At 71.0% G+C, this 57,671-nt stretch carries 49 protein-coding genes and 1 pseudogene (1 of these 50 running past the window's edge); 29 read left to right on the top strand and 21 right to left on the bottom strand.

Annotation, left to right across the window (positions count from 1 at the left end; all coding sequences use genetic code 11):
• Positions 1–213 precede the first annotated feature (213 nt).
• From BIV25_RS04535 to BIV25_RS04550, 4 genes are all read right to left on the bottom strand, one after another.
• Positions 214–1,701, bottom strand: a complete 1,488-nt coding sequence (locus BIV25_RS04535; protein ID WP_071370982.1) for a glutamate synthase subunit beta — start codon at positions 1,699–1,701, stop codon at positions 214–216.
• Between the two features lie 196 nt (positions 1,702–1,897).
• Entirely contained in the window at positions 1,898–2,377 is a 480-nt protein-coding gene (locus tag BIV25_RS04540) for a DUF1772 domain-containing protein (RefSeq protein WP_071370983.1), read from the bottom strand.
• Positions 2,378–2,538: 161 nt separating this feature from the next.
• Positions 2,539–3,240 (bottom strand): DUF2293 domain-containing protein, encoded by a 702-nt coding sequence (locus BIV25_RS04545; RefSeq protein WP_071370820.1) that lies wholly within the window; start codon positions 3,238–3,240, stop codon positions 2,539–2,541.
• Between the two features lie 62 nt (positions 3,241–3,302).
• Positions 3,303–4,019 (bottom strand): NAD(P)-dependent oxidoreductase, encoded by a 717-nt coding sequence (locus tag BIV25_RS04550; RefSeq protein ID WP_256255576.1) that lies wholly within the window; start codon positions 4,017–4,019, stop codon positions 3,303–3,305.
• Positions 4,020–4,351: 332 nt separating this feature from the next.
• Between BIV25_RS04550 and BIV25_RS04555 the strand changes: the two genes are divergently transcribed.
• Complete coding sequence (locus BIV25_RS04555; RefSeq protein ID WP_256255577.1) at positions 4,352–4,675, top strand: helix-turn-helix domain-containing protein; 324 nt, start codon at positions 4,352–4,354, stop codon at positions 4,673–4,675.
• 150 nt (positions 4,676–4,825) lie between these two features.
• Complete coding sequence (locus BIV25_RS04560; RefSeq protein WP_177235154.1) at positions 4,826–5,467, top strand: uridine kinase; 642 nt, start codon at positions 4,826–4,828, stop codon at positions 5,465–5,467.
• A gap of 49 nt (positions 5,468–5,516) precedes the next feature.
• On the opposite strand, the gene BIV25_RS04565 is transcribed toward BIV25_RS04560, so the two are convergent.
• A complete protein-coding gene (locus BIV25_RS04565) occupies positions 5,517–6,644 on the bottom strand; it encodes a magnesium and cobalt transport protein CorA (RefSeq protein ID WP_071370822.1) in 1,128 nt (375 codons plus the stop codon).
• A 204-nt stretch (positions 6,645–6,848) separates the two neighbouring features.
• Between BIV25_RS04565 and BIV25_RS04570 the strand changes: the two genes are divergently transcribed.
• Entirely contained in the window at positions 6,849–7,643 is a 795-nt protein-coding gene (locus BIV25_RS04570) for a class I SAM-dependent methyltransferase (protein WP_071370823.1), read from the top strand.
• Positions 7,644–8,237: 594 nt separating this feature from the next.
• On the opposite strand, the gene BIV25_RS04575 is transcribed toward BIV25_RS04570, so the two are convergent.
• Both BIV25_RS04575 and BIV25_RS04580 read right to left on the bottom strand, forming a co-directional pair.
• Positions 8,238–9,161, bottom strand: a complete 924-nt coding sequence (locus BIV25_RS04575) for a carbohydrate kinase family protein (RefSeq protein ID WP_256255578.1) — start codon at positions 9,159–9,161, stop codon at positions 8,238–8,240.
• Entirely contained in the window at positions 9,158–10,063 is a 906-nt protein-coding gene (locus BIV25_RS04580) for a pseudouridine-5'-phosphate glycosidase (protein ID WP_071370985.1), read from the bottom strand. The genes BIV25_RS04575 and BIV25_RS04580 overlap by 4 nt, the downstream gene beginning before the upstream one ends.
• Positions 10,064–10,171: 108 nt before the next feature.
• On the opposite strand from BIV25_RS04580, the gene BIV25_RS04585 reads away from it, so the two are divergent.
• Positions 10,172–10,603 (top strand): VOC family protein, encoded by a 432-nt coding sequence (locus tag BIV25_RS04585; RefSeq protein ID WP_071370824.1) that lies wholly within the window; start codon positions 10,172–10,174, stop codon positions 10,601–10,603.
• Positions 10,604–10,633: 30 nt separating this feature from the next.
• Here BIV25_RS04585 and BIV25_RS04590 read toward each other — a convergent pair whose 3' ends face one another.
• Together BIV25_RS04590 and BIV25_RS04595 are read right to left on the bottom strand one after the other, a co-directional pair.
• Positions 10,634–11,188, bottom strand: coding sequence for a methylated-DNA--[protein]-cysteine S-methyltransferase (locus BIV25_RS04590; protein ID WP_071370825.1), 555 nt, complete (start codon positions 11,186–11,188; stop codon positions 10,634–10,636).
• A gap of 42 nt (positions 11,189–11,230) precedes the next feature.
• On the bottom strand, positions 11,231–12,106 hold the full coding sequence (locus BIV25_RS04595) for a glycerophosphodiester phosphodiesterase family protein (protein WP_071370826.1): 876 nt from the start codon (positions 12,104–12,106) through the stop codon (positions 11,231–11,233).
• 280 nt (positions 12,107–12,386) lie between these two features.
• Here BIV25_RS04595 and BIV25_RS04600 point away from each other — a divergent pair, with 280 nt between their 5' ends.
• From BIV25_RS04600 to BIV25_RS04625, 6 genes are all read left to right on the top strand, one after another.
• On the top strand, positions 12,387–13,244 hold the full coding sequence (locus BIV25_RS04600; protein ID WP_071370827.1) for an MHYT domain-containing protein: 858 nt from the start codon (positions 12,387–12,389) through the stop codon (positions 13,242–13,244).
• Between the two features lie 49 nt (positions 13,245–13,293).
• Positions 13,294–15,432 (top strand): excinuclease ABC subunit UvrB, encoded by a 2,139-nt coding sequence (gene uvrB, locus BIV25_RS04605; protein WP_071370828.1) that lies wholly within the window; start codon positions 13,294–13,296, stop codon positions 15,430–15,432.
• 158 nt (positions 15,433–15,590) lie between these two features.
• Positions 15,591–16,169 carry a TerD family protein gene (locus tag BIV25_RS04610; RefSeq protein ID WP_071370829.1) on the top strand — a complete coding sequence of 193 codons (579 nt, stop codon included), beginning with the start codon at positions 15,591–15,593 and terminating at the stop codon, positions 16,167–16,169.
• A 47-nt stretch (positions 16,170–16,216) separates the two neighbouring features.
• A complete protein-coding gene (locus BIV25_RS04615; protein ID WP_071370830.1) occupies positions 16,217–18,139 on the top strand; it encodes a TerD family protein in 1,923 nt (640 codons plus the stop codon).
• Between the two features lie 223 nt (positions 18,140–18,362).
• A complete protein-coding gene (locus BIV25_RS04620) occupies positions 18,363–19,364 on the top strand; it encodes a TerC/Alx family metal homeostasis membrane protein (RefSeq protein WP_071370831.1) in 1,002 nt (333 codons plus the stop codon).
• A 165-nt stretch (positions 19,365–19,529) separates the two neighbouring features.
• Positions 19,530–20,630, top strand: a complete 1,101-nt coding sequence (locus tag BIV25_RS04625; protein ID WP_071370832.1) for a calcium:proton antiporter — start codon at positions 19,530–19,532, stop codon at positions 20,628–20,630.
• Here BIV25_RS04625 and BIV25_RS04630 read toward each other — a convergent pair.
• The gene (locus BIV25_RS04630) at positions 20,620–21,891 is read right to left on the bottom strand and encodes an MFS transporter (protein WP_071370833.1); all 1,272 of its coding nucleotides are present in this window, start codon (positions 21,889–21,891) and stop codon (positions 20,620–20,622) included. The genes BIV25_RS04625 and BIV25_RS04630 overlap by 11 nt on opposite strands.
• 209 nt (positions 21,892–22,100) lie before the next feature.
• On the opposite strand from BIV25_RS04630, the gene aroQ reads away from it, so the two are divergent.
• Positions 22,101–22,574: a type II 3-dehydroquinate dehydratase gene (gene aroQ, locus BIV25_RS04635; protein ID WP_071370834.1), complete on the top strand. Its 474-nt coding sequence runs from the start codon at positions 22,101–22,103 to the stop codon at positions 22,572–22,574.
• 47 nt (positions 22,575–22,621) lie between these two features.
• Here the strand turns inward: aroQ and BIV25_RS04640 are convergent, their stop codons facing one another.
• The 5 genes from BIV25_RS04640 to BIV25_RS04660 all read right to left on the bottom strand — a co-directional run bounded on the left by BIV25_RS04640 (position 22,622) and on the right by BIV25_RS04660 (position 26,953).
• Positions 22,622–23,374 carry an amino acid ABC transporter ATP-binding protein gene (locus BIV25_RS04640; protein ID WP_071370835.1) on the bottom strand — a complete coding sequence of 251 codons (753 nt, stop codon included), beginning with the start codon at positions 23,372–23,374 and terminating at the stop codon, positions 22,622–22,624.
• Complete coding sequence (locus tag BIV25_RS04645) at positions 23,371–24,291, bottom strand: amino acid ABC transporter permease (RefSeq protein ID WP_071370836.1); 921 nt, start codon at positions 24,289–24,291, stop codon at positions 23,371–23,373. The genes BIV25_RS04640 and BIV25_RS04645 overlap by 4 nt, the downstream gene beginning before the upstream one ends.
• Complete coding sequence (locus BIV25_RS04650; protein WP_071370837.1) at positions 24,288–25,172, bottom strand: ABC transporter substrate-binding protein; 885 nt, start codon at positions 25,170–25,172, stop codon at positions 24,288–24,290. The genes BIV25_RS04645 and BIV25_RS04650 overlap by 4 nt, the downstream gene beginning before the upstream one ends.
• Positions 25,173–25,563: 391 nt before the next feature.
• The gene (locus BIV25_RS04655) at positions 25,564–26,220 is read right to left on the bottom strand and encodes an MBL fold metallo-hydrolase (protein WP_071370838.1); all 657 of its coding nucleotides are present in this window, start codon (positions 26,218–26,220) and stop codon (positions 25,564–25,566) included.
• 46 nt (positions 26,221–26,266) lie between these two features.
• Complete coding sequence (locus tag BIV25_RS04660) at positions 26,267–26,953, bottom strand: maleylpyruvate isomerase family mycothiol-dependent enzyme (protein WP_071370839.1); 687 nt, start codon at positions 26,951–26,953, stop codon at positions 26,267–26,269.
• A 224-nt stretch (positions 26,954–27,177) separates the two neighbouring features.
• Here BIV25_RS04660 and uvrA point away from each other — a divergent pair, with 224 nt between their 5' ends.
• Entirely contained in the window at positions 27,178–30,213 is a 3,036-nt protein-coding gene (gene uvrA / locus BIV25_RS04665; protein ID WP_071370840.1) for an excinuclease ABC subunit UvrA, read from the top strand.
• 171 nt (positions 30,214–30,384) lie between these two features.
• On the opposite strand, the gene BIV25_RS04670 is transcribed toward uvrA, so the two are convergent.
• A complete protein-coding gene (locus tag BIV25_RS04670; protein ID WP_071370841.1) occupies positions 30,385–31,296 on the bottom strand; it encodes a carbohydrate kinase in 912 nt (303 codons plus the stop codon).
• Positions 31,293–32,423: a LacI family DNA-binding transcriptional regulator gene (locus BIV25_RS04675; RefSeq protein ID WP_071370842.1), complete on the bottom strand. Its 1,131-nt coding sequence runs from the start codon at positions 32,421–32,423 to the stop codon at positions 31,293–31,295. The genes BIV25_RS04670 and BIV25_RS04675 overlap by 4 nt, the downstream gene beginning before the upstream one ends.
• Positions 32,424–32,858: 435 nt before the next feature.
• Between BIV25_RS04675 and BIV25_RS04680 the strand changes: the two genes are divergently transcribed.
• Positions 32,859–33,284 carry a Rieske (2Fe-2S) protein gene (locus BIV25_RS04680; protein WP_071370843.1) on the top strand — a complete coding sequence of 142 codons (426 nt, stop codon included), beginning with the start codon at positions 32,859–32,861 and terminating at the stop codon, positions 33,282–33,284.
• 111 nt (positions 33,285–33,395) lie between these two features.
• On the opposite strand, the gene BIV25_RS04685 is transcribed toward BIV25_RS04680, so the two are convergent.
• Positions 33,396–34,343: a hypothetical protein gene (locus tag BIV25_RS04685; RefSeq protein ID WP_071370844.1), complete on the bottom strand. Its 948-nt coding sequence runs from the start codon at positions 34,341–34,343 to the stop codon at positions 33,396–33,398.
• Between the two features lie 284 nt (positions 34,344–34,627).
• Between BIV25_RS04685 and BIV25_RS50775 the strand changes: the two genes are divergently transcribed.
• The 12 genes and pseudogenes from BIV25_RS50775 to pgi all read left to right on the top strand — a co-directional run bounded on the left by BIV25_RS50775 (position 34,628) and on the right by pgi (position 48,968).
• The gene (locus BIV25_RS50775; RefSeq protein ID WP_071370845.1) at positions 34,628–35,002 is read left to right on the top strand and encodes a hypothetical protein; all 375 of its coding nucleotides are present in this window, start codon (positions 34,628–34,630) and stop codon (positions 35,000–35,002) included.
• Positions 35,003–35,070: 68 nt separating this feature from the next.
• Positions 35,071–37,155, top strand: a complete 2,085-nt coding sequence (gene uvrC / locus BIV25_RS04695; protein WP_071370846.1) for an excinuclease ABC subunit UvrC — start codon at positions 35,071–35,073, stop codon at positions 37,153–37,155.
• On the top strand, positions 37,152–38,171 hold the full coding sequence (gene rapZ / locus BIV25_RS04700) for an RNase adapter RapZ (protein ID WP_071370847.1): 1,020 nt from the start codon (positions 37,152–37,154) through the stop codon (positions 38,169–38,171). The genes uvrC and rapZ overlap by 4 nt, the downstream gene beginning before the upstream one ends.
• Positions 38,168–39,235 (top strand): uridine diphosphate-N-acetylglucosamine-binding protein YvcK, encoded by a 1,068-nt coding sequence (yvcK, locus tag BIV25_RS04705; RefSeq protein WP_071370848.1) that lies wholly within the window; start codon positions 38,168–38,170, stop codon positions 39,233–39,235. Before rapZ ends, yvcK begins: the two co-directional genes overlap by 4 nt.
• Positions 39,226–40,215 (top strand): DNA-binding protein WhiA, encoded by a 990-nt coding sequence (whiA, locus tag BIV25_RS04710; protein WP_071370849.1) that lies wholly within the window; start codon positions 39,226–39,228, stop codon positions 40,213–40,215. Before yvcK ends, whiA begins: the two co-directional genes overlap by 10 nt.
• Before the next feature lie 251 nt (positions 40,216–40,466).
• Positions 40,467–42,687 (top strand): annotated as a pseudogene (locus BIV25_RS04715) (M14 family zinc carboxypeptidase).
• 354 nt (positions 42,688–43,041) lie between these two features.
• A complete protein-coding gene (gene gap / locus BIV25_RS04720; RefSeq protein ID WP_071370850.1) occupies positions 43,042–44,049 on the top strand; it encodes a type I glyceraldehyde-3-phosphate dehydrogenase in 1,008 nt (335 codons plus the stop codon).
• Positions 44,050–44,183: 134 nt separating this feature from the next.
• Entirely contained in the window at positions 44,184–45,395 is a 1,212-nt protein-coding gene (pgk, locus tag BIV25_RS04725; protein WP_071370851.1) for a phosphoglycerate kinase, read from the top strand.
• Between the two features lie 6 nt (positions 45,396–45,401).
• A complete protein-coding gene (gene tpiA, locus BIV25_RS04730) occupies positions 45,402–46,178 on the top strand; it encodes a triose-phosphate isomerase (protein ID WP_071370852.1) in 777 nt (258 codons plus the stop codon).
• Between the two features lie 122 nt (positions 46,179–46,300).
• Positions 46,301–46,537 (top strand): preprotein translocase subunit SecG, encoded by a 237-nt coding sequence (secG, locus tag BIV25_RS04735; protein ID WP_079173197.1) that lies wholly within the window; start codon positions 46,301–46,303, stop codon positions 46,535–46,537.
• 227 nt (positions 46,538–46,764) lie between these two features.
• Positions 46,765–47,100 carry an RNA polymerase-binding protein RbpA gene (locus BIV25_RS04740; protein ID WP_003957010.1) on the top strand — a complete coding sequence of 112 codons (336 nt, stop codon included), beginning with the start codon at positions 46,765–46,767 and terminating at the stop codon, positions 47,098–47,100.
• Between the two features lie 215 nt (positions 47,101–47,315).
• Positions 47,316–48,968, top strand: a complete 1,653-nt coding sequence (gene pgi, locus BIV25_RS04745; protein WP_071370854.1) for a glucose-6-phosphate isomerase — start codon at positions 47,316–47,318, stop codon at positions 48,966–48,968.
• Positions 48,969–49,089: 121 nt separating this feature from the next.
• Here pgi and BIV25_RS04750 read toward each other — a convergent pair whose 3' ends face one another.
• Genes BIV25_RS04750 through BIV25_RS04760 form a run of 3 tightly spaced genes read right to left on the bottom strand, consistent with a single transcriptional unit; the run spans position 49,090 to position 52,644 of the window.
• Positions 49,090–51,372 carry an ABC transporter permease gene (locus tag BIV25_RS04750; protein ID WP_071370987.1) on the bottom strand — a complete coding sequence of 761 codons (2,283 nt, stop codon included), beginning with the start codon at positions 51,370–51,372 and terminating at the stop codon, positions 49,090–49,092.
• 19 nt (positions 51,373–51,391) lie between these two features.
• Complete coding sequence (locus BIV25_RS04755) at positions 51,392–52,141, bottom strand: ABC transporter ATP-binding protein (protein ID WP_071370855.1); 750 nt, start codon at positions 52,139–52,141, stop codon at positions 51,392–51,394.
• Positions 52,138–52,644: a PadR family transcriptional regulator gene (locus tag BIV25_RS04760; RefSeq protein WP_071370856.1), complete on the bottom strand. Its 507-nt coding sequence runs from the start codon at positions 52,642–52,644 to the stop codon at positions 52,138–52,140. Before BIV25_RS04760 ends, BIV25_RS04755 begins: the two co-directional genes overlap by 4 nt.
• 132 nt (positions 52,645–52,776) lie before the next feature.
• Here BIV25_RS04760 and BIV25_RS04765 point away from each other — a divergent pair, with 132 nt between their 5' ends.
• The 4 genes from BIV25_RS04765 to BIV25_RS04780 all read left to right on the top strand — a co-directional run.
• Positions 52,777–54,048, top strand: coding sequence for an ABC transporter substrate-binding protein (locus BIV25_RS04765; RefSeq protein ID WP_071370857.1), 1,272 nt, complete (start codon positions 52,777–52,779; stop codon positions 54,046–54,048).
• A 135-nt stretch (positions 54,049–54,183) separates the two neighbouring features.
• Positions 54,184–55,806: a glycoside hydrolase family 13 protein gene (locus BIV25_RS04770; RefSeq protein ID WP_177235155.1), complete on the top strand. Its 1,623-nt coding sequence runs from the start codon at positions 54,184–54,186 to the stop codon at positions 55,804–55,806.
• Positions 55,807–55,845: 39 nt separating this feature from the next.
• A complete protein-coding gene (locus tag BIV25_RS04775; RefSeq protein WP_071370858.1) occupies positions 55,846–57,171 on the top strand; it encodes an ABC transporter substrate-binding protein in 1,326 nt (441 codons plus the stop codon).
• Positions 57,172–57,185: 14 nt separating this feature from the next.
• Positions 57,186–57,671 carry the start of an ABC transporter permease subunit gene (locus tag BIV25_RS04780; RefSeq protein ID WP_071370859.1) on the top strand. It continues 867 nt past the right edge of the window, so the window shows 486 of its 1,353 coding nt (coding positions 1–486); the start codon lies at positions 57,186–57,188; the stop codon falls past the right edge of the window.

Genomic DNA, 57,671 nt, shown 5'->3' on the forward strand with positions numbered 1-57,671 from the left:
TCGCTTGACGAAAGACATAGAGGCACCCCCCGCACCTCGCACCGGCCCGCACTGCCGTCCCTCACCCCGGCGGCAGCACCGCACGAGCGCAAGGGCTGACCACACGCCCGCCGTCGCGTCGGTCCACCACGACGGCGCATCCCGACGCGCATCCCGACGCCCATCCCGGCGGGCAGTCCGACACCGCCTGCCCGCGCCGATGTCTCCGGGGGATCACACCTTCATCGGCCGATCCCCCGGAGAGACCGGCGCCGGCAGGCGCGAAGAACCCGTCAGATAGCGGTCGACGGCTGCCGCCACCGCCCGGCCCTCCGCGATCGCCCAGACGATGAGCGACTGGCCGCGTGCCGCGTCCCCGGCGGCGAAGACCCCGCGGACGTTGGTCGCGAAGCCGTCGTCCCGGGCGATCGTGCCGCGCGCAGTGAGCGCCAGCCCCAACTGCGCGATCATCCCGTCCTCCTGGTCCGGCCCGGTGAACCCGAGGGCGAGCAGCACGAGGTCGGCGGGGAGCGTCCGCCCGGTGCCCGCCACCGGCTCCCGCCGCTCGTCGACCTCCACCAGATGCAGCGACCGCACCCGCCCGCTCTCGTCCCCGGCGAAGTGGAGCGTGGACGCCGCGAACAGTCGCGCGTCCGCGTCCGCCGCGGGAGCCGTACGCAGATCCCGCGCCTCCTCGTGCGCGGCCGACAGCCGGTAGACCTTCGGGTACGTCGGCCACGGCTCGGTGTCCTCGTCCCGCTCGGCATCCGGCTGCGCGTAGATGTCCAGCTGGGTCACGGACGCGGCCCCCTCGCGCACCGCGGTACCCAGACAGTCCGCACCCGTGTCCCCGCCGCCGACGATCACCACGTGCCGCCCCGCCGCCGACAGCGGTGATACCTCCAGATCCCCCTCGCACACCCGGTTGGCCAGCGGCAGATACTCCATCGCCTGGTGTATCCCGTCCAACGCCCGGCCCGGCACCGGAAGTTCCCGCCACGCCGTGGCTCCCGTGGCGACGACGACCGCGTCGTACCGCCCGCACAGTTCCACCGCCCCGACGTCCCGCCCGACCACCGTCGACGTGCGGAACTTGGTCCCCTCGGCCCGCATCTGCCCGATACGCCGCTCCAGATGGTGCTTCTCCATCTTGAACGCGGGGATGCCGTAGCGCATCAGCCCGCCGAGCCGGTCGTCCCTCTCGTACACCGCGACCGTGTGCCCGGCCCGGGTCAGCTGCTGCGCCGCCGCGAGCCCGGTGGGCCCGGAACCGATGACGGCGACCGTCATCCCCGACAGCCGTTCCGGCGGCCGTGCCGGGACGAACCCCTCCTCCCAGGCCCGGTCGCCGATCGCGCACTCGACGTTCTTGATGGTCACCGCCGGCTGGTTGATCGCCAGCACACACCCCGCCTCGCACGGTGCCGGGCACAACCGCCCGGTGAACTCGGGGAAGTTGTTCGTCGCGTGCAGCCGGTCGCTCGCCGCCCGCCAGTCCTCCCGCGAGACCAGGTCGTTCCACTCGGGGATCAGATTCCCCAGCGGGCAGGCGTCGTGACAGAAGGGGACGCCGCAGTCCATGCAGCGGTCGGCCTGCTTGCTGATGATGGGCAGCAGTGCGCCCGGCACATAGACCTCGTCCCAGTCCCGCACTCGTTCCTCGACGGGCCGCCGCGGCCACTCCTGGCGCGGCGTGGTCATGAAACCCTTGGGATCGGCCATGATCGTCGCCACTCTTCCGGCACTCTTCCGGCCACGATACGTCCGTACCGTGCACCGCGCAGAGCGACGGAGAGCGGCGGAGAGCGCTTTCTCACGCGCCCCCGGAGGCGGGCCGGGGGAGGGACAGGCGGGTCGGCCGGAGGCGGGGCGGGCCGGAGGCGGGGCGGGCCGGAGGGCGGCCGGGGGTGGGGGCGGGTCAGGTGAGGGCCAGGACGTAGACGAGGGCGGACGCGGCGGAGGTCACGGTGCGCACGTGGTTCCAGAACGTCCACTCGCGCACGTACACCGGCCAGTACACCGCGGCCTCCGGCGCACCCGGGGTCAACCGGGCCAGCCTGTCGTTGCGGGGCACGTTCGCGACCACCGTCAGCCCGAACGAGCCGAACAGGTACAGCGCGCTGCCCAGCAGCAGCTCGACGGTCCCGTCCCCCGGCCACACCACGAACGTCACCACCGCGATCATCGCGCTCAGCACCGCCGCGCCACCGAACACCGTCATGAAAGGAGGCCGCACCGCGGCCATGTTGATCGCCTTCATCGCGGCGACCCCCTGCGCGGGCGGCAACGCCGCGAGCCCCCGCATCACGAAGACCGAGAAGGCACAGAAGACCCCGGCCATCAGCCCGGTGCCGAGAACACCCGCCACGACCAGCACGAAGAACGGCCCGACGATCATCTTCACGCCCTCATCCCGTCTCGTCCCGCCCACCGGGTCGGACCCGGCAGCACCATCACCTCCAGTCGACGCCCAGGACGGCGCACCGACCATGGCCGAACCGCCCCGCGTCCATAAGCAGGCGTCTCCCCTCGAACGCGCTCCCTCCTCTCTTCTCCCGCTCATCCGACGTCAGCCCCCGCGCCCTGCCACGCCCGCAGCACCGCCTCCACGGCCGGGGCGATCCGGCGCCGCGCCTCGTACCGCGGCACCCCGCTCATCAGCAACTGGTCGTACGGCGTGTCCACGTGCCGCACCGCCGCCACGACCGCCGAGATCACCGCCCCCTCCGTCAGCGCCCGCCCGGCCGCACTGCGCCCGACCCGCCCGCTGCCCCGCACGGACGCGTGCGCCGCGACGCCCCGGGCCCGCTCGGCCGGGCAGTCCGGGAACAGCCGGAGGATCTCGGCCGCGAACGCCGCCACGAAGCGCTCGTCCTCCACCGCCCTGCGCCGCGCGTCCCGCGCCCGCCGCCGGCGCCGCGCCTCGGCGTCCACCAGACAGCGGACCTCGGCCCGGCCCAGCGCCTCTTCCTCCACGAGCACGCCCTGCCGCTCGTAGCGACTCCTGCGCCGGTTGAACCGCACCACCACCGCCGACAGTGCGCTCTCCTCCCGCGATCTGCGGGTCAGCGCCGTGTCACCGCGCGGCAGGAACACCAGGTGCCCGAGGTCGGCGCAGTCCAGGCAGCGCGGTGCCCCGTCCTCCAGCACGAGCAGCGACAGCGGCCCGCCCCGGCAGACGGAACAGCGCTTGCGCTTGGTGCTCTGGACGACCACAAGCCGCCCGGGGGAGTGGGGAGTTGGCATCGCGGGAAGGCCCATACGCGGTACTTTCCCCGACACCGCCGCCTGACTCCGTGTCCTTGCCCGTCGTCCTCCTTACCTCATCCCAGTCCGCACGTTGAAGACCGAAACCCGCGCACGTTGCCGTACGGGCGCCTCGCTCTCGTCCGCCACCGCCACCGCGAGATCGGCGTACGACAGCCACGGCTCGCCATCACCATCACCATCGCCCTGCTCTCGCCCGCACCACGACGCATCCGCTCCCCGCCGGCGCGGTACCGCCCCGTCCGCGGCCCGTTCTGCTCCAGGAACCCGGCCGGTGTCAGCACCACCCGGTCGACGGGCCCGTCCCCGCGCTTTCGCAGCCGGTCCAGCCCGGCGGTGCGCGCCGGCGCGAAGCGCCGCAGCGCCGCAGGGAAGGCCACCGGGCCGTCCAGCACCATCCGCCCGTCCGCGCCGAGCAGGTTCGCCCCGAGCCCCACCACGACGAGCCGCGCCACCCCGGCCGTGCCGAGCCCGTCGACCAGCGCGTCGGCGGCCCGCACGCAGAACCCCGGGTCCACCGCGTCGCCCCCGCCGTCCGGTCCGCCCGCCGGCGAAACGGCGTGCACGGCACCGACATGCCCGGCAGCGACCCCGGCGACCGACCCGGCGTCCAGGACATCGCCCCGCACGACCGTCACGCCCTGCGCACCCAGATCCGGATGCCGTGCCGGCTCCCGCACCACCGCCGTCACCGGCAGACCCCGGGCCCGCGCCTCGGCCGTCACCGCCCGCCCGGCCCGGCCTCCGGCACCGAGGACCACGATCCCACTCATCCCCAACCCCCTTGTCCTGCCCGGTTGTTCGTGCCAGACCAGGACGTCAGAGAGCGGAACCCCCGGTTACTTCAACGGTATCGGCGCTACTCTCGGTGCATGCCCGACGCGCCCCGCAGGACGACCGACGGTCGTTGGCGAACGGCCGACATGTCGCGGGAGACGGCCGATGCTCTTCGGTGGGCAGCCGACGTGACTCTCGGGAGGCCGGAGGTGTCTCGGGGGACGGTGGGCCCGCTGCGGCCCGTCGCCGGTGCGCCGGCCACCGGACGGCCCGCGCCTCTCGATCCCGACATGTTCCCCCCTGTCCGTCGTCCGCGATGCCGGTCCGCGTGGGCGACAAGTGGGCCGGCACGGTGATCCGCTGCCTCCAGGACGGCCCGCGCCGTTTCGGCGAGCTGCGGGTCCCGCTCAAGTCCGTCACGCCCAAGGTCCTCAGCGAGACCACGCGCGCCATGGAGCACGACGGCCCGATCACCCGCACCGCCTACGACGAGAACCTCCCGTGCGTCGATTACGCCCTCACCTCCCTCGGGCGCACCCTGATCCCGCTCCTCGACGCGGCCCGCGCCTGGAGCGAGCCCCATCTCCCGTCGCTCCTGGCGGCCCGACAGGCAGCCGCTGCTGCCACCACCACAGGCGCGGACCAGGACTGAACCCGCCGCTCGCCACAGGGCGGACCAGCCACCGACCACAGCGCATCCTGGTCCCGGGCAGGCGCCCCGTCCTCGGCAGCACCCCCTGTTCCCGGCAGGCGCTCCGTCCCCGGGCAGGCACTGCCGTCTCGCTCTCGGCCACCCGGCATCATGGGCCGTGTGCGACTCGAAGCGATCACCTGGGACCGGCTCGCCGACCTGCTGGCCGACCGGCTGGCCGGGCTGGAGCCGGCCGACGGAGGTGCCTGGCCGCGCGTCGGCTTCGACGGGGCCCCGGCCGCCCGACCCGGAGACCTCGCCGAACGCGTCGGCGAGGCGCTGCGCGTGCGCGGCCGGCCCTCGCTCGTGGTCGGCACCGAGGGCTTCCTCCGGCCCGCCTCGCTGCGCCTCGAACACGGGCGGCGGGACGCGGAGTCGTACTTCGGCGGATGGTTCGACACCGGTGCCCTGTGGCGCGAGGTCTTCGGCCCGCTCGACTCCGGAGGCAGTGGGCGCGTCCTGCCCGACCTGTGGGACCCGGCCACCGACCGGGCCACCCGCAGCACCTACGTCCAACTCCCGCCCGGCGGGATCCTGTTGCTCCACGGCCCCCTCCTGCTGCACCACTGGTTCCCCTTCGACCTGACCGTGCACCTCCTCCTCTCCCCGGCCGCTCTGCGCCGCCGTACCCCGGAAGCCGACCACTGGACGCTGCCCGCCTTCGAGCGCTACGCCTCCGAGACGGATCCCGCCGGCACGGCGGACGTCCTGGTGCGCGCCGACGATCCGCGCCATCCCGCCTGGAGCGGCTGATCCGCCCCGCTGTTCTCTCCGCCCGCCGCTGGTCGCTGCCTGTTGCCGGTCAGAGCCAGCCGTTGCGCCGGAAGCCCCGGTACAGCACCACACACGCCCCCGCCATGACGGCCATGGCCAGCGGATATCCGAACTGCCAGTGCAACTCGGGCATGTGGTCGAAGTTCATGCCGTACACACCACACACCATCGTCGGAACGGCGATGATCGCGGCCCAGGCAGTGATCTTCCGCATGTCCTCGTTCTGCGCGACGGTCACCTGCGCGAGGTGCGCCTGCAGGATGGAGTTGAGCAGCTCGTCGAAGGCGGCGATCTGGTCCTTGGCCCGGATCAGATGGTCGAGCACATCGCGGAAGTAGGCCTGTATCTCCGGCGGGACGACCCGTATGGGCCGGGTGGCCAGGTCCTCCACCGGGCGGCTCAGCGGCACCACCGCCCGCTTCAGCTCCAGCAGTTCGCGCTTCATCTGATAGATGCGGCCGGGGTCGAGCCGAGCGCCGTTCTCCGAGAACACATCCGTCTCGACCTGGTCGATGTCGGCCTGCACCGCGTCCGTGACGCTCAGATAGTCGTCCACGACAAGGTCGGCGATGGCGTGCAGCACCGCCGCCGGCCCCTTCGACAGCTGGTGCGGATGTGCCTCCAGCTCCTCGCGCAGCGGGCCCAGTGAGCCGTGCCGGCCGTGCCGCACCGTGATGACGAAGTCCTCGCCGACGAACACCATGATCTCGCCGGTGTTCACCACTTCGCTGGTCGCCGTCAGCCGTTCGTGCTCGACGTAGCAGACGGTCTTGAAGACCGCGAAGAGCGTGTTGCCGTAATGCTCCAGCTTCGGGCGCTGATGGGCCTCGACCGCGTCCTCAACCGCCAACGGATGCAGGTCGAACAGCTCCGCGATCCCGGCGAACTCACCGTCCGTCGGCTCATGCAGTCCCAGCCAGACGAAGCCCTCGCCCGTCTTGCGTACCATCTTCACGGCGTCCACGAGGTCGTGGCAGGTCGGCACGCGCACGCCGTCCTGATACGTCACGCAGTTGACCACCGAGGACCCCAGCGGTGATCTGGCGGGATGGCTCAGGTCCACGCGCGGCTGTCGCCGGGCCAGGCGCGCCACCTTGCGCAGGCCGGCGGCTTTGCCCAGTCCCGTGACCTTGCGCAGATTCCCTGCCATGGACATCTGGGTCTCCTCGCTCGGATCTCCTCGCGTAACGCTTTTCGCGCCTTGCCCGAGCAGTTTGCCAGGCAAGGGCAAAACGCGGGTAAGCCTGTGGGAACACAAGGTTCCGCTTGGTTCCCGTCTGTGGACAAAGGGCCGGTTCCGCGGGTCTCCCGCGCTCGGAGCGTGGGCGGATCCGGACAAGCCGGGTGGGATGATCCACACATGACGCGATCCGACGGGTACCTTCTGGACAACCGACAGAACGAGGCGGGACAGCGGTTCGACGCCTTCGCCACGCTCTTCGACCCCACGACGTTCCGGCACATCGAGGGTCTGGGCGTCGGACCGGGATGGCGCTGCTGGGAAGTCGGGGCCGGCGGCACCTCCGTGGTGTCCTGGCTCGCCGAGAAGGTCGGCCCGGCCGGCAAGGTCGTCGCCACCGACATCGACACCTCGCTGATCGCCGCCGCGGCCCACCCGCCGGTCGAGGTCCGCGTCCACGACGTGGGCACCGAGGAACCGCCGGCCGAAGGCTTCGACCTGGTCCACGCCCGGCTCGTGCTCGTCCATGTCCCGGACCGGGAAAGGGCGTTGCGATCCATGATCCAGGCGCTGCGCCCCGGCGGCCTGCTGCTGATCGAGGACGCGGACCCTGCCCTCCAGCCCCTGATCTGCCCCGACGAGTACGGCCCCGAGCAGCGGCTCGCCAACCGGCTGCGCCAGGGCTTCCGTAAGCTTCTCGCCGAACGGGGCGCCGACCTCTCGTACGGCCGCAAGCTTCCGCGCCTGCTCCGCGAGGCAGGGCTCGGTGAGGTGACGGCCGACGCCTACTTCCCGATGACCTCGCCCGCCTGCACCGCGCTGGAGGCTGCGACGGTCCGTCAGATCCGCAGCCGCCTCGTCGCGGCCGGACTCGCCACCGACGAGGAGATCGACCAGCACTTGGCCAACGTCGAGACCGGCTCCATGGACCTGGCCACCGCACCGATGATCTCGGTGTGGGGAAGGAAGGCGTAGGGGACGGTGCGGGGCAAGGCGTAGGGGACGCGGCCGACCATGCGGCCCGGGCCGCCACGACAGCTGCGGCCGGGCGGACGGATCCTGGGCCGTCCGCCGTCCGCCGTCCGCCGTCCGCCGTCCGCCGTCCGCCGTCCGCCGTCCGCCGTCCGCCGAGCGGTCACCGTTGGCGATCGATCAGGCCCCGAGCCGTCCGTAGGTCTCGCAACCGGCGTCCGCCGGCGCTTGTCCGGGCGTTCGCGGCATCGGGGCCCTGCCGAGCGCGCATGGCACCGGCATAGCGTGCCCGTGGCCGTCCGAGCCTTCGTCGCACCGGTCGGGCGCCACCGGCTGGGCCATCCGCGGCACTTCACTACGCCGCCCGGCCATGCGCGTCGCGCGGTCGTGCCGCCTGGTCGTGCACGCCGCCCGGCATCGCGCCGCAGCCATCCGGCATGCGCTGCCCCCCGGACCCGTTCCCCGTACTTGCCGCGGTGGTCCGGGAGCGCGCAGAGCCCGGCTACCGTCACAGTCGACCGAACATGCGCCGTGGCCGGTGGCCCTTGAGACGGCCCGTCGCCGTACCCCCGCCGTACCCCGCCGCCTGTCCGACGTCTACGCGCCGCTCCCCGGCATCGGCGGTCTGGCCCCCACCCGGTTCACCGCCTGCGCGCCCGCCCGGCAGCCCTGGGCCGCCGCCTCCTGCGGGTCCGCGCCCGCGAGCAGGGCGGCGAGGAACGCGCCGGTGAAGGCGTCGCCGGCCCCTGTGGTGTCCCGGGGGACCGACGGTGTCGCGGTGGTACGCGTCGGCGCGGTGCCGGAACGGGCCACCAGGGCCCCGTCCGCGCCCGCCTTGACCACCACCAGCGGCACCACACGGCTCAGCTTGGCCGCCGCGTCCGCCGGATCCGGCAGGCCGGTCAGCAGGCGTGCCTCGTCCCGGCTGGGCAGCAACACGTCCAGTCCCTCGGCGAACGCGAGGAACCGGTCCGCGCCCAGCCGTGTCAGGAAGCCGACGGAGGCCGGATCCAGACTGACGGGCACTCCACGCGCGCGTGCCGCCGTGAGTGCGGTACGTGCCAGGGCCCGGCTCGGCTCCGTGAACAGCAGATAGCCCGACAGATGCAGCCGGGCGACCCCGTCGAGCAACGCGTCGGACCAGTCGTCGGGTTCGAGCCGCAGAGAAGCCCCGCTGTCCGTGAGAAACGTGCGCTCGGCCGCCGCCCCCGTGTCGACGAGACAGATCACCGTTCCGCTCGCCGCCTCCGGATCGACCACGAGCCGGGGCTGCACACCGGCGGCGAGCAGCTCCCGCTCGTGCCACACGGCCGTGTCCGCGCCCACCCGTCCCAGCAGCCGTACGTCCGCACAGCCCGCGTGGGCGGCCCAGCAGGCCACGTTCGCGCCCGCCCCGCCGGGCAGCGTACGGATCGACGCGACCGTGTCGGTGCTGGCCGCGAGCGGCCCCCGGTGCCGGGCGACCACATCCGTGATCACGTCCCCGACGACCAGCAGGGCCCCGTCCCGGCGCGTGGTCACTCCCTGGTCCAGGACGTGGCGATCCGCGCCGCCAGCCGTACGTTGCCGCGCACGGCCGCCAGATTGGCGCTCAGGGACGCGCCGTCCGTGTGCCGGACCAGGTAGTCCAGGAGGAACGGTGTCACCGCCTGCCCGCTGACGCCCTGCTCCGTGCACGCCCGCAGCGCGTCGGCGAGCACGCGCGCGTGCAGCTCGGGATCGAGCTGTTCCGCCTCCGGGACGGGGTTGGCGACGATCAGAGCCGACTCCACGCCGCCCAGCGCGTCCTGGGCCCGCATGACCTCGGCGACCTCGTCCGGACCGCCGAGGGTCCAGTCGACGGGATGCCCCGAGTCGGCGAGGTAGAAGCCGGGGAAGTGGTCCGTGCCGTAGCCCGCCACGGCCACGCCGAGGGTCTCCAGCCGCTGGAGCGTCGCCGGCACGTCCAGGATCGACTTCACGCCCGCGCAGACCACCGTGATCCTCGTGCGCGCCAGCAGCCCCAGGTCGGCTGATTCGTCCTGTGTCACCGTCCACTCCCGGTGCACACCGCCCAGCCCGCCCGTGGCGAACACCCGGATGCCCGCGAGCGCGGCCAGCTGGGCCGTGGCCGACACCGTGGTCGCCCCGCTCACCCGCGCGGCCACCGCGAGTGGCAGGTCGCGGTGGCCCAGCTTGCGGATGCCGTCCTCGTTCGCGACGCGCTCCAGCTGCTCCTTGTCCAGCCCGATATGCGGGCGTCCGTCCAGGACGGCGATGGTCGCCGGGACGGCGCCCTCCCGCCGCACCGCGTCCTCCAGCTCCCGCGCCACGTGCAGATTGCGTGGACGGGGCAGGCCGTGCGCGATGATCGTGGACTCCAGGGCCACCACCGGCCGCCGCGCGTCGATCGCTTCCCGGACCTCTTCCGACACCACGAGCACCACGCGCATCGCCTCCTGTCCGTCGGCTTTTCGTACCTGGATCTCTGGCGGGCGCCGGGCGCGCCTAAACGCTTGCGGCCTGTGGGAGACGCCACCAGCCTGGAGCGCATGACGAAGAACAGCATGCGTCTGGACCATGTCGTCCTGTGGGTGGCCGATCCGGTGGCCGCGGCCCGCTTCTACACCGAGGCCGTCGGTCTGGAGCCCGTCAGACTCACCGAGTTCGTCGAGGGGAAGGTGCCGTTCCCCTCGGTGCGCGTCAATGAGGAGACCATTTTCGACCTTGCCCCGCACACCTTGGCGGACCGCATGAAGATGCTGCCCGGCGCGGCCGACAGCGCGGGCCATCCGGTCAACCACGTCTGCCTGTCCCTGCCGGCCGACGCCTTCGAGGCCCTGCGCGCCCGGCTGGAGCGCTACGGCGTCCCCCTGTCCGACATCGGCCACGACTCCTTCGGCGCCCGCGGCAGCGCCCCGCGTTCGTTCTACTTCCGGGACCCCGACGGCAATGTCTTCGAGGCCCGGCACTACGACGCGTAGCGAGGCGGGGCGAGCGGCGACCGCGAGTGGTCAGAACAGCGGCTCGGGCAGCACGCCCTCCAGGGCGAGCAGCTTCCGCTTGGTCTCCAGCCCGCCCCCGAAGCCTCCGATACCGCCGTCGCTCTCCACCACCCGGTGGCACGGCACGACCACCGGCAGTGGATTGGCGCCCATGGCCGCGCCGACCGCCTGCGCCCCGCCGGGCTGCCCGACCCGCCCCGCGAGATCGCCGTACCCCACCACCGTGCCGTACGGCACCCCGGAGGCCAGCTCGCGCAGTACCTGGCGGTTGAAGCCGGAGATCAGCGACCAGTCCAGCGGCAGGTCGAAGTCGTGCCGCTCGCCCGCGAAGTACGCGCGCAACTGGCGTATGGCCTCGGTGAGCGGCGGCGCGTCCGGGTCCTCGACGGGTGCGGCACCGAACCGGGACGCCAGCCGCTCCAGCGCCCGGTCGCGCACCGCGTCCGTGGCGTGGAAGACGACGTTGACCAGGCCGTCACGGGTCGCGGCCAGCATCAGCGGGCCGATGTCGCTGCCGACGACGGCCCATACGACGCGCTGCTCATCCTGCCGTTCGCTGTCCATGCGACCACCGTACGGCCCGCCACTGACAACGCCCGCCCCGGCTCAGTGCGAGCCCAGCGCCGCGCGTACCACGTCGACCTTGTTGGTGATGATCCCGTCGACACCGTACTGCGCGGCCGTGCGGGCGTCGGCCGCGTCGTCCACCGTCCAGGCCAGCACCCCGAGCCTCCTGCCGTGCGGCCCCCTGAACGTGTGCACGGCTGCGACGTAGTTGCGCGAGAGCGACCCGTACGAGGGATTGATGAGATCGGCGAAGCACGCGTCCTGGCGCAGCTGCCGCGCCTTGGGCGAGCCGAGCAGCGCCGTGGTGACCGCAGGCTTCAGCTCGTGGACGGTCCGGATGCTGTCGGCGCTGAAGCTCTGCACGATCAGCCGCTTCAGATGGCTCCCCTCCAGCCAGCCCTCATTGCCGAGGAGCTTCAGCGTCTGCTGCTCGATGCCCGGGTACAGCTCGGGGTTCTTGATCTCCAGGAGCAGTTTCTCGTGGTTGTGCTCGATCCGGCGCATGTACTGCGCGAGCGTCGGCACGCGTGTGCCCGCGTAGGCGGGGGAGTACCAGCTGCCCGCGTCCAGCCGGGCGATCTCGGCCGCGGTGAAGTCCTTCACCTTCCACGGCGCCCGCCCGGGGAAGACCTGCTCGACGTCGGTCGTGCGCTTCAGGCTGTCGTCGTGGATGACGACCAGCTCGCCGTCCTTGGTGCGCTGGACGTCGTTCTCGACCCAGGTGACACCCAGCTTCGCGGCCTTGTCGATCGAGGGGAGTGTGTTCTCGGGAGCGTAGGCGGCGGCGCCCCGGTGACCGATCACCGTCGGCTCGCCGGAACCGCCGGCCCGGGCGTCGGGGGTGGTGATCAGCAGGACCGTCGCGATCCCCAGGATCGCGGCAGCGGTGGTGGTGGCCACTACGCGCGCGTGCATACAGACTCCTCGCGTCGAGTTGATACCGACTGTCACAAGAGTGACAGCAGACCACCGATGGCACCGGGCGCACGAGAAGCGCACAACGCGGACAAACGTCCAAGTCCGCTCACGGATACCGCACAAGTGCGGCAACGCCGTGTTTCTTTGCCGGAAAATCGTTCGACCATTCCGGTGGGGGTCATACTCTCTGCGACAACCCTGACCGCCCGCGCGGTCCTGGGGCCGGGGGAACGTTTCAGGTATTCCAGGACGTAAGAGGGCGGAAGGGCAGCCGCGGATGCAAGGCACGGTCGACGGATTCAGCTACGGGGCCGTCACCCCGGTGGTGGCCTATCTGATGGCCTGCCTGGGCGGTGCCCTCGGTCTGCGCTGCACCACACGCGCGCTGCTGGTCTCGCACTCCCGGCGACCCGCCTGGCTGGCCCTCGGCTCCGCCGCGATCGGCTCCGGCATATGGACCATGCACTTCGTCGCCATGATGGGCTTCGCCATCAAAGAGTCGCCGATCCACTACGACAAGCCGATGACCTACGCGAGCCTCGGCCTCGCGATCGTCATGGTCGGCGTCGGTATCTTCATCGTCGGCTACCGCGGAGCCACCGGCGCCGCGCTGTTCACCGGCGGCACGATCACCGGTCTGGGCGTCGCCTCCATGCACTACCTGGGCATGGCCGGCGTCCGCTTCCACGGCCGGTTCACGTACAACACTGTCACGGTCGTGGCCTCCGTCGCCATAGCGGTCGTGGCCGCCACCGCCGCCCTGTGGGCTGCCGGACGCGTGCGTGGCTTCCTGTGGAGCGTGGGAGCGAGCCTCGTCATGGGGCTCGCGGTCAGCGGCATGCACTACATGGGCATGGCAGCCCTGGCGGTCCACCTCGACGGCCACTCCCACGCCGTCGGCGGCGCGCCGGAGCCGTCCGTGCTCGCGCCCATGCTGATCGGCCCGCTCGCGTTCCTGCTCCTCGCGGCGGTGGTCGTGGTCTTCGACCCGATGATGGTCATGGGCCGGCCCGTCCGTACGCCCGTCGAGCACAAACCGGGCGTCCCGGCCGCCGCCGTCGCCTCCCACCTGGACCGCCGGCCCGCGCTCCACGAGGGACGCCGACCCGAGCACCACGGCTCCCGGACGCGGTAGAACCGCTGATCGGGACCCGTTGTCAGTGCGGGGTCGTACGGTGGATGGCATGCGGCCCGTTTCCCACATCGAACGCACGGTGGCGCCCTTCGAGGTCGTCAGCCCCTACCAGCCCAGCGGCGACCAGCCGGCGGCCATCGCCGAGCTGGCCAAGCGCATCGAGGCAGGTGAGAAGGACGTCGTCCTGCTGGGCGCGACCGGCACCGGCAAGTCCGCCACCACGGCGTGGATGATCGAGAAACTCCAGCGCCCCACGCTCGTGATGGCGCCGAACAAGACCCTGGCCGCCCAGCTGGCCAACGAGTTCCGCGAACTCCTGCCGAACAACGCGGTCGAATACTTCGTCTCGTACTACGACTACTACCAGCCCGAGGCCTACGTCCCGCAGTCGGACACCTACATCGAGAAGGACTCCTCGATCAACGAGGAGGTCGAGCGCCTGCGCCACTCGGCCACGAACTCACTGCTCACGCGGCGTGACGTCATCGTGGTCGCCTCGGTCTCCTGCATCTACGGCCTCGGTACGCCGCAGGAGTACGTGGACCGGATGGTCCCCCTCCGGGTCGGCGACGAGATCGACCGGGACGAGCTGCTGCGCCGCTTCGTCGACATCCAGTACACGCGCAACGACATGGCCTTCAGCCGCGGCACCTTCCGGGTCCGCGGCGACACCATCGAGATCTTCCCGGTCTACGAGGAGCTGGCCGTCCGCATCGGGATGTTCGGCGACGAGATCGAGGCGCTGTCCACGCTGCACCCGCTGACCGGCGAGATCATCAGCGACGACCAGCAGCTGTACGTCTTCCCCGCCTCCCACTACGTCGCCGGCCCCGAGCGCATGGAGCGGGCCGTCAACGACATCGAGAAGGAGCTGGGGGAGCGCCTCGCCGAGCTGGAGAAGCAGGGCAAGCTCCTGGAGGCCCAGCGCCTGCGGATGCGCACCACGTACGACATCGAGATGCTCCGCCAGATCGGCACCTGTTCCGGCGTGGAGAACTACTCCATGCACTTCGACGGCCGCCTGCCCGGCTCCCCGCCGAACACCCTGCTCGACTACTTCCCGGACGACTTCCTGCTCGTCATCGACGAGTCGCACGTCACCGTCCCGCAGATCGGCGCCATGTACGAGGGTGACGCCTCCCGCAAGCGCACCCTGGTGGACCACGGCTTCCGTCTGCCGTCCGCGCTGGACAACCGCCCTCTGAAGTGGGAGGAGTTCCAGGAGCGCATCGGCCAGACCGTCTACCTGTCGGCCACCCCGGGCGCGTACGAGCTGTCGCGTTCCGACGGTGCGGTCGAGCAGATCATCCGCCCCACGGGCCTCGTCGACCCGGAGGTCGTCGTCAAGCCCACCGAGGGCCAGATCGACGACCTGGTGCACGAGATCCGCAAGCGCACCGAGAAGGACGAGCGTGTCCTCGTCACCACACTCACCAAGAAGATGGCCGAGGACCTCACCGACTACTTCCTCGAACTGGGCATCCAGGTCCGCTATCTGCACAGCGACGTCGACACGCTGCGCCGCGTCGAGCTGCTGCGCGAGCTGCGCGCCGGCGAGTTCGACGTCCTGGTCGGCATCAACCTGCTGCGCGAGGGCCTCGACCTGCCGGAGGTGTCCCTGGTGGCGATCCTGGACGCCGACAAGGAGGGCTTCCTGCGCTCCGGCACCTCGCTGATCCAGACCATCGGCCGCGCGGCGCGCAACGTCTCCGGCCAGGTCCACATGTACGCCGACAAGATCACCCCGGCGATGGAGAAGGCCATCGAGGAGACCAACCGCCGCCGGGACAAGCAGATTGCCTACAACAAGGCCAACGGCATCGACCCGCAGCCGCTGCGCAAGAAGATCAACGACATCGTCGCGCAGATCGCCCGCGAGGAGGTCGACACCGAGCAGCTCCTCGGCAGCGGTTATCGCAAGTCCAAGGACGGCAAGGGCGCCAAGGCACCCGTCCCGTCACTGGGCGACAAGGCGGCCAAGGGCGCGAAGGCCGGCAAGGCGGCCAAGGGTCAGGCGGTGCCCACGGACCGTCCGGCGGCCGAACTCGCCGAGCAGATCGAGGAGATGACCGAGAGGATGCGCGCCGCCGCCGCGGAGCTCCAGTTCGAGATCGCGGCCCGGCTGCGGGACGAGGTCTCGGAGATGAAGAAGGAACTGCGCCAGATGCGGGAGGCCGGGCTCGCCTGAGCCCGTGACACCCTGCCGGACCTCGGCATACGCGCCAAGTGTTGCAACACCGACACAAAGCGCGGGCCGGGGTTCGGCACTGTCGGTGCGCCTGCGTAGGGTTTTGGTCAACCGCGCATTGCGCGGCAACAGGGGACCATCGAGAGGGGAAATCAGCGGTGTCCGTCAACTTGAGCAAGGGTCAGGCCATCAGCCTGGAGAAGAAGGACGGGGCCACCCTGACCGCGGTCCGCATGGGGCTCGGCTGGCAGGCGGCGAAGCGGCGTGGTCTCTTCGGCTCCCGCACCCGGGAGATCGACCTCGACGCCTCGGCGGTGCTCTTCGCCGAGAAGCAGCCGGTCGACGTCGTCTTCTTCCGCCACCTGGTGAGCGACGACGGCTCCGTCCGCCACACCGGCGACAACCTCGTCGGCGGTGCCGGCCAGGGCGGGGACGACGAGTCGATCCTGGTGGACCTCCAGCGTGTTCCGGTCCACATCGACCAGATCGTCTTCACCGTGAACTCCTTCACGGGCCAGACCTTCCAGGAAGTGCAGAACGCGTTCTGCCGCCTCGTGGACGAGACCAACGGCCAGGAACTCGCCCGCTACACGCTGGACGGCGGCGGCGACTACACCGCTCAGATCATGGCGAAGGTGCACCGCGCGGGCCCGGGCTGGACGATGACCGCTCTGGGGTCCCCGGCCAACGGCCGGACCTTCCAGGACCTGATGCCGTCGATCCTGCCGCACCTGTAGGCCCGACCGGCAACGCGCACGACACAACGACACAGGGGGGCACGGCGATGACGGCCGAGCTGGTGCGGGGGCAGAACCACCCGCTGTCCCAGATCCGGCTGACGGTCCGGATCTCGGCTGGGGTACCGGTCCTGGCCGGAGCCACGCTCGGCGACGAGAACGGCACGGTGCCCGGCCCCCAGTGGGTGGCCCATCCCGGCGCCCCAGCCTTGCCCGGCGTCGAGGTGCCCCGACAGACTGCCGCCGAACACCGGCTGGCCGTCGACCTGGGCGCCCTGCCCGAGGCCGTGCACCGCGTCGGTGTGTTCCTCGCGTTGCCCACCGGGCCCGTCCGCCCGCTCCGGTTCGGTGCCGTCGCCGCCCCGCACACCACGGTCGACGGCCCCGACGGCACCGAACTCGTCAGCTACACCCTGACCGGCCTGGACACCGAGACGGCCGTGGTCGCCCTGGAGCTGTACCGCAGACAGGGCGCCTGGAAGGTCCGCGCGATGGGCCAGGGCTACGCGGCCGGCCTTCCCGCACTCCTGGCCGACCAGGGCCTGCCGGAGTCCGCGGACCTGGTCGCCACCATCCAGCGGACGACGGCGCCCGCCTCTGTTGCACCCCTGCCGGCACCCACCCCCACCCCCACCCCCGGCCAGGGGACGCCGACACATTCGTACGCACCCCAACTCCCGGAACCCGCACCGTCGTACGACGCCCAGAGCCCGTACGAGGTGCAGAACCCGTACGACGCCCAGGCGCCCGGCACCCCGGTGGACTACACGCACCCGCGCCGCCGCCCGCTCGGCACCCCGCAGCCGCTGGTGTCCGTGGCGGCTGCCGCCACCGACGACCGACCCGCGCAGCCGGTCGCGGGGGACGCCGTGGGCTGGTCGATGGAGGAGCGGCTGTACAACCAGGTCTGGGGTATGTTCGAGGACCTGGCCCGCACCACGGCCGCGTACCGCAGCGTCGTCGAGTTCGCCGACTCCCGTCTGGAGAAGGAACTGGACCAGGTGCTGGCCGACCCCGGCAGCCGGCTGGGCGCGGCGGGCGACACCGCGCGCGAAGCCGCCCACGCCCGCCGGACGCAGCTGATCGACCAGGCTCGCGCGGTCCTCGACCGCGACCTCGCCCAGCTCTCCGCCGAGTCCGATGTGGTGGAGCCCGCGCTTCCGCCCGCGTACGCCGGCTGGGACAACCCCGTCTGGCACGGCTACCGGGTGCCCGACGAGCCTCCGATGGCTCTGCGGCTGGGCGATCTCCACCTGCCGGAGAGCGGGCCGCTGCGCATTCCCATGCTGGTCAGACTGCCGCTGGAGCGCGGCCTGTGGCTCGACAGCGGCGCGGCGAACGTCGACGGCTTCCCGGACCCCGTCGAGCTGAGGCACCTGGCCATGGAGGCGGCGGTCGCGCTCGCCGCGCGGCTGCTCGCCGTGCATCCGCCGGGGGACTTCGCCCTCCAGGTCATCGACCCGGCCGGTGCCGGGGCGGCGGGGCTCGGCGTGCTGACCCGGACCGGGGCGCTCGCCGAGCCGCCCGCGACCGGGGCGGCGGGTGTCACGGAGGTACTGGAGAGGCTCACCCGTCGGGTGGACCTGATGCAGATGGCGGTGCGCGGTGGTACGCCCGAGTCACTGCCGCCCGACGTCGACACCGCGCAGCAGCTGCTGATCGTCAACGACTTCCCACACGGCTTCGACGAGCGTGCGGTGACCCGGCTGCGCTACCTCGCCGACGAGGGGCCCGCCGTCGGCGTGCACCTGCTGCTGGTGGCGGACCGTGAGGACGCCGCCGCCTACGGCCCGTTGCTCGATCCGCTGTGGCGTTCGCTGATGCGACTCACGCCCGTGGCCGACGACCATCTCGCCGACCCGTGGGTAGGGCACGCCTGGACCTACGAACCCTCGCTTGTACCGGCCGGCAGTCAGATCGTGCAGCATGTGCTCGCCGAGGCGGCCAAGGCCAGGGGCAAGTACAAGTAAAGTGGCCCTGACCAGCGAACATGGTCTTTATTTTTCCTTTCACTTTACCTTTCCTTGGTGATTGGGTAGGGTCTTCCGTACGGAGGGGAGTACTCCCTGACTGCGGCGCACCCGTCAATACGGACCGATTCCGGTCCCGGGGCGTCGGCCCCGAGCGGGTGGAAGAGACCTCCGGCAGCGACAGCGCTGAAAGTGTTTGCCGTGACGTAATGCCGGAGGTGCAGTGGACGTTTCCGTGACCCTGTGGGTCCTGACCATCGCGGGCCTGGCCGCCCTGATCGCGGTCGACTTCTTCATCGGCCGCAAGCCGCATGAGGTGTCGATCAAGGAAGCCGGCATCTGGACCGTCGTCTGGATCGCCCTGGCCGGACTCTTCGGCCTCGGTCTGTTCCTCTTCGGCGGCGGCCGGCCGGCAGGTGAGTTCTTCGCCGGCTTCATCACCGAGAAATCGCTCAGTGTCGACAACCTTTTCGTCTTCGTCCTGATCATGGCGAAGTTCGCGGTGCCGACCCGCTACCAGCAGCGTGTCCTGCTCGTCGGCGTGCTCATAGCCCTGGTGCTGCGGGCGATCTTCATCGCCGCGGGAGCCGCCATCCTCGCCAGCTTCTCCTGGGTGTTCTACCTCTTCGGCGCCTTCCTGATCTGGACGGCCTGGAAGCTCATCCAGGAGGCCCGCGCGGACGAGGAGGACGAGGAGTTCGAGGAGAACAAGCTGCTCAAGGCCGCGGAGCGCAGGTTCGGTGTGGCGGACCGCTACCACGGCACCAAGCTGTGGATCCGGGAGAACGGCAAGCGGGTCATGACCCCGATGCTGGTCGTGATGCTCGCCATCGGCACCACGGACGTCCTGTTCGCCCTGGACTCCATACCCGCGATCTTCGGCCTGACCCAGGACCCGTACATCGTCTTCACTGCCAACGCCTTTGCCCTGATGGGGCTGCGGCAGCTGTACTTCCTCATCGGCGGCCTGCTGCGGAAGCTGGTCCACCTCTCGTACGGCCTGTCGATCATCCTCGGCTTCATCGGCGTGAAGCTGGTGCTGCACGCCCTGCACGAGTCCGGTGTCCACGTGCCCGAGATCAGCATCCCGGTCTCGCTCGGCGTGATCTGCGCCGTCCTGATCGTCACCACGATCACCAGCCTGATGGCCGGCAAGAAGCAGGCGGCCGCCGAGGCGGCGGACGCCGACGGCGAAGGCGCTGCGAAGAACAGCGTCGACGCCTGACCCGGTCGGCGGCAGAAGCGCCCACCGGCAGAAGCTCCCACTGGCAGGAGCAGGGCCGTGCCATGCGGTTCCCGCTCCCGCCGGTGGGGTGAGAACAACGGAAGGATGAGAGGTATTCGAAAAGAGCAGAATGCGAACCATGTACGTCTCTGCGACGATCGCCGCATGATCAGTAGGCTGCGGCCACTCACCCGGCAATGGACGACACTCGTGCCGGTGCTCGCGATCATCCTCCTGGTCTTCACCTGGGGCCGGGGCCTGCCGGGCGCGGTCGTCGCCCTGGTCACCCTCGTGCTCGCCGGGTCCGTTCTCGCGGCGGTGCACCATGCCGAGGTCGTCGCCCATCGCGTCGGCGAACCCTTCGGGTCCCTCGTTCTGGCCATCGCCGTCACGATCATCGAGGTGGCGCTGATCGTCACCCTCATGGCCGACGGCGGCGACAAGAGTTCCACCCTGGCGCGGGACACCGTCTTCGCCGCCGTGATGATCACCTGCAACGGCATCGTCGGGATCTGCCTGCTCGTCGCCTCACTGCGGCACGGCACCGCGGTCTTCAACCCCGAGGGCACTGGAGCCGCCCTGGCGACCGTGGCGACGCTGGCCACGCTCAGCCTGGTCCTGCCGACGTTCACCACCAGCAAGCCCGGGCCCGAGTTCTCCTCGATGCAGCTGACGTTCGCCGCGTTGTCCTCACTGATCCTCTACGGCCTGTTCGTGGCCACACAGACCGTGCGCCACCGCGACTACTTCCTGCCGATCACCCGGCAGGGCGAGGTCATCACCGCCGACGACCACGCGCAGCCGCCGTCCGAGCGTGCCGCCTGGACCAGCCTCGGCCTCCTCGGGCTGGCCCTCGTCGGTGTCGTCGGTCTGGCCAAGGGGGTGTCGCCCGCCATCGAGTCGGGTGTGGCGGCCGCCGGTCTGCACCACGCCGTCGTCGGCGTGATCATCGCCCTGCTCGTACTGCTCCCCGAGACGATCGCCGCACTGCGCTCCGCCCGCCGCGACCGGGTCCAGACCAGCCTCAACCTCGCGCTCGGCTCGGCCATGGCCAGTATCGGCCTGACCATTCCCGCGGTCGCCCTCGCCTCCGTCTGGCTGTCCGGCCCGCTCGTCCTCGGCCTCGGCTCGACCCACATGCTGCTGCTCGCGCTGACCGTGGTGGTCAGCTCTCTGACGGTCGTGCCTGGCCGGGCCACCCCTCTGCAGGGCGGTGTCCACCTGGTGCTCTTCGCGGCCTATCTGGAGCTGGCGATCAACCCGTGACCGGCTCCACCGCCGGCACCGGCACCGGGCGGGTCTCGGGCAACAGGGCGAAGCAGGCGAGGCTGAGCAGCGCGACGCCCGTCAGGTAGGCGCCCACGCCCCAGGGGACCCGCCCGCTGTGCTCCGCGAGCGCCGTGGCCACGATCGGGGTCAGAGCGCCACCGAGGACTCCGCCGAGGTTGTAGCCCACCGCGGCACCCGTGCAGCGGACCCGTGCCTCGTACAGCTCCGGCAGATACGCGGCGATCACGGCGAACATGGTGATGAAGGAGACCAGCGCGCCCAGGATGCCGAGGAACATCAGCAGCGGCCGGCCGGTGCCCAGCAACGCGATCATCGGCAGCATCCACAGACCGCAGGCCGCGCATCCGGTGAGGCACATCGGCCGGCGCCCGAAGCGGTCGGAGAGCAGCGCCATGAACGGCGTGAGGGACGCCTTCACCACCACCGCGGCCATGACACAGGTCAGCATCACCGTCCGGCTCACCCCGAGCCGCTCCGTCGCGTACGTCAGCGACCAGGTCGTCACCGTGTAGAAGACCGCGTACCCGGCGGACAGCGCCCCGGCCGTCAGCAGCACCAGCCGCCTGTGATGCCGTACGACCTCGACGAACGGTACGCGCGCGTGGTCGTCGATCTCCAGGAACCGGGGGCTCTCCACGATCGACCAGCGCAACAACAGCCCGCCCAGCGCCAGCGCCCCGGCCGCCCAGAACGGCACCCGCCAGCCCCAGCGAGCGAACTCCGCGTCGGACAGCGTCGCCGACAGCGCGAGCACCACCCCATTGGCGAGCACGAACCCGATCGCCGGGCCCACCTGCGGAAAGCTGGACCACAGGGCGCGACGTCCGGGCGGCGCGTGCTCGGCGGTCAGCAGCACCGCCCCGCCCCACTCCCCGCCGAGCCCCAGACCCTGGAAGAAGCGCAGGACGAGCAGCAGCACCGGCGCGGCGACGCCGATCGACCCGTACGACGGCACACAGCCCACCGCGACCGTCGAGGCGCCCGTGAGCAGCAGTGACAGGACCAGCACCGGCCTCCGTCCGCGCCGGTCACCGAGGTGCCCGAACAGCACCGAGCCGAGCGGCCGGGCCAGGAACCCCACCCCGAACGTCCCGAACGCCGCCAGCGTCCCGGCGAGCGCTGAGAACGTAGGGAAGAACAGCGGTCCAAGAACCAGGGCCGCAGCCGTGCCGTAGACGAAAAAGTCGTAGAACTCGATCGCGGTACCCGCCAGGGAAGCGGCGGCGAGCCGCGGCATCGACGGTGTGCTTACGGTGCGTACTGGCTCCATGCTGCGTCAACTACCCCTAGTGATCAGGGGTTACGGGGGCGCATGGGGGTGCTCAAGTCACCGGAGTGCGCGCCGAGGCGACGGCGCACACGACGCGTCGTCCGCCGTGGTCACCGTGATAGACCGGGTGCGAGCGGCGGTCGTCGACGCACCGCCCCGAACGGACCGGAGGAACCGTGCCCCGCACCCTGGCCAACGCCCCGATCATGATCCTCAACGGGCCCAACCTCAACCTGCTCGGCCAGCGCCAGCCCGAGATCTACGGCAAGGACACGCTGGCCGACGTGGAGACGCTGTGCGCCAAGGCGGCGGCCGCGCACGGGGGCACGGTGGACTTCCGGCAGTCCAACCACGAGGGCGAACTGGTCGACTGGATCCACGAGGCACGCCTGAACCACTGCGGGATCGTCATCAACCCCGCCGCCTACTCGCACACGTCGGTCGCGATTCTGGACGCGCTCAACACCTGCGACGGCCTGCCCGTCCTGGAGGTGCACATTTCCAACATCCACCAGCGCGAGTCGTTCCGGCATCACTCCTACGTCTCGCTGCGCGCCGACGGCGTGATCGCCGGCTGCGGCGTCCAGGGCTACGCCTTCGGCGTCGAGCGGGTCGCGGCCCTGCTGGGAGCCGTGCAGGACGAGGCGTAGCGGCCACGCGCGCGTGGTGGCCGCCCGCCGGCCGTCGCGCTACGACCTCACAGGCGGCCGGCCTCCACGATGCGCCGCAGAAAGCGCCGCGTGCGCTCCTGCTGCGGGTCGCCGAAGACCTCTTCGGCGGTGCCGCGCTCCAGCACGACGCCACCGTCCAGAAAGCAGACCTGGTCGGCGACGTCCCGCGCGAAACCCATCTCGTGCGTCGCCAGGACCATGGTCATGCCGTCGTCCTTGAGGCCGCGGACCACCTCCAGTACCTCGCCGACGAGTTCGGGGTCGAGTGCCGCCGTGATCTCGTCCAGCAACAACAGCCGGGGCCGCACGGCAAGGGCCCGTACGATCGCCACTCGCTGCTGCTGACCGCCGCTGAGCCGGTCGGGGTAGGCCGTCGCCTTGTCACTCAGCCCGAGGCGCTCCAGCAGCCTTCTGGCGCGTTCCTCGGCCTCCTCACGGGGGACGCCGTGTACCCGCCGCGGCGCCAGCGTCACGTTGTCCAGCACGGTCATGTGCGGGAAGAGGTTGTACGCCTGGAAGACGACGCCGATCCTGCGCCGCACCGCGTCCTGGTCGACGCGCGGATCGGTGATCTCCTCGCCGTCCAGCCAGATCGCGCCGTCGTCGATCTCCTCCAGCAGGTTGGCGCAGCGCAGCAGCGTCGACTTGCCCGAACCGGAGGCGCCGATCAGGGCGGTCACCGTGTGCGGGGCGACCTCCAGGCCGACATCGCGCAGGACGACGGAGCCGGCGAAGGCCTTGCGGACGGACTCCATGCGTAGCACGGGCGCGTTGCTCATAGGGATCCTCCCTGGGCCCGCCGCCGGTCCATCCGGGCCGTCACCCAGTCCGTGAAGCGGGTCATCGGAATGGTCAGCGCCACGAACACCAGCCCGGCGACGACGTACGGCGTGTAGTTCAGACTGCGGCCCACGATGATGTCGGCCGCCCGGACGGCGTCCACCGCGCCGCCGATCGACACCAGACCGGTGTCCTTCTGGAGCGACACCAGGTCGTTGAGCAGCGGCGGGACCTGACGGCGCACCGCCTGCGGGAGCACGACGTGGCGCAGCGCCTGCCGGTTGGTCAGGCCCAGCGAGCGGGCCGCGGCGAGCTGCGAGGGGTGCACGGACTCGATGCCGGCGCGGAACACCTCGGCCACGTACGCCGAGTACGTGAGCGTCAGCGCGGTACCGCCGAGCGGCACCGGATCGACCGTCACGCCCTGGAGACGCAGCGCCGGTACACCCAGGACCACGATCATCAGGTTGATGATCAGCGGAAGGCCGCGGAAGAAGTCGGTGTACGCCGCCGCCAGCACGCGCAGTGGGAAGAACACCGGGCCGCGCAGGGTGCGCGCGATGGCGATCAGCATGCCGAGGACCAGGACGGCGGCGCCGCAGATCACCAGCAGGCGGACGTTCAGCCACAGCCCTTCGAGGACTTTCGGCAGCGCCTCGCGCGCGTACTGCGCGCTGAAGAACGTCTCCTTGGTGCGCGGCCAGCCCGGTGCGTTGACGACGACGAAGTAGAGCACGACAGCGGTGACGAGCGTCGAGAGCGCCGCGACGGCCGTGGCGCGCCGTGCACGCGCGCGTTTGTGGCGTTCGCGCTCCAAACGCCGTTCGGAGGGCACGTAGTTGTCATCGACCCCGCCGGTCATGTCTCCCTTGTCGTCGGCTCCTTCCGGTGCCGACTCGCCCTTGGTGACCGTCACTTGAACACCGGGGCGTCGACGGCGTCCGAGAGCCACTGCTTCTCGAGCCGGGCCAGCGTGCCGTCCTTGCGCAGGGCGTCGACGGCACCGCTCACGCACGGGGTCAGCGCGCTGCCCTTGTCCAGCACCAGCCCGAACTGCTCGGGCGTGCCGCCCTGGTTCTCGAACTGGCCCACGATCTTCGCGTCCGTCACCTCGGCCGAGGTGATGTAGAACGCGGTCGGCAGGTCGACCACGATGGCGTCCACCTGGCCGTTCTTCAGCGCGGACTTGGCCTGGTCGTTCTTGGCGAACGCGGCGGCCTCCTGCTTGGGCTTCACCACGTCGGTGATGTAGTCCAGGCTCGTGGTGCCCACCTGGGCGCCCAGCTTGAGGCCCTTCAGATCCGCGATGCTCGACGCCTTGGCCGCCTTGCTGCCCTTCAGGGCGATCACCGCCTGGCGCACGTCGTAGTAGCCGGAGGAGAAGTCAACGGCCTTCTTGCGCTCGTCGCTGATCGACACCTGGTTGATGTCGAAGTCGAAGGTCTTGATGCCGGGCGCGAACGCCTTGTTGAACGGCACGCTCTGCCACACGACCGCGTTCTTGCCGTATCCGAGCTGCTTGGCCACGGCATAGGCGACCGATGACTCGAAGCCCTTGCCGTCGGCGGGCTTGTCGTCCTGGAACCAGGGTTCGTAGGCCGGTTCGTCCGTCGCGATGGTGAGTTTCCCGGACGTCCTGGTGGCCAACTTGCCCGGGGCACAGCTCTTCGCGGCCGATCCGGACGCAGGGGCCGACGCCTTCCCGTCGGGCTGCGGAGCACAGCCGACAGCGGTGGCGAGCAGGGCTACGGTGGCGGCGACCACCGCGTGGCGCAGGGTGCGAGGGGCAGGATGCATGGCCGGAGATTGGCAGTGAACCCGGCGTTTGTCCAGGTCACAGCGGTAACTGTCCGCATGGTGGGAACGGGTGTTGCGGCTGCGTGAACATCTCCCGCGCACTTTGCCGTGTGTGTCACCGGCCTGGGCCGCCGGTCAAGGGGCGGGGTGGGAAGACCGGCGGCCCTTCCGCACAGGAGCCGTCGACCTGCGCGGTGCTGACACCAGTTGACCGCATGGCGGTATTGCACGGGAGCGCGCGCAGCGGACCGGCGCGTGTGAAGCGTTCACACGGGGCGCGCGTGAGAGAAGGCGCGCCGAGCGCATGTGCAAGGCGTGCACGCTCGGCGCGCGAACTCCGTGCCCTGGCGCGCGCGGTGGACCGCGGCGCGCCTGGTCTGCGGGGCGGGCTTCACCATCCGCGCGCGTGCCACTCCGGCAACTGCGGCCGCTCCGCGCCCAGCGTGGTGTCCTTGCCATGCCCGGGGTACACCCAGGTCTCGTCGGGCAGCACGTCGAAGATCTTCGTCTCCACGTCGTGGATGAGGCTGGCGAAGGCCCGCGGATCCTTGTGCGTGTTGCCGACACCGCCGGGGAAGAGGCAGTCGCCGGTGAACACGTGCGGGTGGCCGTGCGGGTCGTCGTAGACCAGAGCGATCGAACCCGGGGTGTGCCCGACCAGGTGCCGCGCGGTCAGTTCCACGTTGCCCACCCTGATGACATCGCCGTCGCCCACGAGCACGTCGGTGGGCACCGGGATGCCGGGAGCGTCCTCGCGGCCCGCGTACGTACGCGCGCCCGTGGCCGCGACGACCGCGGCCAGCGCCTGCCAGTGATCGCCGTGCTGATGGGTGGTGACGACGGACGCGATGCCGTCGTCACCGATCATGCCGAGGAGTGCCTCCGCCTCGTTGGCGGCGTCGATCAGAAGCTGCTCGTCGGTGGCGCGGCAGCGCAGCAGGTAGGCGTTGTTGTCCATCGGGCCGACCGCGATCTTCGTGATCATCAGGTCTTTCAGCTCGTGCACGTCCGCCGGTCCGCCGACCTTGACCTCTCCCGTGTACGTCATGGTGATCAGCCTATAGCGGGGGCGGGGCCCGCGGACCGCCGTCGGTCTACAGCGGAGGCAGCTTCGGCAGCGTGCCGTCCGTGGTCAGGCCGGAGCCGTCGCGTCGCCCGGCGAGCCAGCCCAGCAGGTCGGCGGGCGTGCCCTCGGCCGTGACCGGTGCGCCGTCGGCGCCGCCGCCCGTGGTCCAGTTCCGGCCGTCCCCGGCGGACAGGCCGGTCGACGGGACGTCCATGTGCCCGGCGAAGCGCCGCGCCAGGAAGTCGATCTCCCGCTCGGTGAACTCGGCCGGGAGATCCTCCAGCTCGTATCCGATCCCGAGGTCCACGTGGTGCAGGTCCACCTCGGCCCACCGGCGGAACGGGACCCGGGACGCGGGGTCGGTGACCCCGTTGCGCAGCTCGACGGTGCGCGACCAGTCCGCCGGCGCGTCCCCCAGCGCCTGGAAGCGCGCCGCGCTCTCGCGCAGGTCGGCGAGCTGGACATCGAGGGGGCGGGGGGCGCCGCGTTCGATGTCGGCGTCGCGTACCTCGGCACTCGCGTACATCGGCCGGCCTTCCAGGACGTTCACGAGCGCGTCCGCGTTGCGGGCGAGGTGGGCGAGGACGTGCCCGCGGCTCCAGCCCGGAAGCCGTGACGGTGCGGCGAGCGAAGCGTTGTCCAGTTCGGCGACCGCGGTGAGAAGCCGTTCGGTCGCTTCACGTACACATGCCAGGTCATGAGCGTGATCGGTCATGGACCTGACCCTAGCCCCGCCACACCTTTGGGTGAAGGTGGTGAAGCTCGTCCGCAAATCGAAAGCACGTGCTATATCGTCGAGAGCGGCGTCGGGCATGCTGGATGGCCGGGGGTTGTTATGCAACCGGGCAATCCGACCGACGTTGTCAGTGGCTCCCCCTAGTCTGAAGAAGCACGGGGGCCCCGCCCCTGTCACTTCTCTCAAGAAAGGTGCGGACCGGCGTGGCCGACCGTCTCATCGTCCGTGGCGCGCGCGAGCACAACCTCAAGAATGTCTCGCTCGACCTGCCTCGTGACTCGCTCATCGTCTTCACGGGCCTGTCCGGGTCGGGCAAGTCCTCCCTGGCCTTCGACACGATCTTCGCGGAGGGCCAGCGCCGCTACGTGGAGTCGCTCTCCTCGTACGCCCGGCAGTTCCTCGGCCAGATGGACAAGCCGGACGTCGACTTCATCGAGGGACTGTCCCCGGCGGTCTCCATCGACCAGAAGTCGACCTCGCGCAACCCGCGCTCCACGGTCGGCACCATCACCGAGGTCTACGACTACCTGCGTCTGCTCTTCGCGCGCATCGGCAAGCCGCACTGCCCCGAGTGCAGCCGCCCGATCTCGCGGCAGTCGCCCCAGGCCATCGTGGACAAGGTCCTGGAGCTGCCGGAGGGGAGCCGCTTCCAGGTGCTCTCGCCGCTCGTGCGCGAGCGCAAGGGCGAGTTCGTCGACCTCTTCGCCGACCTCCAGACCAAGGGCTACTCCCGCGCGCGCGTGGACGGCGAGACGATCCAGCTCTCCGATCCGCCCGCGCTGAAGAAGCAGGAGAAGCACACCATCGAGGTGGTCGTCGACCGCCTCACGGTCAAGGACTCCGCCAAGCGCCGCCTCACCGACTCCGTGGAGACCGCCCTCGGGCTGTCCGGCGGCATGATCGTGCTCGACTTCGTCGACCTCCCCGAGGACGACCCCGAGCGCGAGCGCATGTACTCGGAGCACCTGTACTGCCCGTACGACGACCTGTCCTTCGAGGAGCTGGAGCCCCGCTCCTTCTCCTTCAACTCGCCCTTCGGCGCCTGCCCCGAGTGCACCGGCATCGGCACGCGCATGGAGGTCGACCCGGAGCTGCTCGTCCCGGACCCGGACAAGTCCCTGGACGAGGGCGCCATCCACCCCTGGTCGCACGGGCACACCAAGGACTATTTCGGCCGGCTGATCGGCGCCCTCGCCGACGCACTCGGCTTCCGCACGGACATCCCCTTCGCGGGCCTGCCCCAGCGCGCCAAGAAGGCCCTGCTCCACGGCCACAAGACCCAGATCGAGGTGCGGTACCGCAACAGGTACGGCCGCGAGCGCGTGTACACCACCCCCTTCGAGGGCGCTGTGCCGTTCGTCAAGCGCCGGCACAGCGAGGCCGAGAGCGACGCCAGCCGCGAGCGCTTCGAGGGCTACATGCGCGAGGTGCCCTGCCCCACCTGCGAGGGCACGCGGCTGAAGCCGATCGTCCTCGCGGTCACGATCATGGACAAGTCGATCGCGGAAGTCTCCGCGATGTCGATCAGCGACTGCGCGGAATTCCTGGGCCGGCTGACGCTGAACGCCCGCGACAAGAAGATCGCCGAGCGGGTGCTGAAGGAGGTCAACGAGCGGCTGCGCTTCCTGGTCGACGTCGGCCTCGACTACCTCTCGCTCAACCGCGCGTCCGGCACCCTCTCCGGCGGCGAGGCTCAGCGCATCCGCCTGGCCACCCAGATCGGCTCCGGCCTCGTCGGCGTGCTCTACGTCCTCGACGAGCCGTCCATCGGTCTGCACCAGCGGGACAACCACCGGCTGATCGAGACCCTGGTCCGGTTGCGCGACATGGGCAACACGCTCATCGTCGTGGAGCACGACGAGGACACCATCAAGGTCGCCGACTGGGTCGTGGACATCGGCCCCGGCGCCGGTGAGCACGGCGGCAAGGTCGTGCACAGCGGCTCTCTGAAGGAACTGCTCGCCAACACCGAGTCGCAGACCGGCGCGTACCTCTCGGGTCGCAAGGCGATCCCGCTGCCCGACATCCGCCGCCCCTGCGACCCGTCCCGCCGGCTCACCGTGCACGGCGCCCGCGAGAACAACCTCCAGGACATCGACGTGTCCTTCCCGCTGGGTGTCTTCACGGCCGTCACGGGCGTGTCCGGCTCCGGCAAGTCGACGCTGGTCAACGACATCCTCTACACACACCTGGCCCGCGAGCTGAACGGCGCCAGGAACGTCCCGGGACGGCACACGCGCGTGGACGGCGACGATCTCGTCGACAAGGTCGTGCACGTCGACCAGTCGCCGATCGGCCGCACCCCGCGGTCCAACCCGGCGACGTACACCGGCGTCTTCGACCACGTCCGCAAGCTGTTCGCCGAGACCACCGAGGCGAAGGTCCGCGGCTACCAGCCCGGCCGATTCTCCTTCAACGTCAAGGGCGGCCGCTGCGAGAACTGCGCGGGCGACGGCACGATCAAGATCGAGATGAACTTCCTCCCGGACGTCTACGTCCCGTGCGAGGTCTGCCATGGCGCCCGGTACAACCGGGAGACCCTGGAGGTCCACTACAAGGGCAAGTCCATCGCCGACGTGCTGAACATGCCGATCGAGGAGGCCACCGACTTCTTCGAAGCGGTCCCGGCGATCTCCCGGCATCTGAGGACGCTGAAGGACGTCGGCCTCGGCTATGTCCGCCTCGGCCAGTCCGCCACGACCCTCTCCGGTGGTGAGGCCCAGCGGGTGAAGCTGGCCAGCGAATTGCAGAAGCGCTCCACTGGACGCACGGTCTACGTCCTCGACGAGCCGACCACCGGTCTGCACTTCGAGGACATCAGCAAGCTGCTGAAGGTGCTCGGCGGCCTGGTCGACAAGGGCAACACGGTCATCGTCATCGAGCACAACCTCGACGTGATCAAGACCGCCGACTGGATCGTGGACATGGGCCCGGAGGGCGGCGCCGGCGGTGGCCTCGTGGTCGCCGAGGGCACGCCCGAAGAGGTGGCCGGGGTCCCGGCCAGCCACACCGGCAAGTTCCTGCGGGAGGTCCTCGGCGCCGACCGCATCAGCGACGCGGAGCCGGTCAAGGCACCCCGGAGCACTCCGGCCCGGAAGACGGCCGCGGCCAAGTCGACGGCGAAGAAGACGGTGACGGCCAAGGCCAACAACACGGCGACCAAGAAGGCCGCCGGGACCACGAAGAAGGCCACCGCGGCGAACCCGGCGAAGAAGACGACGCGAGCCCGCAAGGCCTGACGCCACATCAGCACATGTGCTGACGCAATATCAAAAAATCGGCGCCCCACGGGAACTTCCCGTGGGGCGCCGTTCGTTCATCCATCAGCCAGCCCGGCTCTGCGGTGCATCAGTCCCCGCACACCACAGTCCCGGCCGCACCTTGGCAACAGCACAGAGAAGACAGGGCGTTCACCACTCACCCAGCTCGGCCGCATAAGGCGGCTCGGCCCCGGCCCGCGAGCAGGTGATCGCCGCCGCCCGTGCCGCGAAGCGCAACAGCCGCGTCCAGCCCTGCGCCCCCAGGGTGGCCAGCGCTTGCCCGGACAACGCGTCCTGGGTGGAAAGCCCGTGCAACAAGGCCGCGTTCACCGTGTCACCGGCGCCGATGGTGTCCACCACGGCGACCTTCTCACCCGGCACGGAATACTCCCCGCCCTCCCGGGTGAACACGGTCAGACCCTCTCCGCCCCGGGTCACCACGACGGCCGACGGTCCCGAGGCCAGCCACTCCCGCGGCGTGCCGCCCAGCCACGTCGCGTCCTCCGCGGACAGCTTCAGCAGCGTCACCGAGGGCAGCCAGCTCTTGAAACGCGCCCGGTAGGCGTCCGCGTCCGGGATCAGTCCCGCCCGGATGTTGGGATCGAGCGCGGTGAACAGCCCCTGCCCGGCCGCCGCGCGCATCAGCTCCTCATAGGCGCTCGCCCCCGGTTCCAGGACGAGCGAGCAGGTGCCGAACGACACCGCGCGCGTGCCGGCGGGAAGTGCGGCGGGCGCGGTGAACAGACGGTCGGCGGTGCCGTCGACATAGAAGGAGTACGCGGCGGAGCCGGCGGTGTCGAGCGTGGCCACCGCGAGCGTCGTGGGCTCCGGCCCGCGCTGGACGGCCGACACCTCGACGTCCGCCCGCCGTAGCCCGTCGAGCAGCGCCTCACCGAAGGCGTCGCGCGAGGTCCGCGAGCAGAACGCGGTGCGAGAGCCGAGCCGGCCCAAGGCCACGGCGGTGTTGTACGGGCCGCCGCCGAGCGCCGGCTTCAGGTTCGCAAGGGCACCGGGGCCCTGCGGTACCAGGTCGATCAGTGCCTCACCGGCGACGACGATCACGAGACGGTTCCCTTCTCGGACGGCTGGGATGGTTCGCGGTGCTCGGGTCTCCCGGCCGCGCCGGGCTGCTCCGGACAGCCGCAGGACGTGCGATGCACGAACGTGCACGGCAGCCGCACCGTCCGGGCCGGACGCCGGGGTTCGCCCAGGCGGTCCAGGAGAACCCGTACGGCCCGGGCGCCCAGTTCTCTGCTGGGCTGGGCGACGGCGGTGAGCCGGGGCGAGAAGAGATCGGCCCAGGCGAAGTCGTCGAAGCAGCACAGGGCGAGGTCGTCCGGGACGGACCGCCCGAGCCGGCGTAGTGCACGCAGTGCGCCGATGGTCATCGCGTTGTTGGCGGTGACGAGAGCCGAGGGCGGATCGGGCAGCGCGAGCAGGGCCGCCGTCGCCTGCTCGGCACCGGCGGACTCCGAGTCGCCGGACGCGAGGAGCCGCTCGTCGTGCGCCAGGCCTGCGGCGGTGAGGCCGTCCCGATAGCCGGCGACGCGCTCTTCGGTGGTGCTCAGCCCGGGCGTACCCGCCACCATGCCGATCCGCCGGTGGCCCAGGGCGGCGAGATGGGAGACGAGGCGGGTGGTCGGGCCGGCGCTCTCGGCACAGACCTGGTCGTACCACGACGTGCCCCCGTCGGGGGCCGCACCCTCATCACCGCCGGCCGGGGTGCCGTCCAGCACGCGCGCGTCGATCACCCGGTCGATGAACACGGTGGGGACGGCGTGGCGGCGGAGGTAGCCGACGAGGTCGTGGGGGTGTGCGGAGGGGGCGACGATCATGCCGTCCACGCGGCGTTCATGGAGGAGCTGAGCGACCTTGCGTTCATGCCCGGGATCGTCGTGCGGGTCGGCGATGAGCAGGCTGTACCCCGCCTCCAGGGCGGCCGCCTCGACGCCTTGGAGGATCTCCGTGAAGTAGGGGTTGCTGATCGCCGACACGGCGAGCCCGATGGAGCGGGTACGGGAGGTCACCAGGGAGCGAGCCAGGGTGTTGGGCGTGTAGCCGAGGCTGTCGATGGCGTCCAGCACGGCCTGGCGGGTCTGCGGCAGCACCGGGCGCGTGCCGTTGAGGACGTGGGAGACGGTCGCCACGGAGACACCGGCGCTACGGGCGACGTCCGCCATGGTGGCCATCGACTTTCCCTCCCTGAGTCGACGAGGCCGGTCGTTCCCGGCCCCTGCTGCGCGGGCTCCGGCCGGGAACGTACCCCATCGACCTGCTCCGCGTAAACGCTTGCGCAAGCGTTTACGTCCTCCATCCGGGCAGCCCCTGCCCATCGCCCGCCACGGCTCCCTGCCCACTGCCCCGCCCGGCCCCCGCCCACCCAGCAGGCCGCCCACCCGCGCGCCCTTTGCCTCCAGCCCCGTCCCCGCAGCCTGCCCCCACCGCCCTTCCCCCCACGTCCGCTCCCTCTCCTCGGTGGCTCCCTCCGCGCCTCCGCCGCCTTCGCGCTCCTCGTCCCGCTCTCGGCCGACCCTCCGCCACCCGGGCCACCACCCCTGCCGCGGAACCGACCCCCTTGCCCGGGTATGGTCGCCCTGCCCAGCCCTTGACCCGTGGAGTTCCAGATGCCCGCCCGATCGTCCGCGAGCCGTCGTACCGTCCTTCGAGGGGCCGCCGTGGCCCCGGTCGCCGGGCTCGGCCTGGCCGCGTGCTCGGCACCGGGCGGTGCCTCGGCAGCGGCCACCCCGACCGCGCCCGTCGACCTCGGTGCCGAGAGCGAGGTCGCCCAGGGCGCCGCCAAGCTCTACCGGGATCACAACGTGGTCGTCAGCCGCGACAAGAACGGCGCGCTGAAGGCGTACAGCACGATCTGCACGCACGCGGGATGCCCCATCAACAAGCTCCAGGGGACGACCTTGATCTGCCCCTGCCACGGCAGCGAGTTCGACGCCACGACCGGCAAGGTGGTCCAGCAGCCGGCCACCGAGCCCCTGGCCGAGCTGCCGGTGAAGGCCGCCAACGGCAGGATCGTCGCCGGCCCGGGCGCCTGACCGGAAGCCGACACCGGCCGGCCCCCGCCGTCCTGACGGCTCCCGCCGTTCCGGCGGTCGTCAGCGGCGAATACGCCTGCGGCGACCAACAGGCCTAGGGCGTAGGGGCCTTCACTCCCAGTCCCAGGCGATGCCGACGATGCCCGGCCGGATCCGTGGCTCGACCACGTGGACGCAGTGGTGCGGTCCGGTGACCGGAAGTTCCTGTCGGCCGCTGCGGGGGGCCGCCGCCGAGGGCTGGGTGAAGCGGTGGCAGCGCGCCGGGAGGGTGGCCGTGTCGAAGCGCACCTGGAGGGCGTACTGGCCGCCGGGGGAGCAGAACCGGTGGAGGTGTTCACGGGAGGTTCCGGCCGTGCCGTCCTCGATGCCGTACCGGAAGAGGAAGGTGTCGCCGGAGCGCAGCCGGGTGCCGAAGAGCAGCTCGGCCACCAGCAGGCCGGCGTCCTGGTCCCAGCGGACGCGTCCCGTGCGGCAGTTCTCCAGGGCCCGCACCCTGATGTCCGGCGGGCGGCAGCCGGGGTCGCCGTGGTGCACGGCGAGGAAGCGGTCGACGCCGTCGTGGTGGGCCCGCACGATGTGCTGGGCCTCGCGGCCCGCCAGTTCGCGCCGGGCGCCGATCCGGACGTATTCGTGATGGCCGAGCGTGTGCAGTCCGCCGTCGGCGGACCAGCCGAGGCCGGCCCGGAGCCGGTCGAGGGCGTCCGAGGCCTCGATCAGGGAGCGGTAGGAGCGGGCCCCGGGGCGGCCCGACACCGTGTGCTCGTGGCTGTCGGCGAGCAGCCGGATCAGCGACTCGTCCGGCAGCTGGAGGATCTCCTCCAGCGCGCGCACGGCCCGCAGTGACTCGGGGCGCTGCGGGCGGCGGGCGCCCTGCTGCCAGTAACTCAAGCTGGTCACACCGACCTTGACCCCGTGGCGGGACAGATGGTGCTGGACGCGCTGGAGCGGCAGCCCGCGTGCGGCGATGGCGGCGCGCAGTGCCGCATGGAAAGGGCCGCCCCGAAGGACCATGTCCAGTTCCGTGGTGAGGACGTCCGCGTGCTCGGTGGCATGCCGCATGCCGAGGCGCCTTTCTGTGAGGTGTCGCTACGGCTGGTCGGGCCGTCTGCGCCGGTGTGCGGGACCACCCCCGTGGACGCTGTGAACGCCCCTGACTGCGCACGCCGCATCCCGTTGTGACGGCGTGCCCGGCCCCGAGTTCCCCCGCATTGAAGCGTGTTGACCAAGCCCCGACAACACCTCGAACCCGCCATGGCCCCACCCGGCCGGACCGTGGCCCGCCGCCGGAACCGTCGTACCCCCGGGCCGGGGCGGTGCCCGCCACGGCATGCGAGGATCGGTGCGTGGCGGAGACCTGGGCGTTCGCCGGTGACGACACCGCTGTGACGCCGCTGGAGGCGGTCGCCGGGCTGCGGCGCAGGAGCGCAGCGGGGTGTCTCGAAGCCTGGTTCACCAGTTCCGCCGGACGGCCGCTGAGCGTGCTGACCGACACCGAGCGGGCGCTGGTGATGCTCGTCGACGCGGACGGCGGTCCGGGCGGGCACGCGGTCACCCCCGGGGCTGGAGACGTGAGCGGGGGATTCCGGCTCGCGAGCGGCCAGTGCGACACGTATCGCGACGAGGACACCGTGCCGCTCGACGAGGCGCTCCGGATCGTCCGGCAGGTGACCGGCACCGGTGCACCCCCGGCCGACGCGGGATGGCGCCGGGACGGGTGAACGGCGCGGCTGTGGACGTTGTCCACAGCCCCGACGCGGTGTCGGCCCTCGCCAGTAGGGTGTGAGACATGGCCGACCCCTCCAGCTACCGCCCCAGGCCGGGTGAGATCCCGGACTCTCCGGGGGTGTACAGGTTCCGTGACGAGCACCGCCGGGTGATCTACGTCGGAAAGGCGAAAAGCCTGCGCCAGCGCCTGGCGAACTACTTCCAGGACCTGGCGAACCTGCATCCCCGCACCCGGACGATGGTGACCACCGCCGCGTCCGTGGAGTGGACCGTGGTGTCCACGGAGGTCGAGGCGCTCCAGCTGGAGTACTCCTGGATCAAGGAGTACGACCCCCGGTTCAACGTCAAGTACCGCGACGACAAGAGCTATCCGTACCTCGCGGTGACGATGAACGAGGAGTTCCCGCGCGTGCAGGTGATGCGCGGTCACAAGAAGAAGGGCGTGCGGTACTTCGGGCCCTACGGGCATGCGTGGGCCATCCGGGACACCGTCGACCTGCTGCTGCGCGTCTTCCCGGTGCGCACCTGCTCGGCCGGCGTCTTCAAGAACGCCGCCCGCACCGGCCGGCCCTGCCTGCTCGGCTACATCGGCAAGTGCTCGGCACCCTGTGTCGACCGGATCAGCCCCGGGGAGCACCGGGAGCTGGCCGAGGAGTTCTGCGACTTCATGGCGGGTCGCACGGGCACGTACCTCCGCCGCCTGGAGAAGCAGATGATGACGGCGGCCGAGGAGATGGAGTACGAGCGGGCCGCCCGGCTGCGCGACGACATCGAGGCCCTGAAGAAGGCCATGGAGAAGAGCGCGGTCGTGCTCGCCGACGCGACCGACGCCGACCTCATCGCCGTCGCGGAGGACGAGCTGGAGGCGGCCGTCCAGATCTTCCACGTGCGCGGGGGCCGGGTGCGCGGCCAGCGCGGCTGGGTGACCGACAAGGTCGAGGACGTCACCACCGCAGCCCTTGTCGAGCACGCGCTCCAGCAGCTGTACGGCGAGGAGAGCGGGGACGCGGTCCCCAAGGAGGTCCTGGTCCCGGCGCTGCCCGAACCGGTCGCACCGGTCCAGGAGTGGCTGACCGGCCGCCGCGGCTCGAACGTGTCGCTGCGCATCCCGCAGCGCGGCGACAAGAAGGCGCTCATGGAGACCGTGCAGCGCAACGCCCAGCAGGCCCTGGCGCTGCACAAGACCAAGCGCGCCTCCGACCTGACCACGCGTTCGCGTGCCCTGGAGGAGATCGCCGAGGCCCTCGACCTGGACAGCGCCCCGCTCCGGATCGAGTGCTACGACATCTCGCACCTGCAGGGGGACGACGTGGTCGCCTCCATGGTCGTCTTCGAGGACGGCCTCCAGCGCAAGAGCGAGTACCGCCGCTTCCAGATCAAGGGCTTCGCGGGTCAGGACGACGTCCGCTCCATGCACGAGGTGATCAGCCGGCGCTTCCGGCGCTACCTCGCCGAGAAGGAGAAGACGGGGGAGTGGTCCGAGGGCGAGGACGCGGCCGCCGAGGGGTCCCTCCGCACCGGTACGGACGAGATCACCGACTCCCTCAAGGACGACGAGGGCCGGCCCAGGAAGTTCGCGTACCCGCCGCAGCTCGTCGTCGTCGACGGTGGCCAGCCACAGGTCGCGGCGGCCCGGCGCGCCCTGGACGAGCTGGGGATCGACGACATCGCCGTCTGCGGCCTCGCCAAGCGCCTGGAGGAGGTCTGGGTGCCGGGCGAGGACGACCCGGTGGTCCTGCCGCGCACCAGCGAGGGCCTCTATCTCCTCCAGCGGGTACGGGACGAGGCCCACCGCTTCGCCATCACCTACCAGCGAGTCAAGCGGTCCAAGCGCTTCCGCGCCGGCCCCCTGGACGAGGTGCCCGGCCTCGGCGAAACCCGCAAACAGGCGCTCATCAAGCATTTCGGCTCGGTGAAGAAGCTCCGGTCCGCCACAATCGAACAGATCCAGGAGGTGCCCGGGATAGGCCGGAAGACGGCCGAGACCATCGCCGCGGCCCTCGCCCGGGCGGCCCCGGCCGCACCCGCCGTGAACACGGCGACCGGAGAGATCATTGAAGACGAGGAACCCGATACGACGGGCGGTTCCTCGGGGGAGCCCGCGATCGCGGGTCTCCCGGACGAACGACGGGGGCAGGAGACATGACCGAGCACGAGACACACCCCACAGCCGAGCGAGATCGGGCGCACGAGGAAGCGGGCCAGGACCGGCCACAGCCCGCGGTGGCCGATCAGCACGCGGCCCAGGAAAACGGAGTACAGGTGAGTACGGACGTCACGGCGGCTGCGGCCCCCGAAGCGGCCATCCCCGAACTGGTGATCATCTCCGGCATGTCCGGAGCGGGCCGGTCGACGGCCGCGAAGTGTCTGGAGGACCTCGGCTGGTTCGTCGTCGACAACCTCCCGCCCGCCCTCATCCCCACCATGGTGGAGCTGGGCGCCCGCTCGCAGGGCAACGTCGCGAGGATCGCGGTCGTCGTGGACGTGCGCGGCCGGCGCTTCTTCGACAACCTGCGCGAGTCCCTGGCCGACCTGGACACCCGGGGCGTCACCCGGCGCATCGTGTTCCTGGAGTCCTCCGACGAGGCGCTGGTGCGCCGCTTCGAGTCGGTGCGCCGCCCGCATCCGCTCCAGGGCGACGGCCGCATCGTGGACGGCATCGCCGCCGAGCGCGAGCTGCTGCGCGAGCTGCGCGGGGACGCCGACCTGGTGATCGACACCTCCAGCCTCAACGTGCACGAGCTGCGCGCCAAGATGGACGCCCAGTTCGCCGGCGAGGAGGAGCCCGAGCTGCGGGCCACCGTCATGTCGTTCGGCTTCAAGTACGGTCTGCCGGTCGACGCCGACCTGGTCGCGGACATGCGGTTCCTGCCCAACCCGCACTGGGTCCCGGAGCTGCGTCCGTACTCGGGCCTCAACGAGGAGGTCGCCGCCTATGTCTTCAACCAGCCCGGCGCCAAGGAGTTCCTCGACCGCTACGCCGAGCTGCTGCGCCTCATCGCGGCCGGCTACCGGCGCGAGGGCAAGCGGTATGTGACCATCGCCATCGGCTGTACCGGCGGCAAGCATCGCTCGGTGGCGATGTCGGAGAAGCTCGCCGCGCGACTCGCGGCCGAGGGCGTGGAGACGGTGATCGTGCACCGGGACATGGGACGGGAATGACGGAACGTACACCGCGGCTGAGCAGACTGCGCCGGATGGTGCCCGAGTCGCGCGCCGGCCGCCCGGCCGAGGCCCGCGGCGCCCGGCCCCGCCGCCGGGGCGCCCAGCCCAAGGTCGTCGCGCTCGGCGGCGGCATGGGCCTGTCCGCCTCGCTCGCCGCACTGCGCCGGATCACCGGCGACCTCACCGCCGTCGTCACCGTGGCCGACGACGGGGGCTCCAGCGGCCGGCTCCGTGACGAGCTGGGCGTGCTACCGCCCGGCGATCTGCGCAAGGCGCTGGCCGCGCTCTGCGGTGACGACGACTGGGGCCAGACCTGGGCCCGGGTCATCCAGCACCGCTTCCAGTCCAAGGGGGACCTGCACGAGCACGCGGTCGGCAATCTGCTGATCGTCGCCCTGTGGGAGCAGCTCGGCGACCATGTGCAGGCCCTGGACCTGGTCGGCAAGCTGCTCGGCGCGCACGGCCGGGTGCTGCCCATGTCGGCCGTGCCGCTGGAGCTCCAGGCCCTGGTCAAGGGGCACGATCCGGAGCGCCCGGACGACGTGGACACCGTGCGCGGGCAGGCGACGGTCGCACTGACGCCCGGGGAGGTGCAGTCGGTGCACGTCGTGCCGCACGACCCGCCCGCCGTGCCCGAGGCCGTGGCGGCGGTCCGGGACGCCGACTGGGTGGTGCTCGGCCCCGGCTCCTGGTTCTCCTCGGTGATCCCGCACCTGCTGGTCCCCGAGCTGCTGGACGCCCTCACCGAGACCAAGGCGCGCAAGGTGCTCTCCTTGAACCTCGCCCCGCAGCCGGGAGAAACCGAAGGCTTCTCCCCGCAGCGTCATTTGGAGGTTTTGGGGCGACACGCCCCTAAACTCGCCCTGGACGTGGTGCTGGCCGACGAGGCCGCCGTGCCCGACCGCGACTCGCTCACCGAGGCCGCGAAGCGGCTGGGAGCCGCGGTCGAGCTGGCGCCCGTGGCCCGGACCGACGGTTCACCGCGGCACGACCCGGAGCTGTTGGCCGCCGCGTACGACCGTATTTTTCGGATGCATGGAAGGATCGGCCCATGGCGATGACGGCAGCGGTGAAGGACGAGATCTCCCGGCTCCCCGTCACCCGGACCTGTTGCAGGAAGGCGGAGGTCTCCGCCATTCTGCGGTTCGCCGGCGGCCTTCACCTGGTGAGCGGGCGCATCGTGATCGAGGCGGAGCTGGACACCGCGATGGCGGCTCGCCGTCTCAAGCGGGACATCCTGGAGATCTTCGGCCACAGTTCCGAGCTGATCGTGATGGCGCCCGGCGGACTGCGCCGCGGCTCGCGCTATGTCGTACGGGTGGTCGCGGGCGGTGATCAGCTGGCTCGCCAGACCGGTCTGGTCGACGGCCGGGGCCGCCCGATCCGGGGGCTGCCCCCGCAGGTGGTCTCCGGGGCCACCTGTGACGCGGAGGCGGCCTGGCGCGGGGCCTTCCTGGCGCACGGCTCGCTGACCGAGCCCGGCCGCTCCTCCTCCCTGGAGGTGACCTGCCCGGGGCCGGAGGCCGCGCTCGCGCTGGTCGGCGCCGCCCGCCGGCTGTCGATCGCCGCGAAGGCCCGGGAAGTACGGGGCGTGGACCGGGTCGTCGTCCGCGACGGGGACGCGATCGGCGCGCTCCTGACCCGGCTCGGCGCGCACGAGTCGGTGCTCGCCTGGGAGGAGCGCCGGATGCGCCGCGAGGTGCGGGCCACGGCCAACCGGCTGGCCAACTTCGACGACGCCAACCTGCGCCGTTCGGCCCGCGCCGCCGTGGCCGCCGGGGCCCGGGTGCAGCGGGCCCTGGAGATCCTCGCCGACGAGGTGCCCGAGCACCTCGCGGCCGCCGGTCGGCTGCGCATGGAGCACAAGCAGGCCTCGCTGGAGGAGCTGGGTGCGCTCGCCGACCCGCCGCTGACCAAGGACGCGGTCGCGGGCCGGATCCGCCGGCTGCTGGCGATGGCCGACAAGCGCGCCGCCGACCTGGGCATTCCGAGCACGGAGGCCAATCTCAGCGAGGAGCTGGCGGACAACCTGGCCGGCTGACCGGCGCCCGCTCAACACGCCGGTGCCGGGCTCCAGTCGAGAACCCGGCACCGGTTTTTCACACCTGCTCACCCGCACGAGACCGCCCCCGCCCGGCTCCCGCACCGCGCCCGCCCACCCCTCTGCACCCGCCCCCGTTTACGTGTCCATGTGGCGCCCTTGACTCGATCATGAAATGCCATGAGCCTGTCAAGCCGGTTGGCCGCCGTGGCGGACCAGCGCGGACCATCGTGGACCACCGCGAGGGGTTCATGAGACACGAAGCGAGATCGGTTCTCGCTGTCGGCGCGTTCCTGATCGGCGGAGCGAGCCTCGCGCCCATCGCCCAGGCGCAGAGCGGGAGTTCGCCGAAGCCCGGCCCCGACGAGATCAAGGTCTTCCACGGCGACGTCACTCGCGGGCAGCTGCCCCTGCTGCTCGCCGCCGGTCAGGACGGCCAGGAGCTCGGCGACCGGATCACGGCAGGCGGCAGGAGCGAGGTCGATGCCCACTTCACCGACCGGCAGGCCGCGAAGCTCCGCGCGCAGGGTGTCGACCCCGCCGACCACACCGTCCCGGCGAAGGAGCTGGCAAGGACCCGGAAGGCCGCACGGGGCGTGTTCCGGCCTACGGTGGAAGCGGCGGGCTCAAGGTGGAGATCCTCGGGACCGCGCAGGCCGATCCCGGCCTCACGAAAGCCGATTCCATCGGCAGGACCGTCGACGGCCAGGACATCCTCGCGCTCAAGCCGACCAGGAACGCGCGGACGTCGCAGGACGGCTCGAAACCCTCCGTGCTGTACCTGTCCGGCCGGTACGCGCGGGAGTGGATCACGCCGGAGACGACCCGGCGGCTGATGCACTGCTACCTGGACCACTACCGCACGGACCGGCGCATCCGGAAGATCGTCGACTCGACCGGGCTGTGGTTCGTCCTGTCCGCCGACCCCGACGGCTACGACTACACGTTCAAGAGCCCCGGCACCCGCATGCGGCGCAAGAACTTCCCCTACAAGTGGGGCTACGACGACGAGGGTTCGTCCCCGGACCCCGCAAGCGGGACCTGTCGCGGCGCGAGCCCCGAGTCCGAGTCCGGGACCAGGGCGCTGGACGACTTCGAGAAGCGCGTCGGCTTCCGATGCGCCGTCAACTACCACTCCGCCGCCGAACTCCTCCTCTACGGCGTCGGCCGGCAGGTCGCCACCCCCACCCCGGACGACGTCCTCTGCAAGGCGCTGGCCGGCACGCCCGGCGATCCGGCCGCCCCCGGCCACCGTTCCCAGCTCTCCTCAGAGCTCTGCACCACCAACGGCGAGGCGGACAGGCGCGCGTCCAACGTCAACGGCGTCGCGATGTTCACACCGGAGATGTCGACCTGCCGGACCGCGTCCGGAGTCGATCCGAACGACGCCTGGAAACCGGAGGACTGCCCGTCGGTCTTCGGCTTCCCCGACGACGAGAAGCTGATCCAGTGGGAGTTCGCCAGGAACGTCCCCTTCGCGCTCTCCGTCGCCGAGACCGCCGTGCACCCGGGCCGGCCGTCCTCCGCGGTCGGTCTGAGTGCCGCCGACTACACCCCGGCCGCGTTCCCCACGTCGTACTCGCGGGGCGCGGACCAGGAGGTCTCCGTCGTCGTCCGCAAGGCGCTCCGGGACAAGGAGCTGAGGTACCGCGTCGACGGCGGCGAGGACGATCTGTAATTCGACGAGTACCGGGCCGAGGTACGGGACGGCGCGCCGGGCGACCGGGTCGAGGTGTGGTTCACCGGGGAGAGCGGCAACGGCCGGAAGGTCTCCAGCGCGCACTTCACGTACACCGTCGCCGACACGCCCCGGGCGGACACGCTCGTCGTCACCGAGGAGGGCACGGTCTGCGGCCGGCCGCAGAAGCGGGTACAGCGGCAGGCGCAGAAGTACGTGGTCGCGCCGAAGGCGGCCGGGACCGGGCGCTCGTGCGGGACGTGGCCACCCGGGGTGCTCCGGACGCGCTCGGCGTGCTGAAGCACTTCAGGACCGTCGTGCACTACTCGGGCGCCGCCGGCCCCGGCAACGCCACCCGGCTCCGGTTGCGCGCCTACCTCAACGAGGGCGGCCGGCTGGTCGAGGCAGGTGCGCGGGCCGGCGGCAGCGTCGACCTCGGTGACGGCACCCTCTCGGACGACTTCAGCCAGTACTACCTGGGCGCCGACAGCGTCACCGACCCGGGCACCGGCGGGCACGGCGTCCTCGCCGACGACGTCTCGCTCGTCGGCGGCGGTGCGGCGGGGGAGAGCGAGGGGTTCGAGACGTCGCTGGGCGCCTGGCGCGTGGCCGGACCGCCTGCCGGCAGCCCGGCCGTACGGAAGGACTGGGCGCGCACCGGGGCGCTGTTCCGGACGTACGCGGCGGTCACCACGGACGACACCGTGCTGCCCGGTCTCGGTCTGGAGCAGGTGCCGTCGGCGGCCGGCCGGGCGGCGCTGCTCAGGAAGGCGTTCGCCGTGCTCGGGGCGTGAGGGCCGCCACGTTGACAGATCCCGCTCCCCTTGTTCCAACAGGTGAGCGGGAGCCCTCTCAACGGTGCACAAACGCGGCCCTCGTGGGTACTGATCAAGTGAGCCGACCCGCTCACGAACGAGTGAAGTGGGAGTAAAAAACCGCCCGGCATTCCGTATCAAATGCGGGAAAAACCACCGTCGATCCGAGGCGGTCCGTACCCCTACTGGTGGGTACGGAACGCCTGCCCGTGTATGGGTCATCTCGATGTCACCGAGGGGCCCGCAGGGAGGTAGGGTCGGTGGTGGTCGGGGACATCCCAAACAGAGCTCGCCGGCACCGCATGGCCGGCGTACCAACGAGGAGATCGGTTCGTGACGATCCGCGTAGGCATCAACGGCTTCGGCCGCATCGGTCGTAACTACTTCCGCGCGCTGCTGGAGCAGGGTGCCGACATCGAGGTTGTGGCTGTCAACGACCTGGGTGACACGGCGACCACCGCGCACCTGCTCAAGTACGACACGATCCTGGGCCGCCTCAAGGCAGAGGTCTCCCACACCGCCGACACCATCACCGTGGACGGCCACACCATCAAGGTGCTCTCCGAGCGCAACCCGGCCGACATCCCCTGGGGCAAGCTGGGGGTCGACATCGTCATCGAGTCGACCGGCATCTTCACCAAGAAGGAAGACGCCGCCAAGCACATCGCCGGTGGCGCGAAGAAGGTCCTCATCTCGGCCCCGGCCAAGGACGAGGACATCACCATCGTGATGGGCGTCAACCAGGACAAGTACGACCCGGCGCAGCACCACGTCATCTCCAACGCCTCCTGCACCACCAACTGTGTGGCCCCGATGGCGAAGGTCCTCGACGAGAACTTCGGCATCGTCAAGGGTCTGATGACCACGGTGCACGCGTACACGAACGACCAGCGCATCCTGGACTTCCCGCACAAGGACCTGCGCCGCGCCCGTGCCGCCGCCGAGAACATCATCCCGACCACCACCGGTGCCGCCAAGGCCACCGCCCTGGTGCTCCCGCAGCTCAAGGGCAAGCTGGACGGCATCGCCATGCGCGTCCCGGTCCCGACCGGCTCGGTCACCGACCTGGTCGTCGAGCTCGGCCGCGAGGTCACCAAGGAAGAGGTCAACGCCGCCTTCCAGAAGGCCGCCGAGGGCGAGCTGAAGGGTCTGCTGGAGTACACGGAGGACGCGATCGTCTCCTCCGACATCGTGAACGAGCCGGCCTCCTGCACCTTCGACTCCTCCCTGACCATGGTCCAGGAGGGCAAGAACGTGAAGGTCATCGGCTGGTACGACAACGAGTGGGGCTACTCCAACCGCCTCGTCGACCTCACGGTCTTCGTCGGCAACCAGCTCTGATCGTCGAAGCAGGATCTTGAAGTGAGAGCAGGGCTCGGGCAGCGCAGGGACGCGCTGTCCGGGCCCTGTTCTGCGCCCGGACCACGTCCTTTTACGATCAGGTGCACCACGAGCCCTCCTTTGGAGTCCACTCAATGAAGACGATCGACGAACTTCTCGCCGCCGGCGTGAGCGGCAAGCGGGTCTTCGTCCGCGCCGACCTCAACGTGCCGCTGGACGGCGCGACCATCACCGACGACGGCCGTATCCGAGCCGTCCTGCCCACCATCGAGGCTCTTGCCGAGGCCGGCGCCAAGGTGGTCGTCGCCTCGCACCTGGGCCGGCCCAAGGGCGCCCCGGACCCCGCCTTCTCGCTGCTGCCCGCCGCCGAACGCCTCGGCGAGCTGCTCGGCGCCCCGGTCGCCTTCGCCCAGGACACCGTCGGCCCCGCCGCCCACGACGCGGTCGACGGCCTCCAGCCCGGCCAGGTCGCGGTCATCGAGAACCTGCGCTTCAACCCCGGCGAGACGTCCAAGGACGACGCCGAGCGCGACGCCTTCGCGGACCGGCTGGCCGCCCTCGCCGACGTCTACGTCGGTGACGGCTTCGGCGCCGTGCACCGTCGGCACGCCTCGGTCTACGACCTGCCGAAGAAGCTGCCGCACTACGCCGGCTACCTCATCACCACCGAGGTCGGCGTCCTGAAGAAGCTCACCGAGGACGTCAGGCGGCCCTACGTCGTCGCGCTCGGCGGCGCCAAGGTCTCCGACAAGCTCGCCGTCATCGACGAGCTGCTCGGCAAGGCCGACCGCCTGCTCATCGGCGGCGGCATGGCCTACACCTTCCTCAAGGCCAAGGGGCACGAGGTCGGCATCTCCCTCCTCCAGGAGGACCAGATCCCGGCCGTCAAGGAGTACATGGAGCGCGCCGAGAAGAACGGCGTCGAGCTGGTGCTCCCCGTCGACGTCCTCGTCTCGCCGGAGTTCCCGGACCTGAAGACGAAGGCCCCGGCCAACCCCACCACCGTCGCCGCGGACGCCATCCCCGCCGACCAGGAGGGCCTGGACATCGGTCCGGAGACCCGCAAGCTCTACGCCTCGAAGCTCGCCGACGCGGCCACCGTCTTCTGGAACGGACCCATGGGCGTCTTCGAGCACCCCGACTACGCCGAGGGCACCAAGGCGGTCGCCCAGGCCCTCGTCGAGTCCAAGGGCTTCACCGTCGTCGGCGGCGGTGACTCCGCCGCGGCCGTGCGTACGCTCGGCTTCGACGAGAATGCGTTCGGCCACATCTCGACCGGTGGCGGCGCCTCCCTCGAATACCTTGAGGGCAAGACGCTCCCCGGCCTCGCCGCACTGGAGGACTGACCCCGTATGACCACCCGCACGCCGCTGATGGCGGGCAACTGGAAGATGAACCTCAACCACCTCGAGGCCATCGCACACGTCCAGAAGCTCGCCTTCGCCCTGGCCGACAAGGACTACGAGGCCGTCGAGGTCGCCGTCCTGCCGCCCTTCACCGACCTGCGCTCCGTGCAGACTTTGGTCGACGGCGACAAGCTCAAGATCAAGTACGGCGCCCAGGACATCTCGCGGCACGACTCCGGTGCCTACACCGGTGAGATCTCCGGCCCGATGCTGTCCAAGCTGAAGTGCACGTACGTGGCCATCGGCCACTCCGAGCGCCGCCAGTACCACGACGAGACCGACGAGATCGTCAACGCCAAGGTCAAGGCCGCCTACAAGCACGGCCTCACCCCGATCCTGTGCATCGGCGAGGAGCTGGACGTCCGCGAGGCGGGCAACCACGTCGCCCACACCCTCTCCCAGCTGGAGGGCGGTCTGAAGGACGTCCCGGCCGAGCAGGCCGAGACGATCGTGGTCGCCTACGAGCCCGTGTGGGCCATCGGCACCGGCAAGGTCTGCGGCTCGGAGGACGCGCAGGAGGTCTGCGCCGCCATCCGTGCCAAGCTCGCCGAGCTCTACACGCAGGACGTGGCCGACAAGATCCGCATCCAGTACGGCGGTTCCGTGAAGTCGGGCAACGTCGCCGAGATCATGGCGCAGGCCGACATCGACGGCGCCCTGGTCGGCGGTGCCTCGCTGGACGCCGACGAGTTCGTCAAGATCGTGCGCTTCCGCGATCAGTGATACACGCTGTGAGTAGGCGGTAGCGGCGATACGTCGTACCCTTGCGGGGGCACAGCCGGTGTGCTGTGCCCCCGTCGTCCCTCCGAAGTCGTCCATCCGTATCCGAGGAAGTTGGTCCAGCCGTGGTTTTGGGGTTCTCGATCGCCCTGATCGTCTTCAGCCTGCTGCTGATGCTGCTGGTGCTGATGCACAAGGGGAAGGGCGGCGGCCTCTCCGACATGTTCGGTGGCGGCATGCAGTCCTCCGTCGGCGGCTCCTCGGTCGCCGAGCGCAACCTCGACCGGATCACCATCGTGGTCGGCCTGTGCTGGTTCGCGTGCATCATCGTCCTCGGCATGCTGATGAAGTCGAACAGCTGACGCTTCCGCACGCCGCGCACAGCACACACATCACGCCTATTCGGCAGGTAAGGCCCCATGTTCGGTACGCGCTCCTGGGCGCGGCCTATCATGGGGCTTGCGTCTTGGTGTGGGGGCTTGTAACTCCAATCACTGGACGCGCGTTGGGCCTTACGTAGACTGAGGCGCTCGCAGCGAAGCGGAACGCCGACTCGCTTCGCGGCACCATGACGCAGGGAGTTACGACCGTGGCAAGTGGCAACGCGATCCGAGGAAGCCGGGTCGGGGCGGGGCCGATGGGCGAGGCCGAGCGTGGCGAGTCCGCGCCCCGTCTGCGCATCTCCTTCTGGTGCTCCAACGGGCACGAGACGCAGCCGAGCTTCGCCAGCGACGCGCAGGTTCCCGACACCTGGGACTGCCCGCGCTGCGGCTTCCCCGCCGGCCAGGACCGGGACAACCCGCCGGACCCGCCGCGCACCGAGCCCTACAAGACGCACCTCGCCTATGTGCGGGAGCGGCGCAGCGACGCGGACGGCGAGGCGATCCTCGCCGAGGCGCTCGCCAAACTGCGGGGCGAGATCTAGGCATTGCGACCGGCCGGGCACCCGCTGGTGCCGGGCCGGAGCAGCCTCCTCCTGCTCTGCCTTCTTCTGTGCCTTCTGTACGCGGTACCGACACCGGTACGTCGTACGGACGTACCTGTTGTTGACCGTGCGGACAGCGTCGTGTCCGCTCGTCCCATGTCCTGATCAACTAGGTTGGGACGCGACAGGTGCAGGAAGGAAGGCTGAGGTCGGAAATGAACGCAGACGGCCGGACCAGGCTCAACCAGACGCCCGAGTGGACGGCTCTCGCCAAGCACCGGGAGGAGCTGGCCGACACCCATCTCAGGGAACTGTTCGCCGCCGAACCCGGGCGCGGTGCGGGATACACGCTCCAGGTCGGCGACCTGTACGTCGACTACTCGAAGCACCTGGTCACCGACGAGACGCTGCGGCGCTTGCGTGAGCTGGCCGACGCCACGGACGTCTTCGGCCTGCGGGACGCCATGTTCCGGGGCGAGAAGATCAACGTCACCGAGGACCGGGCCGTACTGCACACCGCGCTGCGCGCCCCGCGTGACGCCGTGATCGAGGTCGACGGCGAGAACGTCGTCCCCAAGGTGCACGCCGTCCTCGACAAGATGAGCGCCTTCGCCGACCGCGTCCGCTCCGGTGCGTGGACCGGTCACACCGGCAAGCGCATCAAGAACGTGATCAACGTCGGTATCGGCGGCTCCGACCTGGGCCCCGCGATGGCCTACGAGGTGCTGCGCAGCTTCACCGACCGTGACCTCACGGTCCGCTTCGTCTCCAACGTGGACGGCGCCGACCTGCACGAGGCCACCCGCGACCTCGACCCCGCCGAGACGCTGTTCATCATCGCCTCCAAGACGTTCACCACGATCGAGACGATCACCAACGCCACCTCCGCCCGCGGCTGGCTGGTGGACGCCCTCGGCGACGACTCGGCGGTGGCCAAGCACTTCGTCGCCCTGTCGACCAACGCCGGGAAGGTCGCCGAGTTCGGCATCGACACGGCCAACATGTTCGAGTTCTGGGACTGGGTCGGCGGCCGCTACTCGTACGACTCCGCGATCGGCCTTTCTCTGATGATCGCGATCGGCCCGGACCGCTTCCGTGAGATGCTCGACGGCTTCCACCTGGTCGACGAGCACTTCCGCACCGCCCCCGCCGAGACCAACGTCCCGCTGCTGCTCGGGCTGTTGGGCATCTGGTACGACAACTTCCACGACGCCCAGTCGCACGCCGTCCTGCCGTACAGCCACTACCTCTCCCGGTTCACCGCGTATCTCCAGCAGCTGGACATGGAGTCCAACGGCAAGTACGTGGCGCGTGACGGCAAGGAGGTGGAGTGGCAGACGGGGCCGGTGGTGTGGGGCACGCCGGGCACCAACGGGCAGCACGCCTACTACCAGTTGATCCACCAGGGCACCAAGCTCATCCCGGCGGACTTCATCGGCTTCGCCGAGCCGGTCGCCGAGCTGAGCGGTGAACTCCGGGCGCAGCACGACCTGTTGATGGCCAACTTCTTCGCCCAGACCCAGGCCCTCGCCTTCGGCAAGACCGCCGAGGAGGTCCGCGCGGAGGGGGTGGCCGAGGAGCTGGTCGCGCACAAGACCTTCCAGGGCAACCGGCCGACCACGACCATCCTGGCCAGGGAACTCACCCCGTCCGTGCTCGGTCAGCTCGTCGCCCTCTACGAGCACAAGGTCTTCGTGCAGGGCGCGGTGTGGAACATCGACTCCTTCGACCAGTGGGGCGTCGAGCTGGGCAAGGTCCTCGCCAAGCGAGTGGAACCGGCACTGACCGAGGGCACGGAGGTACCGGGCCTGGACGCATCGACCAAGGCTCTGGTCGCCAAGTACCGCGCCCTGCGCGGCCGCGGCTGACCGGCACGCACGACTCCCGGCACACACGGGAGCCGACCGCGGCACTGCCGCCCGGCTCCCGCGTGGTCCCGGTAGGCACCGGGTCCCTGTGCTGCTCCGCCCGGCGCGCACGGGTGCCGGGTCAGGCCGCCGCGCTCAGGGTGTCTGCGAGTCGTTTGCGTGCTGCGCGGGCGGCGGGGATCGTGGCGAGTCCGGCTGCGCCCAGGACGGTGGCCGTGCCCAGTGCGAGCAGCAGTCCGGGGGAGGGGGAGCGGGCGATCCCCGCGCCGATTCCGTTGGAGGCGCCCTGGGCGTCGATGAGCCGGTGGGCCAGTGGCAGGCCGAGGGCCGTGGCGGTGAGCGTCGCGGCCAGGGCCGCAGCGCTCGTGGCCGTGACGGTGATCGCGGTGATCTGCCGCGGGGACATGCCGATCGCCTTGAAGGCGAGCACGTCGCGTTCGCCCTCGCGCACGCTGCCGCCGATCGCGGTCAGCAGCTCCACCAGCCCGATGAGGGCGAGCACGGCGATCAGGCCGGCGACGACCGCGCGCAGCGGGGACAGTCCGTCGGCCGGGTTGGTCACGGTGTGCACGTCCAGGTGGCCCCGGCCGGCGGTGGTGAGCGCGGCGGCCACCCGGTGCGGGTCGGCGCCCGGGCGCAGCCGCAGTTCGTAGAAGGCCGGGGCGAGCTGCGGGTCGTTCTCGCGGAGGGTGTCCAGGGAGGCCGTCACGACCCGGCCGGCGTTCTGCGGTTCGATGCTGCGGCCGACGATGTGCAGGATCTGCGGCCGGTCGCCGACCGTCATCCGTACCCAGTCGCCGACCCGCGCGTGCAGCAGGTCCAGCAGCCCCTGCCCGGCCACCGCCTCGTCCGGTCCGTGTGCGGCGCGGCCCTCGGCGAGGGCACAGGGGTAGGGCCGGGCGTCGGTGCCGAGGCCGCGCAGGGCGATGGTCGCGGTCTGCCCGGGCACCAGCGCGGCCAGTTCGACCCCCGGATAGACGGCGGCGACACGGGAGTCCCCGGCCAGCAGGGAGCGCAGGTCCGCCGGTGCCGGTGCGCCGTCCGCGCGGACCGTGAGCGAGGTGGGCAGACCGACCCGGGCCGGGTCGGTGTGGAAGCGGTCGAGCGTGGTCCACGCGCTGAGCGCCACCACGATCAGCAGCAACGGCAGGGTGAGCCGGGCCACGCTGGTCAACGACCGTCCGCGCCCCGTCAGCACCTTGTGACAGCCGAGGACCAGCGCGGCCGGCAGCCGCATTCCGAGGGCCCGCCGGGCCGGGCCGGTGAGCCGGCCGCCCGCCGCCGTGGCCGGGCGCGGCACCGGGACCGGCGGCACCCGGCCTGCCCGCCAGGCCGCGAGGCCCGTGGTCAGGCCGATGAACAGCACCGCGCTGACGGGCACCGCCAACAGCGCCATGGCGTGCCCCGGCAGCCCCTGCCACACGCCCACGGCGTCGCCGAGCCGCCCGGGGATCCGGCGGCCCAGCGTCTGGGTGAGGGCGGCGGCGGCCAGGGCGCCGAGCAGGGCGTAGGCGAGGTGCTGGAGCAGGAAGATCCGGACGACCTGGCCGGGGGTGAAGCCGATCGCCTTCAGCACCGACAGGTCGCGCAGATGGCCGCGGATCCGGGTGGCGATCGCCCCGTGCACGGCGAGTCCGGCGGCGATCAGCGCGCCGAGTCCGAACAGGCCGAGCACCTGCCCGAGCAGGCGGTTGTCACCCTGTGCCGCGGCGCGGGCCTGCTGCCAGGTGGAGACCTCGCCGACCGCACCCGCACCCAGCACGGTGACGGCGCGCTGCACCGCGTAGTCCGTGTCGGCCGGATCGTCGAGCCGCAGCCCGATGACCTGGCCGCCGGGTGTCCGCAGCGCGGCCGGCAGGGCCCAGACCAGGCCCGGCTGCTCGCCGGGGCTGTAGGACGGCTCGGCGCTGTCGGCGATGCCCTCGACGGTCAGGGTGCGCGGGGTGCCGGGCAGCGTGAGGGTGTCTCCGGGCTCGGCCAGCAGGGCACGGGCGAGGCCGCTCTCCAGCACCACGCCGTCCGGCTCGGCCGGATCCAGCCAGTGCCCGGCGGTGAGCAGCGGCCGGCCGACGGAGGGCGGCTGCGCGGTGCCGCGCAGCTCCACGGAGGCGCGGGTGCCGCGTGAGGCGACGGTGACCGACTCGGTGCGGTAGGGGCCGGCGACGGCCGCGACGCCGTCCAGCCGGGCGAGCCTGCCGGTGTCCGCGGACGACGCGGTGTGGATCCACACATGCGCCCCGCGCGTCTCGGCGAAGGTCCGCTGCCAGGGGTTGGTCGCATAGCCGAACAGGGCGGCGGCCAGCAGCAGCGAGGCGACGATGCCGGCGGTGGCCAGCACGAGGAACAGCGCCTCGCCGCGGTGCGTGCGCAGATCGGAGTGTGCCCAGCGCAGGGTGGCCCGCACGTCCCTGAGATCCAGCACGTCAGTCCTTCAGCTCCAGCACGCCGGAGATGCCGGCGCGGCGCGGCGGCGCGCCGTCCAGCGCGGCGTCGTCCGCTATCCGGCCGTCGAAGAAGCTGATCACCCGGTCCGCGGCGCTCGCCAGCCGGGCGTCATGCGTGACCAGCACGATCGTCTGTCCGCGTGCGTGGAAGCGGGACAGCAGCCGCATCACCTCGCGGGTGCCCTTGCTGTCCAGGCTGCCCGCGGGCTCGTCGGCCAGCAGCAGCGGCGGGTGGTTGACCAGGGCGCGGGCGAGGGCGACCCGCTGCTGCTCGCCGCCGGACAGCTCGCCCGGCATGCCGCGCTCCTTGCCCGCGAGGCCCAGCTCGGCCAGCAGCGCCTCGCGCTCGGCGCGGGCCTGCCTCGGCGAGGCACCGGCCAGCAGGGCGGGCAGTTCGACGTTGTCGGCGACGGACAGGTTCGAGACCAGGTTGAAGAACTGGAAGACGATCCCGATGGCCTTGCGGCGTTCCACCGCCCAGCGCGCCTCGCCGAACGAGTCCGTGCACCGGCCGTCCAGCCAGATGCTGCCCTCGTCCGGCCGCTGGAGCCCGCCCAGCAGGTGCAGCAGCGTCGACTTCCCGGCGCCGGACGGACCGGTGATCGCCACGAACTCGCCCCGGGCCACGCCCAGATCGACCCCGCGGACGGCGTGCGCGGGCGCGCCCTCGCCGTGGTGGGTCTTGACCAGCCCCTCGGCACGGAGCACCGGAACACGGTCCTCGTTCATTCCAGTTCCTCCTGGCACCGCTCCAGCCAGTCGAGGTCGGCCTGCAGATGCAGCATCGCGCCCTCGATCAGCAACTGGGCGATTCGGTTGTCCCGGTTCTCGGCCGCGGCCAGCTTCGACAGACTGCGCATGGTGGTGAGGTACTGGCGCCGCTGCCTGTTGATGAGGGTGATCGGGTCGGCGAGACCGGTCTGCGGGGCGAGGGCGAGCTTCATGAAGAACTCGTCCCGCACCCGCGGCTCGTCCTCGGTCTCCTCGAACCAGACGTGCAGCGCCTCCCGCCCGGCGTCGGTGAGGTGGTAGACCTTTTTGTTGGGCCGGCTGGACTGCTCGACGTCCTCGCCCTCGATCAGCCCGGACTTCTCCAGGCGGCCGAGGGTGACGTAGATCTGGCCGACGTTGGGCTGAGGGTACGCGGAGCCCAGCAGTTGCTCAAGGTCCTGCTTCAGCTCGTAGCCGTGGGCGGGGCCACGGGCGAGGAGTGCCAGGAGGGCAAGGCGCACTCGTGCTGTCCTCCTGTCCGCTCACAATGTGCTCCAGGCCCTAGTATCGCCCATACCTAACAGGTATACATGGCCTCTGACTCCCGGGGCGAGGGTGCCCGGAGCCGTGCGTACGTGTTCAAGGAGGAACCTATGCGGTGGATACGCGCCGCCGGTAGGGGCCTCCTCGTTCTCGCCGTGATCACGGCCGGGTACGTCACCTCCGGCGCGCGCGCCGAGGAGGGCGCGGCCGAGGGGCGCGGCCCGCTCACCCTGGCCACCGCCGGCGACCTCACCAACTATCTCGGCCCGCTGCTCCAGGGCTGGAACCGCACCCACCCCGGCGAGAAGGTCACCCTCGTCGAGCTGCCGGACTCCGCGGACGAGACCCATGCGCAGATGACGACCGATCTGCGCGGCGGCGACCGCAGCCGCTTCGACGTCCTCAACATCGACGTCAACTGGACCTCGGAGTTCGCGGCGGCCGGCTGGATCCGCCCGCTGCCCCAGGACCGCTTTCCGCTGAAGAGCTTCCTGCCGCCCGTCGTGAACACGGCCACCTACGAGGGGCGGCTGTACGCGGTCCCGTACGTCACGAACGCCGGACTCCTGCTGTACCGCAAGGACGTCCTCGCCAAGGCGGGCGTGCCGCCGCCGCGCACCTGGGCCGAGCTGGAGCGCGACGCGAAGACCATCGCGCCGGAGTACGGACTCGGCGGCTACGCGGGCCAGTTCCTGCCCTACGAGGGCCTCACCGTCAACGCGGCCGAGGCCGTGTACTCGGCCGGCGGCACCATCCTCGGCGACGAGGGCACCCGGGTCACCGTCGACTCGGCCGCCGCCCGCGAGGGCATCGGCTTCCTCGCCCGCGGCGTCCGCGAGGGCTGGATCCCGAGGGCGGCGCTGACCTGGAAGGAGGAGGAGTCCAAGCAGGCCTTCCAGGACGGCAGACTGCTCTTCCTGCGCAACTGGCCCTACGCCTATGCCGTCGCCTCCGCCAAGGGCTCCGAGGTCGCCGGGAAGATCGGCGCCGTACCTCTGCCCGGCCCCGACGGGCCCGGGACCAGTGTCCTCGGCGGCTCGAACCTCGCGGTCAACTCCCATGCCCGGCACCCCGATTCCGCCGCGCGCCTGATCGCCTACCTCACCAGCGCGCAGGTCCAGCGCCAGGTGCTCGTCCGGGGCGCGCTGCCGCCCGTGCGCGCCGCGCTGTACCAGGATCCCGTGCTGATCCGGCAGTTCCCCTACCTGCCGACGCTGCGCACCGCCGTGCTCACCGCCGCGCCGCGCCCCAAGAGCGCGCACTACGACCAGGTGAGCCTGGTGGTACAGGCGGTGGTGTACGGCGCACTGACCGGACGCGAGACACCCGAGCAGGCCGTGCGCCGGCTGGCCCGCGAACTCGACGCCATCGCCCGTCGATAGTTACCTGTTAAGTAACGCCGCCATCACGAACGACGTCTCATTGTGGCGATTTGCCCCATTATATTCGGTCAACTGGCCAGTAGTTTCCGTTCACTTCGTTGACATCCTCGTGAGCTGCCTACCTAACATGCATGCATGTTGAGTAAGTACGGCTGGTGGCGTGACGCGGTGATCTACCAGGTCTACGTCCGCAGCTTTCTGGACAGCACCGGCGACGGCATCGGCGATCTCGCCGGGGTCCGCGCGGGGCTGCCGTACCTGAAGAAGCTCGGCGTCGACGGCATCTGGCTGAGCCCGTTCTACCCCTCGCCGCAGCACGACCACGGCTACGACGTGGCCGACTACCGCGGTGTCGACCCGATCTTCGGCGACCTCGCCGAGTTCGACCTGCTGATGACGGCCGCCCACCGGCTCGGCATCAAGGTGCTCCTCGACATCGTCCCGAACCACTGCTCCAGCGAGCACCCCTGGTTCCGCGAGGCACTGAGCGGCGCGCCCGGCAGCCCGGCCCGCGCCCGCTTCCACTTCGCCGACGGCCGCGGTCCGGACGGCGCCGAGCCGCCCAACAACTGGCACGCCATGTTCGGCGGCCCCGCCTGGACCAGAGTCGGCGACGGCCAGTGGTACCTGCACATGTTCACGCCCGAACAGCCGGACTGGAACTGGCGCGACCCCGAGATCCCCGCCGAGTTCGACCGGACCCTGCGCTTCTGGCTCGACCGGGGCGTGGACGGCTTCCGCATCGACGTCGCCGCCGGCCTGTTCAAGCACCCCGGACTGCCCGACTCCGACGATCCCGAGGCCGACGCCCGCACCCGCGACTCGGTCAACCCGCTCGCCTGGAACCAGCCCGAGGTGCACGAGGTGTGGCGGCAGTGGCGCGCGACCTGCGAGGAGTACACGGCCCGCGACGGCCGCGAACGCCTCCTCGTCGGCGAGGTCTCCGTGCCCACCGCCCGCGAACACGCCCTCTACGTCCGCCCCGACGAACTCCACCAGGCCTTCTTCTTCGACCTGCTCGGCGCCCCCTGGGACGCCGATGCCTTCCGCAAGGTCATATCCGAGGCCATGCAGGACATCGCCGGCACCGGCTCCACGGTCACCTGGGTCCTCAACAACCACGACCAGGTCCGCACCGTCACCCGCTACGGCGAACCCGCCACGGAGGGCACCGGTCCAGGGCCTGTCCGGGGCGCCGCCCGTGCCCGCGCCGCCGCGCTGCTGATGCTGGCGCTGCCCGGAGCCGCGTACGTCTACCAGGGCGAGGAACTGGGTCTGCCCGAGGTCGTCGACCTGCCCGACGACGTCCTCACCGACCCGATCTTCCGTCGCACCGGCAGCCGCGCCCGCATCCGCGACGGCTGCCGGGTGCCGCTGCCCTGGTCCGGGCAGGCCTCGCCGTTCGGCTTCACCTCCGGCGCCGAGTCCGCCAAGCCCTGGCTGCCGCAGCCGGACTACTTCGCCGCCTACGCCACCGACCGCGCCCTCGCCGACACCCGCTCCTTCTGGCACCTGTACCGCGACGGCCTCCAACTGCGGCGCTCGCTGTCCCAGTTGGGCGAGGGAACGCTGCGCTGGCTGGACACCCCGCCCGGCGTCCTCGCCTTCGCCCGCGGCGACGACCTCGTCTGCGCCGTCAACTTCACCACCGCCCCCGTCCCCGCGCCGGTCTCCGGCACCCCCCTCCTGTCCAGCGGACCCTGCCTGCCCGGCGTCCTGCCCGGCTCCACGGCCGCCTGGTGGCTGAACGACCTGTAGATCCTCCACCGACTTCCCCGCACGAAAGGCCCGTCAGCGATGATGCGACGACGTACCACCCTGCTCACGAGCTGCACCGCCCTCGCCCTCGCGCTCGGCGCCACCGCCTGCGGCGGCGGACCGGTCGCGGCCGGCGGCGGTGACAAGGCACTCAGCGGCCAGACCGTCACCGTGGCCGGCGTCTGGTCCGGAGCCGAGCAGAAGAACTTCCAGAAGGTGCTGGACGCGTTCACCGCGAAGACCGGCGCCAAGACCCAGTTCGTCTCCACCGGCGACAACGTCTCCACCGTCGTCGGCAGCAAGATCGAGGGCGGCGACGCACCCGACGTCGTGATGGTCCCGCAGGTCGGCGTGCTCCAGCAGTTCGCCAAGAAGGGCTGGCTCAAGCCGCTGTCGCCGACGGCCCGGCAGACGATCACCGCCGACTACGCGCCCGTGTGGCAGAACTACGGCAGCGTCGACGGCACCCTGTACGGCCTCTACTTCAAGGCCGCCCACAAGTCCACCGTCTGGTACAGCCCCGGCGCGCTCGCCCAGGCCGGGGTCAAGCCGCCGAAGACGTACGACGAGATGCTCAAGGACGGGCACACGATCTCCGACTCCGGGCTCGCCGCGTTCGCCGTCGGCGGTGAGGACGGCTGGACCCTCACCGACTGGTTCGAGAATGTCTACCTCTCCCAGGCCGGACCCCAGAAGTACGACGCCCTCGCCGCCCACAAGCTCAAGTGGACCGACCCCTCCGTCGTCAGGGCGCTCGCCACCCTCGGCAAGCTCTTCAAGGACAAGCAGCTCGTCGCGGGCGGCCAGAAGGAGGCCCTGAACACGGACTTCCCCGGCTCGGTGGAGAAGGTGTTCGGCCCCAAGCCCGAGGCCGGCATGGTCTACGAGGGCGACTTCGTGGCCGGTGTCGCCCACGACCAGTTCGGCAGGACCATCGGCAAGGACGCGGACTTCTTCCCCTTCCCCGCGGTCGACGGCGGCACGGCACCGGTCGTCAGCGGCGGTGACGCGGCGGTCGTCCTCAAGGACGGCAAGAACGCCACGGCCGGCATGAAGCTCCTGGAGTACCTCGCCACCCCCGAGGCGGCCGCCGTGTGGGCGAAGGCGGGCGGCTTCCTGTCCCCGAACAAGAAGCTCGACCTCGCCGCGTACGCCGACGACGTCACCCGCGCCACCGCCAAGTCCCTCGTCGGCGCGGGCGACTCGGTCCGCTTCGACATGTCCGACCAGGCGCCCGCCGCCTTCGGCGGCACCAAGGGCGCCGGGGAGTGGAAGCTGCTCCAGGACTTCCTGCGCGACCCCTCGGACCCGAAGGCGACCGCGGCACAGCTGGAGTCCGCCGCGGCCAAGGCCTACGGGAACTGAGCGGCGACAACACCATGACCGCCACCACTCTCGTGACACAGCAGGCGGGCCCGCGGGCCGCCGGCCCGGCGCGCGGGCGCCGCGGCCGGCGGCGCGCCCGGCTGATCGCCCTGCTCTTCGTCTTCCCGGCGCTGCTCCTGCTCGGCGCGCTCGTCGTCTACCCGGTGCTGTTCTCCGTCGGCCGCAGCTTCTTCGACGCCTCCGGCACCCGCTTCGTCGGCGCCGGCAACTACACCGAGATGTTCCGCGACCCGGCCACCCTGAAGGCCGTCCGCAACACCGCGATCTGGGTCGTCGTGGCCCCGGCCCTGCTGACCGGACTCGGCCTGGTCCTGGCCGTGCTGGTGGAGAAGGTCCGCTGGGCCACCGCCTTCAAACTCCTGCTCTTCATGCCGATGGCGGTGTCCTTCCTCGCCGCCGGCATCATCTTCCGCCTCGCCTACGACGCGGACCCGAACAAGGGCGTGCTCAACGCGGCCGTCGTCTCCGTCCACGACGCC

Source organism: Streptomyces sp. MUSC 14, from assembly GCF_001866675.1.
Taxonomy (GTDB): domain Bacteria; phylum Actinomycetota; class Actinomycetes; order Streptomycetales; family Streptomycetaceae; genus Streptomyces.

Coding starts and splice junctions, on each gene's coding strand:
- BIV25_RS04535 (WP_071370982.1), bottom strand. CDS start 1,701: ATGGCCGATCCCAAGGGTTTCATGACCACGCCGCGCCAGGAGTGGCCG.
- BIV25_RS04540 (WP_071370983.1), bottom strand. CDS start 2,377: ATGATCGTCGGGCCGTTCTTCGTGCTGGTCGTGGCGGGTGTTCTCGGC.
- BIV25_RS04545 (WP_071370820.1), bottom strand. CDS start 3,240: ATGGGCCTTCCCGCGATGCCAACTCCCCACTCCCCCGGGCGGCTTGTG.
- BIV25_RS04550 (WP_256255576.1), bottom strand. CDS start 4,019: ATGAGTGGGATCGTGGTCCTCGGTGCCGGAGGCCGGGCCGGGCGGGCG.
- BIV25_RS04560 (WP_177235154.1), top strand. CDS start 4,826: ATGGGCCGTGTGCGACTCGAAGCGATCACCTGGGACCGGCTCGCCGAC.
- BIV25_RS04565 (WP_071370822.1), bottom strand. CDS start 6,644: ATGTCCATGGCAGGGAATCTGCGCAAGGTCACGGGACTGGGCAAAGCC.
- BIV25_RS04570 (WP_071370823.1), top strand. CDS start 6,849: ATGACGCGATCCGACGGGTACCTTCTGGACAACCGACAGAACGAGGCG.
- BIV25_RS04585 (WP_071370824.1), top strand. CDS start 10,172: ATGACGAAGAACAGCATGCGTCTGGACCATGTCGTCCTGTGGGTGGCC.
- BIV25_RS04590 (WP_071370825.1), bottom strand. CDS start 11,188: ATGGACAGCGAACGGCAGGATGAGCAGCGCGTCGTATGGGCCGTCGTC.
- BIV25_RS04595 (WP_071370826.1), bottom strand. CDS start 12,106: ATGCACGCGCGCGTAGTGGCCACCACCACCGCTGCCGCGATCCTGGGG.
- BIV25_RS04600 (WP_071370827.1), top strand. CDS start 12,387: ATGCAAGGCACGGTCGACGGATTCAGCTACGGGGCCGTCACCCCGGTG.
- uvrB (WP_071370828.1), top strand. CDS start 13,294: ATGCGGCCCGTTTCCCACATCGAACGCACGGTGGCGCCCTTCGAGGTC.
- BIV25_RS04615 (WP_071370830.1), top strand. CDS start 16,217: ATGACGGCCGAGCTGGTGCGGGGGCAGAACCACCCGCTGTCCCAGATC.
- BIV25_RS04625 (WP_071370832.1), top strand. CDS start 19,530: ATGATCAGTAGGCTGCGGCCACTCACCCGGCAATGGACGACACTCGTG.
- BIV25_RS04630 (WP_071370833.1), bottom strand. CDS start 21,891: ATGCCGCGGCTCGCCGCCGCTTCCCTGGCGGGTACCGCGATCGAGTTC.
- BIV25_RS04640 (WP_071370835.1), bottom strand. CDS start 23,374: ATGAGCAACGCGCCCGTGCTACGCATGGAGTCCGTCCGCAAGGCCTTC.
- BIV25_RS04650 (WP_071370837.1), bottom strand. CDS start 25,172: ATGCATCCTGCCCCTCGCACCCTGCGCCACGCGGTGGTCGCCGCCACC.
- BIV25_RS04655 (WP_071370838.1), bottom strand. CDS start 26,220: ATGACGTACACGGGAGAGGTCAAGGTCGGCGGACCGGCGGACGTGCAC.
- BIV25_RS04660 (WP_071370839.1), bottom strand. CDS start 26,953: ATGACCGATCACGCTCATGACCTGGCATGTGTACGTGAAGCGACCGAA.
- BIV25_RS04675 (WP_071370842.1), bottom strand. CDS start 32,423: ATGGCCACCATGGCGGACGTCGCCCGTAGCGCCGGTGTCTCCGTGGCG.
- BIV25_RS04680 (WP_071370843.1), top strand. CDS start 32,859: ATGCCCGCCCGATCGTCCGCGAGCCGTCGTACCGTCCTTCGAGGGGCC.
- BIV25_RS04685 (WP_071370844.1), bottom strand. CDS start 34,343: ATGCGGCATGCCACCGAGCACGCGGACGTCCTCACCACGGAACTGGAC.
- uvrC (WP_071370846.1), top strand. CDS start 35,071: ATGGCCGACCCCTCCAGCTACCGCCCCAGGCCGGGTGAGATCCCGGAC.
- rapZ (WP_071370847.1), top strand. CDS start 37,152: ATGACCGAGCACGAGACACACCCCACAGCCGAGCGAGATCGGGCGCAC.
- yvcK (WP_071370848.1), top strand. CDS start 38,168: ATGACGGAACGTACACCGCGGCTGAGCAGACTGCGCCGGATGGTGCCC.
- whiA (WP_071370849.1), top strand. CDS start 39,226: ATGGCGATGACGGCAGCGGTGAAGGACGAGATCTCCCGGCTCCCCGTC.
- pgk (WP_071370851.1), top strand. CDS start 44,184: ATGAAGACGATCGACGAACTTCTCGCCGCCGGCGTGAGCGGCAAGCGG.
- tpiA (WP_071370852.1), top strand. CDS start 45,402: ATGACCACCCGCACGCCGCTGATGGCGGGCAACTGGAAGATGAACCTC.
- pgi (WP_071370854.1), top strand. CDS start 47,316: ATGAACGCAGACGGCCGGACCAGGCTCAACCAGACGCCCGAGTGGACG.
- BIV25_RS04755 (WP_071370855.1), bottom strand. CDS start 52,141: ATGAACGAGGACCGTGTTCCGGTGCTCCGTGCCGAGGGGCTGGTCAAG.
- BIV25_RS04765 (WP_071370857.1), top strand. CDS start 52,777: ATGCGGTGGATACGCGCCGCCGGTAGGGGCCTCCTCGTTCTCGCCGTG.
- BIV25_RS04770 (WP_177235155.1), top strand. CDS start 54,184: ATGTTGAGTAAGTACGGCTGGTGGCGTGACGCGGTGATCTACCAGGTC.
- BIV25_RS04775 (WP_071370858.1), top strand. CDS start 55,846: ATGATGCGACGACGTACCACCCTGCTCACGAGCTGCACCGCCCTCGCC.